Origin of the sequence: Castellaniella sp. S9, assembly GCF_027257175.1 — a bacterium.
Taxonomy (GTDB): domain Bacteria; phylum Pseudomonadota; class Gammaproteobacteria; order Burkholderiales; family Burkholderiaceae_B; genus Castellaniella.
Genome location: NZ_JAPFGD010000003.1, coordinates 321,562 through 376,364, shown reverse-complemented (window position 1 = coordinate 376,364; position 54,803 = coordinate 321,562). Strand labels below are relative to the sequence as shown.

The 54,803-nt window shown below is 67.0% G+C and carries 55 protein-coding genes (2 of these 55 only partly in view); 26 read left to right on the top strand and 29 right to left on the bottom strand.

The window, feature by feature from the left end:
* From OOZ48_RS06895 to rodA, 5 genes are all read left to right on the top strand, one after another.
* Positions 1–875: the 3' portion of a rod shape-determining protein gene (locus tag OOZ48_RS06895; protein ID WP_269496766.1), read on the top strand. 169 nt of this gene lie to the left of the window's left edge; 875 of the gene's 1,044 nt are visible here — the last part of the coding sequence; the start codon falls outside the window, past its left edge; the stop codon is at positions 873–875.
* 65 nt (positions 876–940) lie between these two features.
* On the top strand, positions 941–1,816 hold the full coding sequence (gene mreC, locus OOZ48_RS06890; protein ID WP_269496764.1) for a rod shape-determining protein MreC: 876 nt from the start codon (positions 941–943) through the stop codon (positions 1,814–1,816).
* The gene (mreD, locus tag OOZ48_RS06885; protein ID WP_269496763.1) at positions 1,809–2,372 is read left to right on the top strand and encodes a rod shape-determining protein MreD; all 564 of its coding nucleotides are present in this window, start codon (positions 1,809–1,811) and stop codon (positions 2,370–2,372) included. The genes mreC and mreD overlap by 8 nt, the downstream gene beginning before the upstream one ends.
* Before the next feature lie 15 nt (positions 2,373–2,387).
* On the top strand, positions 2,388–4,445 hold the full coding sequence (gene mrdA, locus OOZ48_RS06880) for a penicillin-binding protein 2 (RefSeq protein ID WP_269496761.1): 2,058 nt from the start codon (positions 2,388–2,390) through the stop codon (positions 4,443–4,445).
* Positions 4,442–5,584: a rod shape-determining protein RodA gene (gene rodA, locus OOZ48_RS06875; RefSeq protein ID WP_269496759.1), complete on the top strand. Its 1,143-nt coding sequence runs from the start codon at positions 4,442–4,444 to the stop codon at positions 5,582–5,584. The genes mrdA and rodA overlap by 4 nt, the downstream gene beginning before the upstream one ends.
* Here rodA and mutY read toward each other — a convergent pair.
* From mutY to OOZ48_RS06860, 3 genes are read right to left on the bottom strand one after another with little or no spacing between them, the layout of a single operon-like run.
* Entirely contained in the window at positions 5,581–6,648 is a 1,068-nt protein-coding gene (gene mutY, locus OOZ48_RS06870; protein WP_269496757.1) for an A/G-specific adenine glycosylase, read from the bottom strand. The genes rodA and mutY overlap by 4 nt on opposite strands.
* The gene (locus OOZ48_RS06865) at positions 6,648–7,556 is read right to left on the bottom strand and encodes a cell division protein FtsX (protein WP_269496755.1); all 909 of its coding nucleotides are present in this window, start codon (positions 7,554–7,556) and stop codon (positions 6,648–6,650) included. The genes mutY and OOZ48_RS06865 overlap by 1 nt, the downstream gene beginning before the upstream one ends.
* Entirely contained in the window at positions 7,553–8,224 is a 672-nt protein-coding gene (locus tag OOZ48_RS06860) for a cell division ATP-binding protein FtsE (RefSeq protein ID WP_269496825.1), read from the bottom strand. The genes OOZ48_RS06865 and OOZ48_RS06860 overlap by 4 nt, the downstream gene beginning before the upstream one ends.
* Positions 8,225–8,387: 163 nt before the next feature.
* Between OOZ48_RS06860 and OOZ48_RS06855 the strand changes: the two genes are divergently transcribed.
* The 5 genes from OOZ48_RS06855 to OOZ48_RS06835 all read left to right on the top strand — a co-directional run bounded on the left by OOZ48_RS06855 (position 8,388) and on the right by OOZ48_RS06835 (position 13,297).
* Entirely contained in the window at positions 8,388–9,404 is a 1,017-nt protein-coding gene (locus OOZ48_RS06855) for an amino acid ABC transporter substrate-binding protein (RefSeq protein ID WP_269496753.1), read from the top strand.
* A gap of 86 nt (positions 9,405–9,490) precedes the next feature.
* On the top strand, positions 9,491–10,678 hold the full coding sequence (locus OOZ48_RS06850) for an amino acid ABC transporter permease (protein WP_269496751.1): 1,188 nt from the start codon (positions 9,491–9,493) through the stop codon (positions 10,676–10,678).
* Positions 10,679–10,681: 3 nt separating this feature from the next.
* Positions 10,682–11,776, top strand: coding sequence for an amino acid ABC transporter permease (locus OOZ48_RS06845; protein ID WP_269496749.1), 1,095 nt, complete (start codon positions 10,682–10,684; stop codon positions 11,774–11,776).
* A gap of 48 nt (positions 11,777–11,824) precedes the next feature.
* Positions 11,825–12,565 carry an amino acid ABC transporter ATP-binding protein gene (locus tag OOZ48_RS06840; RefSeq protein ID WP_269496747.1) on the top strand — a complete coding sequence of 247 codons (741 nt, stop codon included), beginning with the start codon at positions 11,825–11,827 and terminating at the stop codon, positions 12,563–12,565.
* 75 nt (positions 12,566–12,640) lie between these two features.
* Positions 12,641–13,297, top strand: coding sequence for an OmpA family protein (locus tag OOZ48_RS06835; RefSeq protein ID WP_269496745.1), 657 nt, complete (start codon positions 12,641–12,643; stop codon positions 13,295–13,297).
* A 16-nt stretch (positions 13,298–13,313) separates the two neighbouring features.
* Here OOZ48_RS06835 and thiC read toward each other — a convergent pair whose 3' ends face one another.
* A complete protein-coding gene (gene thiC, locus OOZ48_RS06830; protein ID WP_269496743.1) occupies positions 13,314–15,227 on the bottom strand; it encodes a phosphomethylpyrimidine synthase ThiC in 1,914 nt (637 codons plus the stop codon).
* A 191-nt stretch (positions 15,228–15,418) separates the two neighbouring features.
* Entirely contained in the window at positions 15,419–15,811 is a 393-nt protein-coding gene (locus tag OOZ48_RS06825; RefSeq protein ID WP_269496741.1) for a helix-turn-helix domain-containing protein, read from the bottom strand.
* Positions 15,812–15,888: 77 nt separating this feature from the next.
* On the opposite strand from OOZ48_RS06825, the gene OOZ48_RS06820 reads away from it, so the two are divergent.
* Positions 15,889–16,641 carry a helix-turn-helix domain-containing protein gene (locus tag OOZ48_RS06820; protein ID WP_269496740.1) on the top strand — a complete coding sequence of 251 codons (753 nt, stop codon included), beginning with the start codon at positions 15,889–15,891 and terminating at the stop codon, positions 16,639–16,641.
* Here OOZ48_RS06820 and OOZ48_RS06815 read toward each other — a convergent pair.
* Complete coding sequence (locus tag OOZ48_RS06815) at positions 16,638–17,891, bottom strand: D-amino acid dehydrogenase (protein WP_269496738.1); 1,254 nt, start codon at positions 17,889–17,891, stop codon at positions 16,638–16,640. The genes OOZ48_RS06820 and OOZ48_RS06815 overlap by 4 nt on opposite strands.
* Positions 17,892–18,075: 184 nt before the next feature.
* Between OOZ48_RS06815 and OOZ48_RS06810 the strand changes: the two genes are divergently transcribed.
* Complete coding sequence (locus OOZ48_RS06810; protein ID WP_269496737.1) at positions 18,076–18,564, top strand: Lrp/AsnC ligand binding domain-containing protein; 489 nt, start codon at positions 18,076–18,078, stop codon at positions 18,562–18,564.
* On the opposite strand, the gene proB is transcribed toward OOZ48_RS06810, so the two are convergent.
* The 6 genes from proB to OOZ48_RS06780 form a co-directional block, all read right to left on the bottom strand.
* Positions 18,545–19,705 (bottom strand): glutamate 5-kinase, encoded by a 1,161-nt coding sequence (proB, locus tag OOZ48_RS06805; protein ID WP_269496736.1) that lies wholly within the window; start codon positions 19,703–19,705, stop codon positions 18,545–18,547. The genes OOZ48_RS06810 and proB overlap by 20 nt on opposite strands.
* 188 nt (positions 19,706–19,893) lie before the next feature.
* Positions 19,894–20,982, bottom strand: a complete 1,089-nt coding sequence (gene obgE, locus OOZ48_RS06800) for a GTPase ObgE (protein WP_269496735.1) — start codon at positions 20,980–20,982, stop codon at positions 19,894–19,896.
* 168 nt (positions 20,983–21,150) lie between these two features.
* Complete coding sequence (gene rpmA, locus OOZ48_RS06795; RefSeq protein WP_269496734.1) at positions 21,151–21,411, bottom strand: 50S ribosomal protein L27; 261 nt, start codon at positions 21,409–21,411, stop codon at positions 21,151–21,153.
* Between the two features lie 32 nt (positions 21,412–21,443).
* Positions 21,444–21,755 carry a 50S ribosomal protein L21 gene (rplU, locus tag OOZ48_RS06790; protein WP_269496733.1) on the bottom strand — a complete coding sequence of 104 codons (312 nt, stop codon included), beginning with the start codon at positions 21,753–21,755 and terminating at the stop codon, positions 21,444–21,446.
* A gap of 237 nt (positions 21,756–21,992) precedes the next feature.
* The gene (locus OOZ48_RS06785) at positions 21,993–23,159 is read right to left on the bottom strand and encodes an ABC transporter substrate-binding protein (RefSeq protein ID WP_269496732.1); all 1,167 of its coding nucleotides are present in this window, start codon (positions 23,157–23,159) and stop codon (positions 21,993–21,995) included.
* Between the two features lie 84 nt (positions 23,160–23,243).
* The gene (locus OOZ48_RS06780; protein ID WP_269496731.1) at positions 23,244–24,032 is read right to left on the bottom strand and encodes an enoyl-CoA hydratase-related protein; all 789 of its coding nucleotides are present in this window, start codon (positions 24,030–24,032) and stop codon (positions 23,244–23,246) included.
* Positions 24,033–24,157: 125 nt separating this feature from the next.
* Between OOZ48_RS06780 and OOZ48_RS06775 the strand changes: the two genes are divergently transcribed.
* Positions 24,158–25,114: a LysR family transcriptional regulator gene (locus OOZ48_RS06775; protein WP_269496730.1), complete on the top strand. Its 957-nt coding sequence runs from the start codon at positions 24,158–24,160 to the stop codon at positions 25,112–25,114.
* Here OOZ48_RS06775 and argJ read toward each other — a convergent pair.
* The 5 genes from argJ to OOZ48_RS06750 all read right to left on the bottom strand — a co-directional run bounded on the left by argJ (position 25,102) and on the right by OOZ48_RS06750 (position 29,916).
* Positions 25,102–26,328 (bottom strand): bifunctional glutamate N-acetyltransferase/amino-acid acetyltransferase ArgJ, encoded by a 1,227-nt coding sequence (argJ, locus tag OOZ48_RS06770; RefSeq protein WP_269496729.1) that lies wholly within the window; start codon positions 26,326–26,328, stop codon positions 25,102–25,104. The genes OOZ48_RS06775 and argJ overlap by 13 nt on opposite strands.
* 93 nt (positions 26,329–26,421) lie before the next feature.
* The gene (locus OOZ48_RS06765; RefSeq protein ID WP_269496824.1) at positions 26,422–26,907 is read right to left on the bottom strand and encodes a MarR family winged helix-turn-helix transcriptional regulator; all 486 of its coding nucleotides are present in this window, start codon (positions 26,905–26,907) and stop codon (positions 26,422–26,424) included.
* Positions 26,908–27,132: 225 nt separating this feature from the next.
* Complete coding sequence (gene hemL / locus OOZ48_RS06760; protein WP_269496728.1) at positions 27,133–28,410, bottom strand: glutamate-1-semialdehyde 2,1-aminomutase; 1,278 nt, start codon at positions 28,408–28,410, stop codon at positions 27,133–27,135.
* A gap of 40 nt (positions 28,411–28,450) precedes the next feature.
* Positions 28,451–29,098, bottom strand: a complete 648-nt coding sequence (gene thiE / locus OOZ48_RS06755) for a thiamine phosphate synthase (protein WP_332108258.1) — start codon at positions 29,096–29,098, stop codon at positions 28,451–28,453.
* Positions 29,095–29,916, bottom strand: a complete 822-nt coding sequence (locus tag OOZ48_RS06750; RefSeq protein ID WP_269496727.1) for a bifunctional hydroxymethylpyrimidine kinase/phosphomethylpyrimidine kinase — start codon at positions 29,914–29,916, stop codon at positions 29,095–29,097. Before OOZ48_RS06750 ends, thiE begins: the two co-directional genes overlap by 4 nt.
* A gap of 151 nt (positions 29,917–30,067) precedes the next feature.
* Here OOZ48_RS06750 and OOZ48_RS06745 point away from each other — a divergent pair, with 151 nt between their 5' ends.
* From OOZ48_RS06745 to OOZ48_RS06730, 4 genes are read left to right on the top strand one after another with little or no spacing between them, the layout of a single operon-like run.
* Positions 30,068–30,232, top strand: a complete 165-nt coding sequence (locus tag OOZ48_RS06745; RefSeq protein ID WP_269496726.1) for a rubredoxin — start codon at positions 30,068–30,070, stop codon at positions 30,230–30,232.
* Between the two features lie 48 nt (positions 30,233–30,280).
* Entirely contained in the window at positions 30,281–30,877 is a 597-nt protein-coding gene (locus tag OOZ48_RS06740; protein WP_269496725.1) for a YqgE/AlgH family protein, read from the top strand.
* Positions 30,870–31,280: a Holliday junction resolvase RuvX gene (ruvX, locus tag OOZ48_RS06735; protein WP_269496724.1), complete on the top strand. Its 411-nt coding sequence runs from the start codon at positions 30,870–30,872 to the stop codon at positions 31,278–31,280. The genes OOZ48_RS06740 and ruvX overlap by 8 nt, the downstream gene beginning before the upstream one ends.
* Before the next feature lie 43 nt (positions 31,281–31,323).
* Positions 31,324–32,067 carry a lysophospholipid acyltransferase family protein gene (locus OOZ48_RS06730; RefSeq protein WP_442867547.1) on the top strand — a complete coding sequence of 248 codons (744 nt, stop codon included), beginning with the start codon at positions 31,324–31,326 and terminating at the stop codon, positions 32,065–32,067.
* Positions 32,068–32,088: 21 nt separating this feature from the next.
* Here OOZ48_RS06730 and OOZ48_RS06725 read toward each other — a convergent pair whose 3' ends face one another.
* From OOZ48_RS06725 to mpl, 6 genes are all read right to left on the bottom strand, one after another.
* Positions 32,089–32,937: a symmetrical bis(5'-nucleosyl)-tetraphosphatase gene (locus tag OOZ48_RS06725; protein ID WP_269496723.1), complete on the bottom strand. Its 849-nt coding sequence runs from the start codon at positions 32,935–32,937 to the stop codon at positions 32,089–32,091.
* Positions 32,934–34,109 (bottom strand): LPS export ABC transporter permease LptG, encoded by a 1,176-nt coding sequence (gene lptG / locus OOZ48_RS06720; RefSeq protein WP_269496820.1) that lies wholly within the window; start codon positions 34,107–34,109, stop codon positions 32,934–32,936. The genes OOZ48_RS06725 and lptG overlap by 4 nt, the downstream gene beginning before the upstream one ends.
* A 66-nt stretch (positions 34,110–34,175) precedes the next feature.
* The gene (mtgA, locus tag OOZ48_RS06715; protein WP_269496722.1) at positions 34,176–34,895 is read right to left on the bottom strand and encodes a monofunctional biosynthetic peptidoglycan transglycosylase; all 720 of its coding nucleotides are present in this window, start codon (positions 34,893–34,895) and stop codon (positions 34,176–34,178) included.
* Complete coding sequence (locus tag OOZ48_RS06710) at positions 34,892–35,779, bottom strand: energy transducer TonB (protein WP_269496721.1); 888 nt, start codon at positions 35,777–35,779, stop codon at positions 34,892–34,894. The genes mtgA and OOZ48_RS06710 overlap by 4 nt, the downstream gene beginning before the upstream one ends.
* A gap of 7 nt (positions 35,780–35,786) precedes the next feature.
* Positions 35,787–37,667 (bottom strand): ribonuclease catalytic domain-containing protein, encoded by a 1,881-nt coding sequence (locus OOZ48_RS06705; RefSeq protein ID WP_269496720.1) that lies wholly within the window; start codon positions 37,665–37,667, stop codon positions 35,787–35,789.
* 37 nt (positions 37,668–37,704) lie between these two features.
* Positions 37,705–39,084, bottom strand: coding sequence for a UDP-N-acetylmuramate:L-alanyl-gamma-D-glutamyl-meso-diaminopimelate ligase (mpl, locus tag OOZ48_RS06700; RefSeq protein WP_269496719.1), 1,380 nt, complete (start codon positions 39,082–39,084; stop codon positions 37,705–37,707).
* A gap of 77 nt (positions 39,085–39,161) precedes the next feature.
* On the opposite strand from mpl, the gene OOZ48_RS06695 reads away from it, so the two are divergent.
* The 7 genes from OOZ48_RS06695 to OOZ48_RS06665 all read left to right on the top strand — a co-directional run bounded on the left by OOZ48_RS06695 (position 39,162) and on the right by OOZ48_RS06665 (position 45,204).
* Positions 39,162–39,674: a TlpA family protein disulfide reductase gene (locus OOZ48_RS06695; RefSeq protein ID WP_269496718.1), complete on the top strand. Its 513-nt coding sequence runs from the start codon at positions 39,162–39,164 to the stop codon at positions 39,672–39,674.
* A 269-nt stretch (positions 39,675–39,943) separates the two neighbouring features.
* The gene (accB, locus tag OOZ48_RS06690; RefSeq protein ID WP_269496717.1) at positions 39,944–40,390 is read left to right on the top strand and encodes an acetyl-CoA carboxylase biotin carboxyl carrier protein; all 447 of its coding nucleotides are present in this window, start codon (positions 39,944–39,946) and stop codon (positions 40,388–40,390) included.
* Positions 40,391–40,393: 3 nt separating this feature from the next.
* Complete coding sequence (gene accC, locus OOZ48_RS06685) at positions 40,394–41,740, top strand: acetyl-CoA carboxylase biotin carboxylase subunit (protein ID WP_269496716.1); 1,347 nt, start codon at positions 40,394–40,396, stop codon at positions 41,738–41,740.
* A 15-nt stretch (positions 41,741–41,755) separates the two neighbouring features.
* On the top strand, positions 41,756–42,670 hold the full coding sequence (gene prmA / locus OOZ48_RS06680; RefSeq protein ID WP_269496715.1) for a 50S ribosomal protein L11 methyltransferase: 915 nt from the start codon (positions 41,756–41,758) through the stop codon (positions 42,668–42,670).
* 9 nt (positions 42,671–42,679) lie between these two features.
* Positions 42,680–43,708, top strand: a complete 1,029-nt coding sequence (locus OOZ48_RS06675; RefSeq protein WP_269496714.1) for a zinc-ribbon and DUF3426 domain-containing protein — start codon at positions 42,680–42,682, stop codon at positions 43,706–43,708.
* Between the two features lie 8 nt (positions 43,709–43,716).
* Positions 43,717–44,664, top strand: coding sequence for a carbohydrate kinase family protein (locus tag OOZ48_RS06670; RefSeq protein ID WP_269496713.1), 948 nt, complete (start codon positions 43,717–43,719; stop codon positions 44,662–44,664).
* A gap of 39 nt (positions 44,665–44,703) precedes the next feature.
* A complete protein-coding gene (locus tag OOZ48_RS06665) occupies positions 44,704–45,204 on the top strand; it encodes a glycine zipper 2TM domain-containing protein (RefSeq protein ID WP_269496712.1) in 501 nt (166 codons plus the stop codon).
* 77 nt (positions 45,205–45,281) lie between these two features.
* Here OOZ48_RS06665 and OOZ48_RS06660 read toward each other — a convergent pair whose 3' ends face one another.
* The 5 genes from OOZ48_RS06660 to OOZ48_RS06640 all read right to left on the bottom strand — a co-directional run bounded on the left by OOZ48_RS06660 (position 45,282) and on the right by OOZ48_RS06640 (position 51,533).
* On the bottom strand, positions 45,282–45,848 hold the full coding sequence (locus OOZ48_RS06660) for a YggT family protein (protein WP_269496711.1): 567 nt from the start codon (positions 45,846–45,848) through the stop codon (positions 45,282–45,284).
* 93 nt (positions 45,849–45,941) lie between these two features.
* Entirely contained in the window at positions 45,942–46,550 is a 609-nt protein-coding gene (locus tag OOZ48_RS06655; protein ID WP_269496710.1) for a histone H1-like DNA-binding protein, read from the bottom strand.
* A 148-nt stretch (positions 46,551–46,698) separates the two neighbouring features.
* On the bottom strand, positions 46,699–47,829 hold the full coding sequence (locus tag OOZ48_RS06650; protein WP_442867546.1) for a ribonucleotide-diphosphate reductase subunit beta: 1,131 nt from the start codon (positions 47,827–47,829) through the stop codon (positions 46,699–46,701).
* A 32-nt stretch (positions 47,830–47,861) separates the two neighbouring features.
* Entirely contained in the window at positions 47,862–50,780 is a 2,919-nt protein-coding gene (locus tag OOZ48_RS06645; protein WP_269496709.1) for a ribonucleoside-diphosphate reductase subunit alpha, read from the bottom strand.
* A 312-nt stretch (positions 50,781–51,092) separates the two neighbouring features.
* The gene (locus tag OOZ48_RS06640) at positions 51,093–51,533 is read right to left on the bottom strand and encodes a CopD family copper resistance protein (RefSeq protein ID WP_269496708.1); all 441 of its coding nucleotides are present in this window, start codon (positions 51,531–51,533) and stop codon (positions 51,093–51,095) included.
* Positions 51,534–51,670: 137 nt separating this feature from the next.
* Between OOZ48_RS06640 and OOZ48_RS06635 the strand changes: the two genes are divergently transcribed.
* Positions 51,671–52,147, top strand: coding sequence for a hypothetical protein (locus tag OOZ48_RS06635; RefSeq protein WP_269496707.1), 477 nt, complete (start codon positions 51,671–51,673; stop codon positions 52,145–52,147).
* Positions 52,148–52,195: 48 nt separating this feature from the next.
* On the opposite strand, the gene gltX is transcribed toward OOZ48_RS06635, so the two are convergent.
* A complete protein-coding gene (gene gltX, locus OOZ48_RS06630; RefSeq protein ID WP_269496706.1) occupies positions 52,196–53,614 on the bottom strand; it encodes a glutamate--tRNA ligase in 1,419 nt (472 codons plus the stop codon).
* Between the two features lie 112 nt (positions 53,615–53,726).
* Here gltX and OOZ48_RS06625 point away from each other — a divergent pair, with 112 nt between their 5' ends.
* Positions 53,727–54,803, top strand: the beginning of a protein-coding gene (locus OOZ48_RS06625) for a bifunctional acetate--CoA ligase family protein/GNAT family N-acetyltransferase (protein WP_269496705.1). Its footprint extends 1,398 nt past the window's final position; 1,077 of the gene's 2,475 nt are visible here — the first part of the coding sequence; its start codon is at positions 53,727–53,729; its stop codon lies off the right edge, out of view.

Sequence of the window (54,803 nt, the reverse complement as noted above, 5' to 3'; positions counted from 1 at the left end):
GCCAGGAGGCCAAGCAGATGCTGGGCCGGGTGCCGGGCAACATCGAGGCCATCCGTCCCATGAAGGACGGCGTGATCGCCGACTTCACCGTGACCGAGCAAATGCTCAAGCAGTTCATCCGGATGGTCCATCCGCGCAGCATGCTGGCGCCCAGCCCGCGGATCATCGTCTGCGTGCCTTGCGGCTCCACCCAGGTCGAGCGCCGCGCCATCCGCGAATCGGCGCTCGGCGCCGGCGCGAGCCAGGTGTATCTCATCGAGGAACCCATGGCGGCGGCCATCGGCGCGGGGCTGGCCGTGTCGGACGCCAGCGGTTCGATGGTGGTCGATATCGGCGGCGGCACCACCGAGGTGGCGATCATCTCGCTGGGCGGCATGGTCTACAAGGGCTCGGTCCGGGTCGGCGGCGACAAGTTCGACGAGGCCATCATCAACTACATTCGCCGCAATTACGGCATGCTGATCGGCGAGCCCACCGCCGAACTCATCAAGAAGGAAATCGGCTCGGCCTTCCCCGGCTCCGAGATCCGCGAGATCGAGGTCAAGGGCCGCAATCTTTCCGAAGGGGTGCCGCGCAGCTTCACGGTATCCTCGAACGAGATCCTCGAGTCCCTGACCGATCCGCTCAACCAGATCGTGTCGGCGGTCAAGACCGCCCTCGAACAGACCCCGCCCGAGCTGGGTGCGGACATCACCGACAAGGGCATCGCCCTGACTGGCGGCGGCGCCCTGCTGCATGATCTCGACCGCCTCCTCCAGGAGGAAACCGGCTTGCCCGTGGTGGTGGCCGAGGATCCGCTGACCTGCGTCGTGCGCGGTTGCGGGGAAGCCCTCGAGCACCTCGAGCGCCTGGGCGGGGTCTTCATCTACGACTGAACGTTGCGGCCGGGTGCGCCGGGCGCCGCCTGGGCGGCGGTACGGCAAGCCCGCCGCCCGAGGCCATGCAAGAACACGGGACACTCAGACTATTCAAGCGCGGCCCAAGTGTCGACGTCCGTCTGTTCCTGCTGCTCGTCATCAGCCTGGCCCTATTGGTCGTCGATGCCCGCTCGACACTGCTCGCACCGGTGCGCGAGGCCCTGGCCGTGGCCATCTATCCTTTCCAGCGCGTGGCCCTCGCGCCGCGCGATGCGATGGACTACATCGACCGATGGACGAATGCCGCCGCGCTCGCGCGCGACGAGCAAGACGCCCTGCGCCGCCAGCACATCGAAATGGCCCAGCTCTCGACGCATGCCGCGCAGCTGGCCGCCGAGAACGAACAGCTGCGCCGCCTGCTGAATATTTCCGAGGAAATCTCCCAGCATTCGATCGCCGTCGAGGTCTTCTACGCGCCGCCCAATATCTTCAGCCACCGCCTGGTATTCAACAAGGGCGAGCGCGCCGGCATACAGCCGGGCATGCCCGTGATCGACGAGGGCGGGGTGGTCGGCCAGGTCATCCGCGTGACGCCGTATTCGTCCGAGGCGGCGCTGCTGATCGATGACCAGGTCTCGATCCCGGTGCAGGTGCTGCGCAACGGCCTGCGCCTGATCGCATTCGGCAGCAACGAGGTCGGCAAGCTCGAGGTCCGCTACCTGACGGCCAGCGCCGACGTGCGCGAGGGCGACACCCTGGTGACCAGCGGTATCGGCGGCCTGTTCCCCGCAGGCTTGCCGGTCGGCCGTGTCGAGAAAGTGGACCGCGATCCGGGGACGGGTTTCGCGATGGCCGTTGCCCAGCCCCTGTCGCACCCCGAACGCTATCGGCATTTCCTGGTCTTGAAGGTGGACGTGGGCGATACGGCCCAGCCCGCGTCGGAGGCCCCGCATGAATAGCCGCAGCGGCCGCTCGAACGGCGTCTCGCCGCTGGCGTCCCTGCAGCCGATCGACGCCTCGCCCTTTCATCGCCCCTCCAATCCGTTCTTCGTGTGGGGCAGCCTGCTGTTCGTCTGGGTGGTGTCGCTGCTGCCGTGGCGCGTGTGGCAGCCGACGCCCGACATCCTGCTGCTGGTGCTGGCCTTCTGGTGTCTGCATGAACCCCGCCGCGTGGGCCTGTTCACGGCTTTCATCCTCGGGCTGCTGATGGACGTGCACGATTCCGAGTTCCTCGGCCTGCATGCCCTGAATTATCTGCTCGTCGCATACGGCGCCATCGTGCTGCGCCGGCGGCTGGAGCATTTCAGTGCGCTGGTGCAGGCCCTGCATATGCTGCCGGTATTCGTCGTGGCGGCCACGGTTGCCGGCTTGCTGGGGACTTGGCTGAACGGTGCGTGGGCGGGGTGGGACTGGCTATGGTCGGCGCTGATCACCGCCGTGCTGTGGCCCTTGGCCGACATCCTCTTGTTCCTGCCGCAGCGCCGCCTCGACGATGCGGACGTCAACGCGGTCTGAGAACCAGGCCGCGATATGTTCGAATTCAGGAAAACCAGCTATCGCCAGAGGCAGACGGTGCTGGTGCGCGCCTGGGTGGCCGCGATCTTTGCCGTGATCTGCCTGCTGCTGCTGGTGGGGCGCTTATGGTACCTGCAGGTCGTGCGCTACGAGAGCCTGGCCGCGCGCGCCGACCAGAACCGCATCACCATCGTGCCCATTCCGCCGCGCCGGGGGCAGATCGTCGATCGCAACGGCGAGATCCTCGCCCGCAACCATCGCGACTACACCTTGTCGGTGACGCGGGCCCATGTCACGGGCGAGGTCGAGCAGATGCTCGACGAACTGGGTGAGCTGGTCTACATCAGTCCCGGCGACCGGCGCCGGTTCCTGCGGCTGTACGCGCAAAGCGGGCGCTATGCCCCGGTGCTGCTGCGCAACAATCTGAACGAGGTCGAGGCCTCGTGGTTCGCGGTTCACGCATATCGATTTCCGGGCATTACGCTGGAGGCGCGCTGGGTGCGGTCCTATCCACGGCATGAGTCCGCGGCACATGTCATGGGTTTTGTCGGCCGCATTTCCGAGGAGGACGAGCAGCGCCTCGAGGCCAGCGGCCAGCTCGGCAACTATCGCGGCACCCTGGTGATCGGCAAGAAAGGCATCGAGAAGACCTGGGAGCGCACCCTGCACGGGCGCACCGGCGTCGAGGAGCTCGAAGTCAACGCCGTCGGCAGGCCCGTGCGGGTCCTCAGCCGCAGCGATCCGCAGCCGGGGGCCAATCTCGAGCTGGCGCTGGACAGCGGCCTGCAGGCCATGGCCGAGGCGCAATTCGAGGGCCGGCGCGGCGCCCTGGTGGCGATCCAGCCCGCGACCGGCGAGATCCTGGCCTTCGTGTCGGCGCCGTCCTTCGACCCCAATCTGTTCGTCGACGGGATCGATGTCGAGAGCTGGCGCAACCTGAACGAGTCCCCCGACCATCCGCTGATCAACCGGCCGCTCTACGGCACGTATCCGATCGGCTCGACCTACAAGCCCTTCGTGGCCCTGGCGGCGCTCGAGATGGGCCTGCGCACGCCGCAGGAAATAGTGTCCGACCCCGGCTACTTCGAGTTGGCCGGCCAACGTTTCCGCAATGCCGCGGGCGCCGTGTACGGGCCCACGGACATGCACCGTGCGCTCGTCGTGTCGTCGGACACCTACTTTTATTCCCTGGGCGCGATGATGGACATCGACGCACTGCACGATTTCAGCAAGCAGTTCGGCTTTGGCCAGATCACCGGGATCGACCTCGACGGCGAACGCCGCGGCGTGCTGCCCTCGCGCGAATGGAAGCGCAAGGCCTACAAGAACCCCGAGCAGCAGCACTGGTACCAGGGCGAGACCGTCTCGGTGGCGGTCGGACAGGGCTATAACGCGTTCACGCTCCTGCAGCTCGCGCAGGCCACGTCGGTGCTGGCCAACGACGGCGTGTACATGAAGCCCCACCTGGTGCGGCGGATCATCGATCCCGTCACCGGAGAATTCGAGTATCCGGTGACGGGGCCACAGTACACGATCCCGCTCAAGCAGGCCGACCTGCGGGTGGTGCGCGATGCCATGGTCGACGTGATTCGCAAGGGGACGGCGCGGCGCGCCTTCGCCGATGCCACCTATCAGGCCGCGGGCAAGACCGGCACCGCGCAGGTCTACAGTTTGCGGGGTGCGAAATATCGCGCGGGCGCGATCGATGAGCGGCTGCGCGACCATGCGCTGTTCATGGCGTACGCGCCCGTCGAGAATCCCCAGATCGCCGTCGCCCTCATCGTGGAAAACGGCGGCTGGGGCGCGTCGGTGGCCGCACCGATCGCCCGCAGGGTGTTCGATTATTGGCTGGATCCGGTTCGGGTCGCCGCGCGTCGCGAGCAAGCGCGCATCGAGCAGGCGGCCGCGGCGTCGCGGCAGGTCCCGGCGGTCGCCGCCCATCCCGAAATCCCGGCCGAGGAGCCTGCGCCCGAGGGCGAGCCGCCCGAACCCGCACCCCTGCCGTCGGCCGATCCGCGGAGCGCGGAGGATCCGGCCGGCGGCGAGGCGTCCGATGCGCAGGAGTCGCCATGAGGTTCATTCTGCAGGCCGCGCGCCGCATGCTGGGGGCGCTGGACTGGCCGCTACTCATTCTGCTGGTCATCATGGCGATCGTGGGGATGTCCACCATGCATTCCGCCGTGGGCAACACCGATTGGCGTTTCGCCGACCAGTTCCGCAATTTCGTGATCGCATTCGCGGTGATGTGGGCCGTGGCCATGCTGCGCCCCCGGTTCATCATGCGCACCGCACCGTATTTCTACGTGTTCGGGCTGGCCCTGCTGGTGGCGGTCATGCTTTTTGGCGTGACCAGCAAGGGGGCGACGCGTTGGCTGGACCTGGGTTTCATCCGGATCCAGCCGTCCGAGATGATGAAGATCGCCGTGCCGCTGATGCTGGCCTGGTATTTCCAGCGCCATGCCGCCAGCGCGATGCGGGTGCGGGATTTCCTGGTGGCGGGCGTGCTGCTGCTGGTGCCGGCGGCGCTGATCATCGACCAGCCTGACCTGGGCACCGCCCTGCTGGTCCTGGCCTCGGGCTTTTGCGTCATCTATTTCGGCGGATTGTCGTTCAAGCTGCTCGTGCCGGTCATCCTCATCGTGGTCGCCCTGCTGGGGACCCTGGTCTATTACGAGGATCAGATCTGCCAGCCCGGCGTGGACTGGGTCCTGCTGCACGACTATCAGAAATACCGGGTCTGCGTCCTGCTCAACCCCGGTTCCGATCCGCTGGGCAAGGGCTTCCATACCATCCAGTCGATGATCGCCGTGGGTTCCGGGGGCGTCTATGGCAAGGGCTACATGCAGGGCACCCAGTCGCATCTGGACTTCATTCCCGAGCGCACGACGGACTTCATCTTTGCGGTCTATGCCGAGGAATTCGGCCTGTACGGCAGCATCATGCTGCTGGTGCTCTATGCCCTGATCGTCCTGCGGGGGCTGACCATCACCATCCGCGCCCCGTCGCAGTTCGGCCGCCTGCTCGCGGGCGCCATGTCGATGATGATGTTCGTGTATGTGTTCGTGAACATGGGCATGGTCACGGGCGTGCTGCCCGTGGTCGGCGTGCCGCTGCCGTTCATGAGCTATGGGGGCACCGCGCTGATGACGCTGGGGATCGCCTGCGGCCTGCTGATGAGCATCGGCAGGCGCCAACCCCAGCCGGACGACTAGGGTCGGGTGGCTGTATACAGCCCGACGAGCAGGCGCGCGACGGGGGCCGGCAGCCCCAGGCGGTCGAGCTCGGCCACCGGCGTCCAGGCCTCGCCCGGCGCGGGCGGCGTGGGTTCGCCGCGGCAGTGCAGCCGCCAGGGGGCGATGCGCAGGCGGAAATGCGTGAATTCATGATCGAAGGCGGCCAGGGCGACCGGTGCGCCCGCGCCGGGGGCGAGCGCGGCGCAGGCCGCGCGTAGTTCGGCGGACGTCTCGAACTGCGGCAGGCTCCACAATCCCCCCCAGATGCCGGTCGGCGGCCGCTTGCGCAGCAGGATCCTGCCGGCGCATTCCAGGATCAGCATCAGGCCGTCGCGCTCGGGCCGCGCACGCCGCGCGCGTGGCGAGGGCAGCTCGTGCTGGCGGCCCTGGAGGCGGGCCTGGCAGTCGGCGGCGAGCGGGCATCGCGCACAGTCCGGCTTGCGCCGCGTACAGACCATGGCGCCCAGGTCCATCTGCCCTTGCGTATAGGCGCGCATGTCCAGGTCCGGCGGCGCGTCCGCCAACAAGGCATGGGCATGGTCCCACAGGCGGCGGACGACCGCGCTCGACGCGGGATCGCCCTCGACGGCGAAGTAGCGCGCCAGCACGCGCCGCACATTGCCGTCGAGGATGGGGCGGCGTGCGCCGAAGGCGAAGGCGGCGATCGCCGCGGCGGTCGACGGTCCGATGCCCGGCAGTTCCGCCAGGGCCTCGGGGTCTTCCGGGAAGCGGCACCCGTGGCGGTCGCGCACGGTTTGTGCACAGCGCTGCAGATTGCGGGCGCGTGCGTAATAGCCCAATCCGGCCCAGGCATGCATCACCGCATCGGCCGGCGCATCGGCGAGCGCGCGCACGTCGGGGAAGGCCGCCAGGAAACGTTCGTAATAGGGGATCACGGTGGCCGCCTGGGTCTGCTGCAGCATGATCTCGGACAGCCAGATCCTGTATGGATCGCGTGTGCCTTGCCACGGCAGATGGTGGCGTCCCGCCCGCTGCTGCCAGCGGGCGATGCGCCGCGCCGCGCCGTCGGTCTCGCTCGTCATCAGAAGCGCGTGCGGCGCGTCACCGACAGGCGGGCGGCGACCGCGCCGAGAATGACGACCACGGCCCCGGCCAACGCAAGGTCGGCGGCCGCGGGCAGGCCGATCGACCACTCGATGCCGTAGCTGACTGCAAAGCGCCCGAGGATCTCGTTCAGGGGCACGAGCGCCATGCGCGCCAGCGCCAGGGCCAGCACGCTGGCGGCCAGGCCGGTGAGGGCGCCCAGGTACAGGAAGGGCCGGCGCACGAAGCTCTCGGTGGCGCCGACGAGGCGCGCCACGGCGATTTCCTCGCGCTGCGTCAGGGCCTGCAGGCGCACCGTGTTGAACACGGTGGCCAGGACCACCACCACCACGGCCATGGCCAGCAGCCCCAGGCCCCAGCGCACGAACGACAGCAAGGATTCCAGGCGGCGCACCCAGTCGCTGTCGAGCTGCACGTGATCGATGCCTGGCCATTGCGACCATTGGTCCGCGAGCGCGCTGGCCTCGCGGGCCGGCGCCTCGCTGTCGTGCAGCGTCACGACGATGGCATCGGGCAGGGGATTGTCGGGCAGCGCCGCCAGCGCCTGGGCCCAGGCCGGCTCGGCGCGCAGGATCTCGAGGGCTTTTTCCCGCGGCAGCAGGGTGGCGCTGGCCACGGCGCCGGCCGATTCGTCCCGGATGCGATCGAGCAGGGCGCGCTGCGCCGCCGCCGGGACGTCCGGCTCGAGAAACAGCGTCAGCTGTGGCGCGACCGAGAGCTGGCGCGCCAGGGGTTGTGCGGATTGCAGCACCGATGCGCCCAGGATCGGCACGGCCAGCATCAAGGCGATGACCACGATGTTGGCCAGCGAGGACAGCGGATGCTGGCCCAGCCGCCGCAAGGCGACTTGCAGGGCGTAGCGATGGTGACGCAGCCAGCGGCTCATTCGGGGACCCCCGGAATGTCGTTGAAGCGGCCCGCGTCCAGGTGCAGGGTGCGCTGGGCGTAGCGGGCCATCAGCCGGGTGTCGTGCGAGGCGATCAGGGTGGTGACCCCCACTTGGTTGAAGTCGCGGAACACGTCCATGATGTGCCGCGCGCTGGTGTCGTCCAGGTTGGCCGTGGGTTCGTCGGCGATGAGGATGGCCGGCCGCCCGACGATGGCCCGCGCGATCGCCAGCCGCTGCTGTTCGCCGCCGGACATCTCGACCGGATTGAGGTCCTCTTTGCCGCGCAGGCCGACCTTTTCCATGGCCGCGCGCGCGCGCGCGCCGGCCGTGGCGCGGTCCAGGCCGATGACGGCCAGCGGCAGCAGCACATTGTCGATCGCGTTGCGGTCGAACAGCAGGTGGGCGTCCTGCAGGATCAGGCCGACCGTGCGCCGCAGGTACGGGCGGGCGCGCGCCGCCAGGCGGTCGATGCGGTGGCCGTTGACGGTGACCCCGCCCCGGCTGGGCGGCTCGAGGCCGCCGACGAGCTTGAGCAGGGTGGACTTGCCCGCGCCGGACGGACCCGATACGAAGATGAATTCGCCGGGCCCGATCCGGAAGTTGACGTCGGCGAGGATGTTGCGTCCGCGCCCGAAGGATTTAAAGACGTGCTGGAACTCGATCATCTGCGCAAAGGAGGTGTGAGCCACGGAAAGCCATATGATTGCCAGGGATATCCCGCATGTCTTTGACCAGCTGTAACAGGCTACGATTTGATCCCTGACGGGGCAATCCAGAAGATTGTATTCCGTGTTCAACAATGCCACTCGCTCACAGGAAGGGACTGATATGAAATTGACCAAAATCGCGGCCGTTTGTGCCGCGTTGACATTTGCGGCGGGTATCGCGCACGCGGGCGAGACCTACAACACCGTCAAGCAGCGCGGATTCGTCCAGTGCGGCGTGAACACGGGGTTGCCGGGGTTTTCACAGGCTGACAGCAAGGGCGAATGGAAGGGCCTGGACATCGACATGTGTCGCGCCGTGGCGGCCATGGTGTTCGGCGACGCCAGCAAGTTCAAGGTCACGCCCCTGACCACCCAGCAGCGCTTTACCGCCCTGCAGTCGGGCGAAATCGACGTCCTGACCCGCAATACCACCATCACCATGACGCGCGACACGACCCTGGGGCTCATGGGCGCCGGCGCGAACTACTACGACAGCCAGGGCGTGCTCGTGAAAAAGAGTCTCGGCGTGAAAAGCGCCAAGGAACTCAGCGGCGCGGCGGTTTGCGTGCTGCAGGGCACCACCACGGAATTGAACCTCGCGGACTGGTTCCGGGCCAACAATCTCGATTTCAAGCCGGTCGTCATCAATACCTCCGAGGAGGGCTTCCGCACCTTCGAGGCCGGCCGCTGCGACGTGGTGACCAGCGACAAGTCTCAACTGGCCAGCCTGCGCGCCTCGTCGGCATCGCCGGACGACTACGTCATCCTCCCCGAGAACTTCTCCAAGGAACCCCTGGGCCCCATGGTCCGCCAGGGTGACGACGAGTGGTTCATGGTCGTGCGCTGGGCCTTGAACACCATGATCGAGGCCGAGGAATACGGCATCACCTCGCAGAATGTGGACGAGATGACCAAGAGCTCCAACCCCAACATCCAGCGCATCCTGGGCGTCTCGGGCGACATGGGCAAGGGCCTGGGCCTCGACAAGAAATGGGGCTACAACATCGTCAAGCTGGTCGGCAACTACGGCGAGTCCTTCGAGCGCAACCTGGGCATGGGTTCCCCGCTCAAGCTCGAGCGCGGCTTGAATGCCCAGTGGACCGACGGTGGCGTGCTGTACGCCTTCCCGGTACGCTGATCGCGCCAGGATGATGCGCTGTGCCGGGGGCCGTGCCCTCGGCGCAGCGCGTTCCGGTTGCCGCCGCTGTGATACCGCCTGAAACCATGACAGACAAAACTTCCCGCGTCCGTTCGCCCCAGCGCCGCCGCTGGTCCTGGAATGACCCGGCCACCCGCGCGCTGATCTACCAGGTGCTCATCCTCGGGCTGGTCGGACTCGGGGTCTGGTACCTGGCCTCCAACACCCTGCATAACCTCGCCGCGCGCAACATCTCGACCGGCTTTGCCTTCCTCCACGAGGAAGCCGGCTTTGCGATCGGCGAATCCATGGTCGAGTATTCGCCGGCCGACACCTACGGCCACGCGGTGGTGGTGGGCCTGCTCAACACCTTGCGGGTCTCGGTGATCGGGGTGATCGCCGCGACCCTGTTCGGCACCGTGCTGGGGATCAGCCGCCTCTCGAAAAATTGGCTGATTTCCCGCCTGGCGGGCCTCTACATCGAGGTCATGCGGAACATCCCCCTGCTGCTGCAACTGCTCTTCTGGTATGCCGTCATCACCGAGCTCATGCCGGGCCCGCGGCAGGCGCTCTCGCCGCTGCCCGACGTGTTCCTCTCCAACCGCGGCCTCAAGATCCCCTGGCTCAAGGGCGATGCGATGGACTGGATCTTCGGCGGGCTGGCGCTGGCGATCATCCTGATTGTGGTCCTCGCGCACTGGGCGCGCCGCCACCAGGAGGCCACCGGCAAGATCTTCCCCCTGGTCCGCGCCGCGCTCGGCATCCTCATCGTGGTGCCCGTGCTCGCCTGGCTGCTCAGCGGCGGCACACTGGAGATCGACCGTCCCGAGCTCAAGGGCTTCAACTTCCAGGGGGGCCTGAATCTCTCCCCCGAGTTCGCCGCGCTGCTGGCCGGCCTCGTGATCTATACCTCGGCCTTCGTGGGCGAGGTGGTCCGCTCGGGCATCCAGGCCGTCAACCAGGGCCAATGGGAGGCCGCATCCTCGCTGGGGCTGTCGCGCGCCCGCATGTTGCGGCTGGTCATCCTGCCGCAGGCGATGCGGGTGATCATCCCGCCGATGACCAGCCAGTACCTCAACCTCACCAAGAACAGCTCGCTGGCCGTGGCCATCGGCTATCCGGACATCGTGGCCGTGACCAATACGATCCTGAACCAGACGGGGCAGGCGATCGAAGGCATCATGATCATCATGGCCGCGTACCTCGTGGTCAGCCTGTCGATCTCGGTCTTCATGAACTGGTACAACAAGCGCATCGCGCTGGTGGAGCGATAAGCCATGGACAGCGCAATTCCAGGCACCGGGCGCCAGCCGCCGCGTACCGATACCGGGCCGCTGGGCTGGCTGCGGTCGCGCCTGTTTTCCTCGCCGCTCAATGCGATCCTGACCATTCTCGCGCTGTGGCTGCTGCTGATGGCGATCCCGGCGCTGATCGACTATCTATTCGTCAAGCCCGACTTCGCGGCGACCACGGCGGCCGAATGCCGCGAGGCGGGCGGCTATTGCTGGGCCTTCATCCGGGAAAAGCACCGCCTCATCCTGTTCGGCATCTATCCCTACGACGAGCAATGGCGCCCCTTGCTGGCTTCCGTCATCCTGGTGGCGGTGATCGTGTGCAGCTGCATTCGCTGGTTCTGGAAACCGTTCCTGGGCCTGCTGTGGGTCGGGGCGCTGGTGGCGGTGGGCGTGCTCATGTGGGGCGGCGTCTTTGGCCTGAGCTACGTCGAGAACAGCCGCTGGGGCGGCCTGCCGCTGACGCTGATCCTCTCGACGTTCGGGATCGCCTTCGCGTTTCCCTTCGGCCTGTTGCTGGCTTTGGGGCGCCGTTCCCACATGCCCGGCGTCAAGGCGGTCTGCGTGGTCTACATCGAACTCATCCGCGGCGTGCCGCTGGTCAGCCTGCTGTTCATGTCCTCAGTGATGCTGCCGCTGTTCCTGCCCGAGGGTTTTTCGATCGACAAGCTGCTGCGCGCCCAGATCGCGATCATCCTGTTCGCGGCCGCCTACGTGGCCGAGACCGTGCGCGGCGGATTGCAGGCCATCCCCAAGGGGCAGTACGAGGGGGCCGAGTCCCTCGGCCTCAGCTACTGGCAGCAGATGCGCAAGATCATCCTGCCGCAGGCCCTCAAGATCGTCATTCCGCCGCTGGTGGGGATTTTCATCTCGCTGTTCAAGGACACCTCGCTGGTGGTGATCATCGGGATCTTCGACCTGACCCAGGCCGCCAAGGCCGCCGTCTCGGACGCGGTGTGGCGCGGCTTCAGCACGGAATCCTACCTGTTCATCTCGGTCATTTATTTCATCTTCTGCTTTTCGATCTCTCGCTACAGCCTGGCGCTGGAGCGCCAGCTCGACCAGGGACAGCATCGTTAACATCATTGCGCCGGCGGGACGGGCCCGCCGGCAAGGAGCCCGCGGGCCATGTCGGAACCCATCATCCGCCTCAAGAACGTCAATAAATGGTACGGGCAGTTCCATGTGCTGCGCGACCTGAACCTGGATGTTTCGCCCAGCGAGCGCATCGTGATTTGCGGGCCGTCCGGCTCCGGCAAATCGACCATGATCCGCTGCATCAATCGCCTCGAGGAACACCAGGAGGGCCAGATCCTGGTCGACGGCATCGAGCTCACCAATGACCTGAAGCAGATCGAAGCCATCCGCCGCGACGTCGGCATGGTGTTCCAGCATTTCAATCTGTTTCCCCACATGACGGTCCTGGACAACCTGACGCTGGGTCCGATGTGGGTGCTCAAGCGCCCGAAGGCCGAGGCGGAGGCCACCGCCATGAAATACCTCGAACGCGTGCGTATCCCCGAGCAGGCCGACAAATACCCGGGCCAGCTCTCGGGCGGCCAGCAGCAACGCGTGGCGATCGCCCGCTCGCTGTGCATGAACCCCAAGATCATGCTGTTTGACGAGCCGACCTCGGCCCTCGACCCCGAGATGGTGAAAGAGGTGCTGGACGTCATGGTCGAACTGGCCGAGGAGACCGGCATGACCATGCTGTGCGTCACGCACGAGATGGGCTTCGCGCGCAAGGTCGCCGATCGGGTGATCTTCATGGATCATGGCGAGATCATCGAGCAGAACGCGCCCGATGCGTTCTTCGACAATCCGCAGAACGAGCGCACCAAGCTTTTCCTCAGCCAGATCCTGCATTGAACGACACATCGGCTTACACGGGGTTCCCACGTTCTTGCTAGGCTAGTGGCGTTCAATCTTGCAAGGAGAAGCGTCATGAACACCCGGATCCCCATGATCGGCCGGATGGCCGCCGTCGGCAGCCTGGCCGTGCTGACCGCATGTGCCAACATGAGTCCGCAAGGACAGAACACCGCCATGGGCGCCGGCGCCGGCGCCGCCGTGGGGGCGGGCCTGGGCGCCCTGATCGGCGACTCCAGCAAGGCGGCCATGATAGGCGCGGGTATCGGCACGGTCGTGGGCGGTGTGGTGGGATACAACTGGAAAGGGATCAAGAAGGACGTCGAACAATCCGGCGCCACGGGCCTCGGCGTGGCCGTGATCGAGATGCCGGACGGCACTCTCAAGGTCAATATCCCCAGCAATGTGTCCTTCGATACGGGCAAGGCGGACCTGAAGCCCGAATTGCTGCCCGTGCTCGACAGCGTGGCGCGCGCGCTGGCCCAGCATCCCGAGCTGCGCGCCAAGGCGATCGGCTATACGGACAGCACGGGGTCCGATGCGGTGAACCAGCCGCTGTCGCAGCGCCGCGCGGGCGCGGTCACCCAATATCTGGCCGGACAGGGCGTCGCGGCCGCCCGGCTGTCGGCCGAGGGCCGCGGCGCGGCCAATCCCGTGGGGGACAACAACACGGCCGAGGGCCGCGCCCTGAACCGCAGGGTGGAACTGTTCCTCTACGCGGTGCAGTCCTGACCGCCACGCATGCGGCTCACGCCTTCTGGTAGAGGGCCGAGCCGCGCGCGATGAATTCGGCGGATTTTGCCGCCATGCCCTGCGCTCGCGCCGTGGCGTCGTCCAGGCCGTTTTCCCGGGCGTAGTCGCGCACGTCCTGCGAGATCTTCATGCTGCAGAACTTGGGGCCGCACATCGAGCAGAAGTGCGCGACCTTCATCGAGTCCTTGGGCAGGGTTTCGTCGTGGAAGGCGCGCGCAGTGTCGGGATCCAGCCCGAGGTTGAACTGGTCTTCCCAGCGGAACTCGAAACGCGCCTTGGACAGCGCATTGTCGCGGATCGCAGCGCCGGGGTGGCCCTTGGCCAGGTCCGCGGCGTGGGCGGCGATCTTGTACGTAATGATGCCGTCCTTGACGTCCTGCTTGTTGGGCAGGCCCAGGTGTTCCTTTGGGGTGACATAGCACAGCATGGCGGTCCCGTACCAGCCGATGAGGGCGGCGCCGATCCCCGACGTGATGTGGTCGTAGCCCGGGGCGATGTCCGTGGTCAGGGGGCCCAGGGTATAGAACGGGGCTTCGTGACAGTGCTCGAGCTGCAAGTCCATGTTTTCCTTGATGAGGTGCATGGGGACATGTCCGGGGCCCTCGATCATGACCTGGACGTCGTGCCGCCACGCCACCTGCGTCAGCTCGCCCAGCGTGCGCAGTTCGGCAAACTGGGCCTCGTCGTTGGCGTCGTAGCCCGAGCCCGGCCGCAGGCCGTCGCCCAGCGAAAAGCTCACGTCGTAGGCTTTCATGATTTCGCAGATATCCTCGAAGCGCTCGTAGAGGAAGCTTTCCTTGTGGTGGGCCAGGCACCACTTGGCCATGATCGATCCGCCGCGCGAGACGATTCCGGTCATCCGCTCGGCGGTCATGGGCACGAAGGGCAGGCGCACGCCCGCGTGGATGGTGAAGTAGTCCACGCCTTGCTCGGCCTGTTCGATGAGGGTGTCGCGGAACACGGCCCAGCTCAGGTCCTCGGCGACGCCGCCGACTTTTTCCAGCGCCTGGTAGATGGGCACGGTGCCGACAGGCACCGGCGAGTTGCGGATGATCCATTCCCGGGTCTCGTGGATGTGCCGTCCGGTGGACAGGTCCATCACGGTGTCGCCGCCCCAGCGGATCGCCCAGGTCATTTTTTCGACCTCCTCGCCGATGTCCGAGCGGATCGCCGAATTGCCGATGTTGGCGTTGACCTTGACGAGGAAGTTGCGGCCGATGGCCATCGGCTCGGCCTCGGGGTGATTGATGTTGGCCGGGATGATAGCGCGGCCCCGGGCGACCTCGTCGCGCACGAATTCCGGCGTGACGCGCTCGGGGATGGCCGCGCCGAAGGATTGGCCGGGGTGCCGGCGCGTCAGGCGCTCGGCCAGGCGGGCGCCGTCCGGGCCGCTTGCGCGCAGCGACTCGATGGTGTGTTCGCGGCGCAGGTTTTCGCGGATGGCGACGAATTCCATCTCGGGGGTCACGATGCCGCGCCGGGCATAGTGCATCTGGGTGACATTGGCGCCTGCGCGGGCTCGGCGGGGGCTGCGCCGCAGGTCGAATCGCAGGGTATCGAGCGCCGGGTCGGCAAGCCGCGCGCGGCCGTACCCGCTGGTGAGGACGGGCAGTTCCTCGGTGTCGCCGCGTTCCAGGATCCAGGGCAGACGCAAGGCGGCCAGGCCTTTGCGGATGTCGATGTGGGCTTCGGGATCAGTGTAGGGGCCGCTGGTGTCATAGACCGTCAGCGGCGGGTTCTGCTCGCCGCCGAACAGCGTGGGCGTGTCGGCCTGGTGGATTTCGCGAAAGGGCACGCGGATGTCGGGCCGTGAACCGGCTTGGTAGACCTTGCGCGATTGTGGCAGGGGCTCGATGGCGGCGCGATCGACGTGGGCCTGTTCGGCCAGGAATTGAGGGTTCGTATTCAAGAGGAGCTCCAGGTTCGAAAGAAAATCGGACGGTGGAGCCGAGTCGGGGAGAAATGGATCGCGGCCCATGGATGGAGATTGCGCCGCGCACGCTCCCAGCATCGGCATTATCCGTACTGGTACGAAGGGTTTTTCTCAACACGCCGGATGATCCGGCGAGTACCCCTGCGTGCTTGCGAGTATACGCTGCTCTAAGGGCGGAGTGCGCGGAAGGCACGCATCATGGTGCCGACGGTGTCCTCGATGGCCTGGCGTTCGGCGGCCGACAGCGCCCAGTACGCCTGCGGCCTGATGGCGGAAAACGGCCAGGCGTCGGCCGCGTCGCGCAAGGGGCGCGCAGCCGGCGCGGGCTCCATGGCGCCCGTCCCCATGCTCAGCCAGACAGGGTCGACCTGCAAGGCCTGCGCCAGGCGAAAGATTTTTTGCGTGGATTTTCGGCTGCCGTTCTCGTAGCTGGCGATGGCGCTTTGCGAGACACCGCTGGCACGCGCCAGGGCCGCCTGCGAGAGGCCCCGCATGCGACGGGCGAACAAGAGACGCTGGGCAAAGGTATCCACATCCGTGATTGGACGCGGAATGATCATTACATTGGTGTTTTAATGTATTACAGTCGGGATGATCATGGGGGTGTGACGCCGCCCGGCAGGCCAAGGGGGAGGGAATGCTGTTCCAACGCGAGGTGCTGGCATGGACGGGGCGCGCCGGGGCCGATGATCGGTTCGCGGCCCTGCGTGCGGCCGGTTTCGAGATTCAGGTGCTGGCCTCGGCCGGGGACGTGGCCGAGCGTGGCCGCCGTCGGGACGAGGGCGCCTTCACGCCGATCCTGCTGATGGCGGACGGTCCGCAGGCACACGCCGCCATCGGGTGGCTGCGCGCGCAATTGCCTCGGGCCTGCCTGGTGGCCTTGGCGCGCACCGCGCACGAGCACGAAAGCCTCGCGCTGCTGCGTCAGGGTGTGGACTGGATCTGCCGCCCCGACGAGTCGGCGGCCCTGGTGGGCGAAGTCCTCCTCGCCTTGTGGCGGCGCCACCTCGGTGAGGTGCCCGGCGCCGAGCCGCGCACCCATGATGGCTGGATCCTGCGCGGGTACGCCTGGACCCTCCAGGGGCCTTGCGGCGGACGGATCGGCCTGACGGCCGGAGAACGGGCCTTGCTGTCGGCCTTGTTCGAGGCGCCGGGCCTGGCGGCGGGCCGCGACGCATTGCGCGCCGCCCTCGACGGCGCCTACGACCGCGAGGCCGGTGCCCACCGGCCTGCGGGGCGGCTGGAGGTCGTGGTCAATCGCCTGCGGGTCAAGGGGCGGCGCGCGGGCCTGTCCATTCCGATCCGCGCGGTGCGCGGCCATGGCTATGTGTTCGGGCCGACGGCGGCGTCCGGGCAGGGACGCATGCCGTCCGACGCGGCGGCCCGCTAGCGGTAGCGGCTGACCGACAGATCGTCGCTGCGGATGGCGGTGGGCTGGCCGGACACCATGTCGGCGATCAGGCTGCCGCTGCCGCAAGCCATGGTCCAGCCCAGGGTGCCGTGTCCGGTGTTCAGGTATAGGTTGGACAAGGAGCCGCTGCGCCCGACGATGGGCGTGCTGTCGGGGGTCTTGGGCCGCAATCCGGTCCAGAACGAGACCTCGCCGGGGGTGTAGCTGCCCGGGAACAGGTCGTTGAGCACCATTTCGAGCGTGCGCTGCCGCCTGGGATCCAGCGAGGTGTCGTAGCCGACGACCTCGGCCATGCCGCCCACGCGGATGCGCTGCTCGAAACGCGTCAGCGCGATCTTGTAGGTCTCGTCGAGCAGGGTCGACACGGGTGCCCGATCCGGGTCGGATATCGCGACCGTGATCGAATAGCCCTTCATCGGGTAGACGGGCAGGGGCTCGATGCCGCGCAGCAGCGTGGGCGAGTACGCGCCCAGCGCCATGACGTAGGCATCGGCGGTGAGCAGGCCGCTGGCGCACTGGACGCCGTTGACCCGGCCGCCGGCGATATACAGGGACTGGATGGTTTCGCCATAGCGGAACTCGACGCCGAGTTCGCGCGCGAGCTCGGTCAGGCGGGTGGTGAACAGCTGGCAATCGCCGGTCTCATCCCCTGGCGTGCGCAGCCCGCCGACGAGTTTATGGCGCACGTGCTCGAGGGCGGGTTCGACCGTGGCCAGTTCGGAGGTCTCCAGCAGTTGATGCTCGATGCCCGCATCGCTGAGCGCCTTGACGTCGCGGGCGGCATCCTCCATCTGCCGGTGCGTGCGAAAGAGCTGCAGCGTGCCCTTGCGGCGTCCTTCGAACTGGATGCCGGTCTCGTCCTGCAATTGATGCAGGCAGTCCCGGCTGTAGCCCGACAGGCGCAGCATGCGTTCCTTGTTGGTGGCGTAGCGATCGGCCGTGCAGTTGCGCCACATCTGGAACATCCATTGCAACTGGAACAGGCTGCCGTCCGGACGGATGGTCAGCGGAGGATGTTGGGAGAACATCCACTTGATCGCCTTCAGGGGGATCCCGGGCGCGGCCCAGGGGGAGGAATAACCGAAGGAAATCTGGCCGGCATTGGCAAAGCTGGTTTCCAGCGCCGATGCCGATTCGCGGTCGATGACCGTGACCTCATGGCCTTGACGGGCGAGGTAATAGGCGCTCGTGACACCCACGACGCCGGCACCAAGAACCAGAACCTTCATGTATGATTCCTCAAAAGGTTAATTTTTTATGATGTTATTGGATATTCGTGGGTGATTTTTCATGAAAAAATAACTTTTCCATGAAAAAACATCAATAGACGCTCGTGGCACGGGCGCGCATAGGACAAATTGCTGGCGGGTGCACATCGCACGCCCATCCGGCGGCATCGAAGGAGGCGCCATCATGCGGATGCAACGGGACTCCGTCTATACATTGGATAAGCTCGACCGGCGCATCCTGGATTTGCTGCAGCAAAACGGCCGGATGTCGATGACCGAGCTGGCCGACACCGTCGGCCTGACCGTGACGCCGTGCATCGAACGCGTGCGCCGCCTCGAGCGCGACGGCGTCATTACAGGCTATCACGCGCGGATCAACCCGTCAGCCCTGGACGCCGGGCTGCTGGTGTTCGTCGAGATTTCCATGTCCAGCAAGTCCGAGCGCACCTTCGAGGAATTCCGGCGCGAGGTGCTGTGCGTGCCGCAGGTCCTCGAGTGCCATCTGGTGTCGGGCGACTTCGACTACATGGTCAAGGCGCGCATCAAGGAAATCAGCCAGTATCGCAACCTGCTTGGCGACATCCTGCTGCGCCTGCCCGGCGTCACTCAGACCAAGAGCTGCGTGGTGATGGAGGAGGTCAAGGAAACGCAGTTCATTCCGGCGCAGAAGTAGGCTGCCGCCGCGCGAACACCATGTTGTCCCGGTGCATGAGCTCCTGGTCGGACACGTGCCCGAGGATATCCAGGATGCGCGAACTGGGCTGGCGCATGATGCGCGCCGTATCGGCGGCGGAATAATTGATCAGGCCGCGGCCGCATTCCACACCGTGCTCGTCCACGCAGGCCACCACGTCGCCGCGCTCGAAATCCCCCTCGACCTTGATGACGCCGATCGCCAGCAGGCTCTTGTGGCCCTGAGTCAGTGCCCGCACCGCGCCGGCGTCCAGGGTCACGCGGCCTCGCAGGCGCAAATGATTGGCCAGCCAGCGCTGGCGCGCCGAGCGCACCGGCAGCACGGCGCGCAGTTCGGTGCCGATGGCCTCGCCCGAGGTCAGGCGGCGCAGGACGTCCGGCGTGCGGCCCGAGGCGATGATCGTATGTCCGCCGCTGTTGGCCGCGCGCCGCGCCGCCAACACCTTGGTCAGCATGCCGCCCGTGCCGATCGCGCTGCCCGAGCCGCCCGCCATGGCCTCGAGCGCCGGATCGCCCGCCTGACCGTGGTGGATGAAGGTCGCATCGGGATGCTTGCGCGGATCGGCGCTGTAGAGGCCGGGCTGGTCCGTGAGGATGATCAGGACGTCGGCCTCGATCAAGTTGGTGACCAGCGCCCCCAGGGTGTCGTTGTCGCCGACGCGGATCTCGTCGGTGACCACGGTGTCGTTCTCGTTGACGATCGGCACCACGCCCAGGGCCAACAGGGTGTACAGCGTGCTGCGCGCATTCAGGTAGCGGCGCCGGTCGGCCAGGTCTTCGTGCGTCAGCAGGATCTGCGCGGTCCGGATGCCGTGGCGGGCGAAAGCCGCCTCGTAGGCCTGCACCAGACCCATCTGGCCCACCGCGGCGGCGGCCTGCAGTTCGTACATGGCGCTGGGGCGGCGGGGCCAGCCCAGGCGCGCCATGCCTTCGGCGATGGCGCCGCTGGACACCAGCGCCACCTGGCGGCCCTGGGCGTGCAGGCCCGCGATCTGTTCGGCCCATTGGGCGACCGCCTGCAGATCGATGCCGCGGCCCTCGTTGGTCACGAGGGAGGATCCGACCTTGAGGACGAGCTTGCGCGCATCGCGCGCGACCGAGGGGGTGGACGTGCTGGTCATGGCGGCCTTAGGGCCTGTTCACACTAATCAAGGAGATCGCGTTCAGACCCAACCCTGCGGGAAGCCATGAAAAATCCGCCTGCCCTGCGTTGCCTGTCTTGCGCGTATGGACATACGCGCTGCGCCAAGCGCCTTGTTCAGCCAGATTTTTCATGGCTTCGCGACTCCTTGATTAGTGTGAACAGGCCCTAGCCGGGTTGGCGGGGATTGAGGTCCGGGTGATCGTCGAAGCGCGGGTCGGTGTCGGCCGGCGCCGCTGGACGCTGATCGTCGAGCCAGGTCTGCAGGGCGCGCATCAGCGCCTGGGTGCCCTCGCCGGTGAGGGCGGAAATACCGTACACGGGCCCGGTCCAGGCGAGGTCCTCGACGATCCGGGCCTGCACGGCGGCAGGATCCTCGACCATGTCGAGCTTGTTCAGGACCAGCCAGCGTGGCTTGGCATACAGGTCCGGGCTGTAGCGCTCGAGCTCGCGCAGGATGGCGCGCGCGTCCTCGGCCGCCTGGGCGCAGGCGTCGACCTCGGGATCGGGCGAATACACGTCCAGGATGTGCAGCAGCACGCGCGTGCGGCTGAGGTGGCGCAGGAACAGGTGGCCCAGGCCCGCGCCCTCGGAGGCCCCTTCGATCAGGCCGGGGATGTCGGCGATGACGAAGCTGTGCTCGGCTGAATTGCGCACCACGCCCAGATTGGGATGCAGGGTGGTGAAGGGGTAGTCGGCGATTTTCGGCCGCGCATTCGAGACCTTGCTGATGAGCGTGGACTTGCCGGCGTTGGGCATGCCCAGCAGGCCCACGTCCGCCAGGACCTTGAGTTCGAGGCGCAGCCGGCGCTGCTCGCCTTCCTGGCCCGGCGTGAATTGGCGCGGCGCGCGGTTGGTGCTGGACTTGAAATGGAGATTGCCCAGTCCGCCCGCGCCCCCGGCGGCCAGCGTGATGCGCTGGCCGTGCTCGTCCAGATCGTAGAGCTGCTCGCCGGTGTCGGCATCGAATATCGTGGTGCCGACCGGCATGCGCAGGACGATGTCGGGGGCGCCGGCGCCGTACTGATCCGAGCCCCGGCCGTTTTCGCCATTGCGGGCGCGATGCAGCCGCGCGTAGCGGTAGTCGATCAGGGTATTGATGTTGCGGTCGGCCACGGCCTGGATGCTGCCGCCCCGGCCGCCGTCGCCGCCGTCGGGCCCGCCCTTGGGAATGAATTTTTCGCGGCGAAAGCTCGCCACGCCATTGCCGCCCTTGCCAGCAATGACTTCGATGGTGGCTTCGTCTACGAATTTCATGATGAGGAATCCCGACCCCGCGGTCCCGCGATGGGTGTCGCCTATTCTAAACCAAAAGAAGAAAGCCCCGCCGCGAGGGCGGGGCTTTCGCCGCCGGTCGCCCGCTGTCGTTCGGGGCGAGCCGGATTCGCCGGTTGCGGCGGTCCTTCGAACCGCCGCGATTCGGCCTTATTCCACAGCCGTGACCGATACGGTGCGCTTGTTCAGCGCGCCCTTGACGGCGAACTGGACAGTGCCGTCCACCAGCGAGAACAGCGTGTGGTCCTTGCCGATGCCGACGTTGACGCCCGGATGGAACTGGGTGCCGCGCTGGCGGACGATGATGCCGCCGGCGGAAATCTGCTGGCCGCCGTAGACCTTGACGCCGAGGCGCTTCGATTCGGAATCGCGGCCGTTGCGGGTCGAGCCGCCGCCCTTTTTGTGTGCCATGAGTAGCTCTCCTGTGTGCCGTGGGTCCGTGATCAGGCCGAGACGGCGTCGATGCGGATCTCGGTGTAGTTCTGGCGATGGCCCTGGTGCTTCTGGTAGTGCTTGCGCCGGCGCATCTTGAAGATCCGGATCTTGTCGTGACGGCCTTGTGCAAGAACGGTCGCGCGAACCGTGGCGCCGTCGACGAAGGGCGTGCCGATTTTCAGCGCATCGCCTTCGCCGACCGACAACACCTGGTCAAGCGAGATTTCTTGCCCAATGTCAGCCGGTATCTGTTCGATCTTGAGTTTCTGGCCGGCGCAAACGCGATATTGCTTGCCGCCGGTTTTTATGACCGCGTACATGGGGGTTTCCTGTGAAAATGGTCCCGGATCGGAAACGCCGAAACGGGACTGCCAAAATAGCCCGGCGCATGAAACATGCTATCGGGCGAAGCCTTGTATTTTACGCAGAAATGTGTTTGGGAATCAAGTGCCTGTGGCGATCCTTGCCTGTGGCGATCCGGGTGGACGGCGACGCCTGCGTGCTCTCGATGTCCTTCGGTCCCGGCGTGGGCGCCGGGACCGGACAGGCGGCGCCCTTTATTTTTTCGACAGCGGCGGCAGGGTCCCGACGACCTTCTGTTGGCCGTCTACTACTTCCACTAGGAAGCTCTCGCGGTCCAGATCGCCCTTGTCGTCCACGGTGACGTCCATCAGCATGCCCGGGTAGTCCTTGACCGAAATATGGATGCCATGCAGGGTCTTGGCAACCAGTTCGCGGTCGAACTTGCCAGCCTTGTCAATGCCCGCCTTGAGCATGTAGACACCAGTGTAGCCCTTGAGAGCATTGTGGTCAGAGGTGTAGCCGTAGGCGTCGTGAAAGGCCTTTGCGTAGCGCTGCATTTCGGGCGAGGGTGCGTCTGCAGTCAGGCCGACGTGGGCGACCACCCCGTTAGCGGCCTCACCCGCCAGCTCGATCACCTTTTGGTTGACCAGGGTCGTTTCGCCGATGATCGGCTTGTCCCAGCCCTGCTTTTTCAGTTCGCGCAGCAGGCGTGCCGATTCCTCTTCGTGGAGGTAGGCAAAGATCGCATCGGCGTTGCTTTGCTTGGCCTTGAGCACGGCCGAGCTGAAGTCCACCTGGCCCACGGCGGTGGAAATGTCCGCCGCGACCTTGACGTGGGTGCTCTTGAGTGCCTCGATGATGGCGTCGCGCCCGCCCTTGCCAAAGTCGTTGTTCACGAAAATGACGGCGAGGTTGTTCACGTCCTTGCGGCCGTCCAGGTAGCGCGCGACCTTGGGCATGGCGTCGGCCTGAGTCAAGCTGGTGCGAAAGACGTAGGGGTTGCCTTGCTGTGTGATGGCCGCGGCCTCGCCGCCGATGAAGTTGGGCACCTTGGCGGCTTCGGTCGTGTGCATGCTGACCATGATGGCGCCCGAGTATACGGGGCCGAGGACGGCGAAGGCGTCGTCATCGATGGCCTTCTGGGCCAGGGCCTTGGAGATGCCCGGGTTGGTCTGAGTGTCGGCCGAGGTCGTAACGATCTGGCGACCCAGGATGCCGCCGGCCGCGTTGATTTCCTTGATGGCGAGGTCGGCGCCGTTCTTGAAGTTGGTGCCGACCGTCGCGCCGTTGCCGGTGAGTTCGACGATTTGCGCCACTTTCACCGTTTCGGCGGCGTGTGCAGAAAAACCGAAACTGGTGACGGTGAGGCCGATCGCCGTGGCAATGGCGAGGCGTTTGGTCAATGCAATTGGCTTGCGCATGTAATTTGTCTCCATGTACGTCGGGTGGGGATTGACGCCGCTTGTGGGGCGGCTTTCTGGATGTCGGACGGCTGGGCCGGAGGCTTAGGAGCCCGTCCAATTCGGTTTGCGCTTTTCGGCGAAGGCCTTGGGGCCTTCGATGGCATCCTGGCTCGCCAGCATCTGCTGCAGGATGGGGTAGTTCTCGTGCATGACGGCCGACAGGTCGGCCTGCTCCAGGCTTTGCAGCATGACCTGCTTGGAGGCCATGACCGCGAGCGGGGCGCAGGCGAGAATCTCCTCGGCGAGTTCACGGGCCCGTGCCAGCGCCTGGCCGGCGGGCACCACTTCGTTGATCAGGCCGATCCGCGCAGCCTCTTGAGCCGAGATGGGCGTGCCGGTGAGCACCAGGGCCATGGCGTGTTTCATGGCGATTTGCCGTGGCAGGCGCTGCAGTGTACCGCCGCCCGAGGCGGCCAGGCCCACGCGCGTCTCAGGCAGGCCGAAGCGCGCGTGCTCGGACGCCACCGCGATGTCGCAGCCGCCCAGCATTTCTACGCCGCCGCCCAGGCACAGGCCGTTGACGGCGCCGATCACCGGCTTCCAGAGGTCGAAGCGATGGGTCATGCCGGCAAAACCGGTTTTCGGCTTGTTCGCCAGACCCGTCTCTGCAAGGAATTTCAGGTCGGTGCCCACGCAAAAAGCCCGGTCGCCGCTGCCGGTGACGATGGCCACGCGCAGCGAGTCGTCCGCAGCGTAGCAGTCGAAGGCGTCGGACATCTCCTGGTGGCCTTGAGGGTGCAGCGCATTTAGCACCTCGGGGCGGTTGATGGTGATGGTCACGACCGGGCCGTCGACCTCGTATCGGCAATGCTGGAAATGTTTGGGATTCATGGCTGTGCTCGTCTGACGCGGTGGGCCCGTCGCTGCGGGTCTTGGACACAAGATAGGGCGGCGGGCCACGTATTGTCCATATAATGAAACCAATCTGATCCATTTGTTTTTTCAATGATGTCGCCGTGAGCCCGTCCGCCGCCCCGATAGACTTCAAGCTGCTGCGTTTGTTCGATCTGCTCTATACGACGAACAGCGTGACGCGCTGCGCCGACCTTTTGGGCCAAAGCCAGCCCACCGTCAGTATCGGCCTGGCCCGCCTGCGCGCGCTCTTCAACGATCCGCTGTTCGTGCGCACGCCTGAGGGCATGCTGCCCACGCCGCGCGCCGACGAACTCATCGTCACGTGCCGCGAGGCGCTGGAGGTGCTGCGCCGGCTGGCCGATGCGCAGGCCGAGTTCACGCCGCAGACGGCAGAGCGGACGTTCCGGATTTGCATGACCGACGCCAGCCACGCCGTGATCGTGCCCCGGCTGTTCTCCCGGATTGCGGCCGTCGCCCCCGGTATACGGCTCGAGGCCGTCCGGATCGACGGCTCGACGGCCGAGATGCTGCGCTCGGGCCAGGCCGACCTGGCGTTCGGCTTCGTGCCCGAGCTGGAGCCCGGCTTTTACCAGCAGGTGCTGTACTCCCAGGACTGGGTCTGCCTGGCGGGCAGGGACCATCCGCCGGCGGGCGACGCGCTGAGCCTCGAGGACTATCGGAATCTGCCCCACGTCGGGCTGGCGGCGCCGGCCGGACATTTCTTTTCGCTCGACGGCCTGCTGGAGCGCGCCGGGGTCCGGCGCCGGATCCCGCTGCAGGTGCCCGGGTTCCTGGGCCTGGGCTCGATCGTGGCGAGCACCGGACTGCTGGCGACCCTGCCGCGCGACATCGGCGAGGCGCTGGCGGCCGCGGTCGGCCTGAGGCTGCTGGAGTGCCCGGTGCCGATTCCCTCATTCGACGTCAAGCTGCATTGGCACACCCGCTATCACCACGATCCGGGCAATGCCTGGCTGCGCCGGCTGTGTGCCGAGATCTTCCAGCGCCCGGGGCCGGTCGGTGTGCCGTGGGCGGCAAGCGGCGGCGATCAGGAACGATAGTCCGCGTTGATGCTGACGTAGTCGTGCGAGAAGTCGCAGGTGTAGACAGTGTCGGCGATCCGGCCGCGCCCCAGGGATACCCGGACCAGGATCTCGGCCTCGCGCATGATCCGTTGCCCGTCCTCCTCGCGGTAATCGGGATCCCGGCCGCCGTCGCGGGCGACCAGTACGTCGCCCAGCCAGAGGCGGATGCGGCCCACGTCCAGGTCGTCGATTCCGGCATAGCCGATGGCCGCCAGGATGCGGCCCAGGTTCGGGTCCGAGGCATAGAAGGCGGTCTTGACCAGGGGCGAATGGGCGATGGCATAGGCCACCCGCAGGGCCTCGTCGGTCGTGGCCGCGTCCTCGACGCGGATGGTCATGAACTTGGTCGCGCCCTCGGCGTCGCGCACGATCTTCTGGGCCAGGTCGCGGGCGGCGTCCGTCAGGGCCTGGGCGAGCGGTGCGTAACGCGGGTCGTCGGCCGATTCGATGTGTACGCCGCTGGCGCCGGTGGCGATGACGATGAAGGAATCGTTGGTCGAGGTGTCGCCGTCGACCGTGATGCGGTTGAAGGACTGGTCGGCGATGCTGCGCACCAGGGGCTGCAGCAGGGCCGGTGCGAGACCGGCGTCGGTGGCCAGGAACCCCAGCATGGTGGCCATGTTGGGGCGGATCATGCCGGCGCCCTTGCTGATCCCGGTGACGGCGACCGGGGTGTCGCCCAACACGATGCGCGCGGAATGGATCTTGGGTTGGGTGTCGGTCGTCATGATGCTGTGCGCCGCCTCGAACCAATGGTCGTCGGCCGCGTCGGTGATGGCCGCGGGCAGTGCCTGGACGATGCGGTCGACAGGCAGGGGCTCGAGGATGACGCCGGTGGAAAACGGCAGAATCTGTTCGGCGCGCAGGCCCAGGTGGGTCGCCAGGGCGTTGCAGGTCTGTTGCGCGGCGCGCAGCCCGGGCTCGCCGGTGCCCGCATTGGCGTTGCCGGTGTTGATGACCAGCGCGCGGATGCCGGGGCCCGCGGCCAGGTGGGCCTCGCAGACCTGCACGGGGGCCGCGCGAAAACGATTTTTGGTAAAGACCCCGGCCACCGTGGCGCCTTCGGCAAGCAGCAGCACGGTCAGGTCGCGGCGGCCGGCCTTGCGGACGCCGGCCGCCGCGGTGCCGATCCGGACGCCGGAGACGGGGTGGATGGCGTCGCGCGCCGGGATATGCAGGTTGATGGCCATGACGTGGATTGGGGTCAAAAAAACGAACCCCCATTCTATCGAGTTTGGGGGTTCGCCGGGGGGACTACGTCGCGGCCGATTGGCCGCCAGGCCCTATTGCACGGGCAGGCGGCTGTGGGTCGCGAGTTTGAGCTCGCCCAGCAGGTCGAACAGCGTCGCGCGCGCCTGCTGGGGCAGGCCGCTGAGCAGCGATTCGATCCAGGCCTCATGGGCGCGCTGCATCTTGCGCTGATAGCGCCGCCCCTTGAGCGTCAGCCGGATCAGCGAACTGCGCCGATCGGTGGCGTCCTTGAGGCGTTCGACCAGGCCGTCCTTTTCGAGCTGGTCGGTGATGCCGGTGATGTTGCCGTTGGTCACCATCATCTGGCGCGAGAGTTCGCTCATTTTCAGGCCCTTGGGGGCATGGGTGAGCTGCGACATGAGATCGAAGCGCGGCAGGGTGGTCCTGAATTCGCTGCGCAGGCGGCTGCGCAGCTCGTTTTCGATCAGATTGCAGCAACTGAGCATCCGCAGCCACAGGCGGGTATCCTCGGGCTCGTGGCCGGTGATGCGGGTTTCGAGATCGGGGGCCTGCGGCATCACGGCCTGGTGCTGGACCGCGGCGTATTGTGTGTAGTCGGTCATGACGGAACCTCCGGGCCGAGACGGCCGATGCGGGACATGGGGGGAGCCTACCGGACCAGTGTAGGCAGGCGCCCGTCCGCTGTCTTTGTCCTGCATCAATAAATTTGAAGTTCAGATTATTTAGACCCCCGTATTCCAGGCCTCCGGCAGGGTTTTCCGCAGGCGTCCCGACCGAGGCACCTACAGCGACGCGAACACGCGCTCCGCGGCATCGAGGGTCGCCTCGATCACGGCCTGGTCGTGCGCCGCCGAGACGAAGCCCGCCTCGAATGCCGAGGGCGCGAAGTGCACGCCGGCCTGGAGCATGCCATGGAAGAAGCGCGAGAACGCCTGCGTGTCGCTGGCCGACACCTCGGCCAGGCTGGTGGGCGGCGTGTCGCGGAAATAGAGGCCGAACATGCCGCCTTGCCAGTCGCCGGAAAAGGCCACGCCATGCGCGCGGGCGCGCTCGACCAGGCCTTGGACCAGGCTGCCGGTGCGGTCTTGCAGGGTGTCGTAGAAGGCAGGCTCGCGCAGCCGGCGCAGGGTAACAAGCCCCGCGGCCACCGCCACGGGATTGCCCGACAGGGTCCCCGCCTGGTAGACCGGTCCCAGCGGGGCGATTTTCTGCATGATCTCGGCGCGGCCGCCGAAGGCGCCCACCGGCATGCCGCCGCCGATGATCTTGGCCAGGGTCGTCATGTCGGGCGTCACCCCGCACAGGCCCTGCATGCCGCCGGGGCCGACGCGCAGGCCCGTCATCACCTCGTCGAAGATCAGCACCGCGCCGTGGCGCGTGCACAATTCGCGCAGGGTTTCGAGGAAACCCGGCGCCGGACGCACCATGTTCATATTGCCGGCGATCGGCTCGACGATGACGCAGGCGATGTCCTCGGGGTACTCGCGAAAGGCCGCCTCGACCGCATCGCTGCGGTTGTAGTCCAGCACCAGCGTGTGGCTGACAAATTCCGCCGGCACGCCCGCCGAGGTCGGATTGCCGAACGTGAGCATGCCCGAGCCGGCCTTGACCAGCAGGCTGTCCGCATGGCCGTGATAGCAGCCTTCGAACTTGATGATCTTGTTGCGGCCGGTGTGGCCGCGCGCCAGGCGGATGGCCGACATGGTCGCCTCGGTGCCGGAGCTGACCAGGCGCACCTGCTCGATCGAGGGAAAACAGGCGATGATGGCCTCGGCCATTTCGATTTCCGCCTCGGTGGGCGCGCCGAATGACAATCCGCCCACCGCCGCGGCCTGCACGGCCTGGACGACCTCGGGATCGGCGTGGCCGAGGATCGCCGGGCCCCACGAGCCGATGTAGTCGATGTAGCGCGTGCCCTCGGCGTCCCACAGATAGGGGCCCTGGGCGCGCTGGATGAAGGGCGGCGTGCCGCCGACGGAGCGGAAGGCCCGCACGGGTGAGTTGACGCCGCCGGGAATGGCGCGGCAGGCCCGGTCGAAGAGTTCCGAATTGCGTGACATGGTCTGGATCCGTATAGGGGTGAATGAAGAAACAGGGGGCTTAGCTGCCGCGGGCAAACAATGCCGTGCAGCGCGCCGCCGCCAAGCGGATGTCCGGGGCCTCGAATACGGCGCTGATCACCGCGATGCAATCGGCGCCCGCCTCGATGACGGGCGCGGCGTTGTCGGGGGTGATGCCGCCGATGGCGACCACTGCGGGGCGGGGGTCGTGGGCCGCCGCGAGGCGGCTGCCCTCGCGGATATGGTCCAGGGTGGCGCGCACGGCGCCGGGCTTGACCCGCGAGGGATAGAGTGCGCCGAAGGCCACGTAGTCCACGTCCTCGGTCAGGCGGCGGGCGGCCAGGCCGGGCTGGTCGTAGCACGAGCAGCCGATGATCTTGTCCGACCCCAGGGCCATCCGGGCCTGGGCGATCGTGCCGTCGTCGCGGCCCAGGTGTGCGCCGTCGGCGTCGACGTCGGCCGCAAGGCGCCAGTCATCGTTGACGATCAGCAGCAGCCCGAGCTCGAGGCTGAGCTGTCTGAGGGCCAGCAGCTGCGCCCGCAGATCGGCGGGCCGGCCGTGTTTGCGGCGCCACTGCAGGGCCGCCATGCCGCCGGCGTGCGCCTGCTCGACCGCAGCCAGCATGCGGTCCGTATCCGCCCAATCGGGGGTGATGCCATAGAGGCCGCGGGGAAAGCGGATGCTCATGATTCCAGCCCGCCGGCGTGCAGCAGCATGCGCTGGCCCATGCCGGGATGAAAGTTGCGCTCCAGCATGGCGGCGCCCCGGGCGACCGCCTCGCGGATGGCCTCGGCGGGTTCCTGGCCGCGGGCCAGCAGCGCGGCCGTGAGGGTGGCCAGCATGCCTTCGGCATCGCCCCGGCGCACATGGGTGTTGGGCCAGGGCCAGCGTTGGCCGGGCTGGTCATGGATGTGCAGCGCCAGGCCGTCCAGGCCGGCGCTGAGCGCGGTGTTGCAGCACAATACGTAGGGCACGCCGAATTCGTGCAAGGCGGCGACGGGGTCGTCGGCGCGCGAGGAGGACAGCAGGCCTTGGGTCCCCCATTGCTCGAGCAGGCCGCGATCGGCGATCACCACGCGCGCCTGCGGCACCAGCAGTTCCAGCAAGGCGCCCACCGTTTCCTCGGGATCGAGGTCGTCGAGGTCGGCGACCTCGGGCGGCGCGCACAGCTGCAGGACCAGCGGCAGGTTGCTGTAGTCGGCGACGATCTGGGTCAGCATGCTGATGGTCTCGAGGTCGTACAGGGGACCGATCTTGATCGCGCCCACGGCCATGTCCTCGAGCAGGCAGCGGGCCTGGTCGTCGATCAGGTCGGCGCCCAGGCGCTGGATGGATTCGATGCCCGCCGAGTCCTGGATGTGGATGGCGGTTGCCACCGACAGGGCATGCGAGCCCATCCGGGCGCAGATGACCGCGTCTATGGGGAGGCTTCCGGCCCCGCTGGGGTCGAATGGTCCGACAATGAGGGGCAGGGGCGCGTGCAGGGACGGATCGGCTTGGGCCATGGCGGGCTGGAACGAGAGCGCCGGCGGCCGTGCCGCCGGCTTGTGTAATATGACCCCATTCTAATCGAATGGACACCCGGCCCGGCCCAGGGGCGGGCCGGGCGCCGCCGTCGGCGGGCCGGGATCGATAGCAATAGTGTAAGGGAATCGGATGCGTACCTGGATGTGCCTGATCTGTGGGTGGATTTACGACGAGGCTGCGGGCTTTCCCGAGGACGGGATCCCCCCGGGCACGCGCTGGGAGGACGTGCCGCCCAATTGGGTCTGCCCCGAATGCGGCGCACGCAAGGAGGATTTCGAGTTGATCGAGATCTGAATCTGATAACCTAGAGCTTGGACATCAGGTCCGCGAAAGGGGACAGCCATGGCATCTTCCAAGCATCCACCCGAGACCAGCCCCCGCATTGATCTATCCCGGCAGTTCCTGCTGGCCATGCCCGGCAGGGTATCCGGCGAGCTCGCCAATACCGTCATCTATGTGTGCGAACACACCGAGCACGGCGCGCTGGGTCTGGTGATCAATCGGCCCACGGATCTGACCGTCGGCGACCTGCTGCAGCGCATCGACCTCAATCTTTCCCTCGAGATCGGCCCGGTCGGCCATGCACCCGTATTTTTCGGCGGTCCGGTCCAGACCGATCGCGGCTTCGTGCTGCATGTGCCGCAAGGCACCTATAACTCCAGCATCGCCCTGGGCGAGGACGTGGCGCTGACGACTTCGCGCGACGTCCTGCAGGACGTCGCGGCCGGCTGCGGGCCGGCGCGCATCCTGGTGACGCTGGGGTATGCAGGCTGGGGTTCGGGCCAGCTCGAGGACGAGCTCGCCCGCAACGCCTGGCTCAACGTGTTGGCCAACAACGACATACTGTTCGATACGCCGGCCGAGGACCGCTACGACGCGGCGCTCGCCCAGCTCGGCATCCGCTCGTCCATGCTGGCTCCCGATGCCGGCCATGCCTGAGGAAACCCTGCTGGCCTTCGACTACGGCACGCGCAAGATCGGTGTCGCGCTGGGCAACACCCTGACCGGCCAGGCCAGGCCCTTGCGCATCCTCACGCCCGTCACGCGCGAGCAGCGTTTCTCCCAGGTGGCCGCCCTGCTCGACGAGTGGCGGCCGGACCGCGTGATCGTCGGCCTGCCGCTGACGCTCGACGGTGGCGAACAGCCGGCCTCGCGCCTGGCTCGCCGGTTCGCCAATCAGCTCCAGGGACGTTTCGGGGTCGTCGTCGAACTCGTCGACGAACGCGGCTCCAGCCTGGAGGCCCAGCAGATCCTGGGCACCCACGCCGCCGACGATGCCGTGGCGGCCTGTGTGATCCTGCAGCGCTACCTGGACGCGCGGATACCGGCTGCACGGGTATGATGTGCGGCGTGCCCGGGTGGCCGGGCGTCCTCCAGGAGTGCCCGTGGCGCTGATCCTGTTCCCCGTGCGCGCCTTGCTGACGATCTGCTGGATTGTGGCCGGCCTGCTGACCGAACTGCTGGCTTTCCCCTTGATGGAATTTCGTGGGCGGCAGCGCCTCATCCAAGGCTGGTCGCGGATCCTGCTGCGCCTGTGCGGCGTGCGGATGCAGTGCCAGGGTCAGCCTATTGTGCGCGGTCCGGTGCTCTGGGTCGCCAATCATGTTTCATGGCTCGATATTTTCGTCATCGATGCGGTGCGGCCCACCTCATTCATCGCCAAGAGCGACATTCGCCGCTGGCCGGTGATCGGCCTGCTGGTTGCCTGGGCCGGGACTTTGTTCATCGATCGCCGCCAGCGCCACGCCGTGCGCGAGGCGGGCCGGCAGATGCGGGACCGCTTTCAGCGAGGCGATGCCGTGGGCCTGTTTCCCGAGGGCACCACATCCGACGGCCTGGACGTGCGGCCGTTCCATGCCGGCCTGTTCGAGGCGGCCCTGCAGGCCGGCGTCCCGGTCCAGCCGATCGCCTTGAGGTTCCTGCAGCACGGGCGGCGGACGGGGCGCTTCGCCTTTGTGGGCGAGCAGACGCTGGTCGCCAACCTCTGGGTGCTGCTGGGTGCCCGCGGCGTGGCGGTCGAGGTCGAATTCCTGCCGCCGCTGGCCGCCGATGCCGGGGACGGCGGCCGGGCCGAGCTTGCGCGCCGCACGCACCAGGCGATCGCCCACGCGGTGCGCGTGCGGGACTAGCGGCAAAGGCCGTCCGGCCCCCTAACGGCACAGTGTGCAGGACTGCTGCACGCAATGGCGGTCGCCCAGGCGCAGCGCCGTGAGCGCGCGGCCCCAGACACAGCCGGTGTCCAGGCAGATCCGGTGTTCGTCGATGTGCAGGCCCAGCGTGGACCAATGCCCAAAGACGATGGTTTCACCGTCGGCGCGCGGATCGCGCAGGGTGAACCAAGGCCGCAGTTCGCTGTCCTGGTCCGGTGGACCCTTGTGGTGGAAGTCCATGGCGCCGTCGGGCGTGCACATCCGCATGCGCGTCAAGGCGTTGACGATGACGCGCATGCGATCGGGACCTTGCAGCGCATCGTCCCACTGCCGGGGTTCCTCGCCGTACATGTCGGCCATCGCCGCGCGCCAGTCGGGGCCGCGCAGCGCCGTCTCGATTTCGCCCGCCAGGCGCTGGGCCTGGTCGAGGGTCCAGGCCGGCAGGATGCCGGCATGGACCATGAGGTGGCCGTGCGCGCGTATCATCAGCGGCCGGTGGCGCAGCCAATCGATGAGCGCGTCGGCGTCGGGCGCCTCGAGGATGTCGTGGAAAGTGTCGGATTTTCCGGGCCGGCGCACCCCCGCCGCCACCGCCAGCAGGTGCAGGTCGTGGTTGCCCAGAATCGACCGGGCCCTGTCGCCAAGCGACATGATCAGGCGCAGTGCGCCCAGCGAGTCAGGGCCCCGGTTGACCAGGTCGCCCGCGAACCAATAGCGGGCGTCGGGCGCGGACAACTCGGGCAGGGCGAGCAGCGCGCGCAGCGCCTGCGCGCAGCCTTGCACGTCGCCGATGACCCAGGTCGATCCCGCGGACGATGGTGTGTCCATCGGGTCGCTCGTGGCGTTCATGGCGCCCCTGCAGCCGCGCGGTGGCGCTGGATGAATCCAGCCACCGCATGGCGGTGTTCCGAGGCGGCGATGGCCGCCAGGGCCAGCCCGAGGCTGGCGAGGTTGGGGACCAGCGCGGTCGCCCAGGGGGGCCAGTCGCCCAGCATGCCGGCATTGAGGGCCAGCTGGTTGAGCATGAAGAACCCCACACCCAGAATGATGCCCGCAAAGACCTTGGGGCCGACGCCGCCGCGGCGCGTCTGCATGAAACCGATAGGCGCCGCGATGGTGATCATGACCAGCAGCGTGAAGGGATAGGCGACCTTGCGCCACAGCGCGATCACTTGGCGGTCGGTCTGCAGGTGGTTCTTTTGCAGATAGCCGATGTAGTCGACGAGGTCCGCGATGGACATGCGCTCCGGTGTCAAGACGCGGGCGATCAGACGTTCGGGGGTGAGCGAGGTGTCGATGGAGCGTTCGGGGCGGTGCGTGACGCTGGCCAGCGGCTTGACGCGCGTGCGGGCGTCGGCCAGCGCCTCGGTGGAGCGTGGGTCGATGTGGGTTTCGGTGACCTCGCGCAGGACCAGGGCGCCGTTGCTGAACTCGCCCGATTCGGCCTCGATCATGGCGCGCAGGGCCTGGCCTTCGCCCAGTTCATACAGGATGACGCCCTCGACCGAACCCTTGCCCGTCAGCTGGCGGATGTTGATGATGCGGGTGATGCCCTGGTCGTCGGATTCCTTGAACCAGTAGCCGCTTTCGAGGCGGCCGCCGTCGGCGCGCCCCAGCAGCGCCAGGCGGGATTCGCTGCCGCGCAGTTCGGCCGCCGGCGTGATGAATTCGGACAGCACGAAGGCCCCCAGCACCAGCGGGATGGTGATGACCCATAGCGCGCCCAGCAGTTTCATGCCGCTGACGCCGGCGCAGCGCAGGATGGTCAGTTCGTTGCGCTGGGCCAGGCCGGCGAGCGCCAGGACCGCGCCGATCAGCAAGCCGATGGGCAGCAGTTCGTAGAGGTGCGTGGGCAGGTTGAGGAGCTGGAGGTAGAACAGGTTCAGCAGGGTCAGGCGGGTGCCGACCTTGTCCAGGCCTTCGATCAGCGCAAAGAAGATGAACAGGCCCACCAGCGCCAGCAGCACCACGGCGGTGGAGCGATAGATTTCACGGGCGAGGTATCGGCGGGCCGTGCGCATGGGCGATCGGATGGCGGGGTTGCGAAACATTCAATAGTACCGCGAACCGGTCCGTGGCACGGCCGCTCAGGGGATGTCGACCTGCCGCATCCGTGCCTGGATCGTGGCGGCGCGCCCGCGCAGATAAGAGGTGACGCCACGGGCGTCGTAGTAGGCCGGGTTGGGCAGCATGGCGGCCAGCCGCGCAGCCTGCGCGTTCGAGAGGCGGCCGGCATCGGTGCGGTAGTAATGCCGCGCGGCGGCCTGGGCGCCGAAGACATTGCCGCCCCATTGGGCGACGTTCAGGTAGATTTCGAGGATGCGGGCTTTGCTCATCACCGCCTCGATCATGTAGGTGAGGACGAGTTCCTGGCCCTTGCGCAGATAGCTGCGCTCGTTCGACAGGAACAGGTTCTTGGCGACCTGCTGGGTGATGGTCGATCCGCCTCGGCGCCGGTCCCGCCCCAGGTCCGCCTGCCGCTGGTTGTATTTCCAGGCTTTGCGGATGGCGTCCCATTCGACGCCGTCGTGTTCGGTGAAGCCGGTATCCTCCGAGGCCACGACCGCGCGCTTCAGGCTCGTGGCGATCTGCGCGTAGGGCGTCCATTGCACCTCCAGCGTCGCGTCGGGATTCTCGGCCCGCAGTGCCCTCAGCGTCTGGTGCATGACGCGGGTGATGCCCGGATCGCGGAAATTGAACCAGACGACCATGGCGAACAGGCCGAGCTGGTACAGCAGCAGGGCCAGCATTCCGGCCAGGAAGACGCCCAGCATCAGGCGTCGGATGGGGCGGCGGGCGCGACTCATGGGCTGTCCGTATCCAGCCGGTCGTGGGTGAAATGCCAGGTGCGGGTGATGACCAGGCTGTCGGCTTTCGCGGCAAGGGCGGCGGGCAGCGGCTCGAAAGGCGCGGCCAGTTCGACGATGCGCCGCGCGGCGCTGTTGAGTACCGGATGGGTCGAGGGGCGGTCGATCTCGAGGCGCTCGAGGCTGCCGTCGCTGCGGATGGTGACCGTCAATTGGAGGCTGCCGTAGATCCTGCCGCGCGCCTCGGGCGGGTAGTGCTCGGTGCCGATGAGCTCGATGTGCTTGCGCCAGGCTTCGACGTATTGGGCGTAGTCCACGGCTTGTGTGGAGGGTGCCGCATAGATGCGCCGAGGCTGCGCGTTGTAGCGCTCGATGCGGGCCTTGAGGGCGGCGATCCGCGCATTGAGCACCAGGCTGTCCTGTTCCAGGGCCTCGTCGCCGGGGTCCTGGGGGTTGCCCGGCAGTTCGGACGGGCGATGCGGCGGCGCCACATGGTCGAGGGCCTCCAGGCGTGTCAGCAGCGACTGTTGCTCGGCCTCCAGCTCGGCCTGTCGGCGCTGCATGGCCTCGAGGACGACCTCGTCGGCGGATTGGTCCGTGGTGCGGGGCAGGGGCGTGGCGGCCAGGCCGGCCGCTTGTTCGCCGCCGCCGTCCAAGGATTGCTGGGCAAGCGCCCTGGGCTGGATGGGCTCGGTGTCGCTGTGCGCATTCACCAGGGTGACTTCGAGGGTGGACTCGACGGGCGGCGGCGCGGGCGGCGCGCCGAAGCGCCAGGCGAGCAGTGCGCCGTGCAGGCAGGCCGACACCGCCAGCGCCGCAAGCAGCCGGCCCATGCCCTCGCGCGGGACGTGCAGCAGTTGCAGGGCGAGCGTGCCGGTGCCCATGGCGCGCCTATGCGGCCTCGCGCAGCCGGCAGTCGATGTCCAGCGCCAGTTCGTCGTAGCCGAGGATGTCGAGGGTGACTTCGTGGCCGCGCTCCAGCTCCGGCAGGCCGTTGATGCGCGTCACGAAGGGCGCGCAGGCCAGGCGCACGAGGTTCTCGCGCAGGACGTTGGCCCGGACTTCGCGCAGGCCCTGCTGCTGCAGCCAGCGTATGCACCAGTAGCGCTCCATGGAGGCCTGGAATTCGGCCCACAGCGCGTACTGGGCATCGAAGGCGCCGATGATGGCGTACAGGTCGGCGTCCTTTGGCCGGAACGGCGCGGCCAGCCGCGCCGAGACGCCGTGCTCGGCCGCGGCGATGATCTGGCCCTGGTTGACCAGGTCGACGTAGCGGCGCAGGGGCGAGGTGGACCAGATGTATTGCGGCACGGCAATGGCTTCGTGCGGCAAGGCCTGCGTCGACATGCGCACGCGTCCGCCCTGCTGGGAGCGGTAGATCCCGGGCACGCCGTGCTGGGCCAGCATGCCGCCCCACAGGCTGTTGGCGAGGATCATGTATTCGGATACCAGGCGGTCCAGAGGCGCGTTGCGCCGGCGCGGAATCAGCCGCACGATCGAGGACGGGTCGTCGGCCGGCCCCTCGATCTCGAAGCTGTATTCGATGCGGTCGTTGTTCTCGGCCTTGCCGCGCACCTCGTCGCGGCGCGCGCACAAGCGCTGCGAGAACTGCCACAAGGGCCGCAGCCAGTGGCCGTGGGGCAGCGGCGCCGCGGGATCGTTCAAGGCATCCTCGGTGACGAGGGCGTCGAGCTGGTCGTGGCGCAGGTTGCCCGCGACCCGGATCCGTTCGAGGCGGGTGTCGGTCGCCAGGACCTCGCCCGTATCGCGCCGGGCGGTGACATACAGCGACAAGGCCGGCCGCCACTGGCCCTCGTCCAGCGAAAAGGCGGCGATGAGCTCGGCCGGCAGCATGGGGATCTTCTGGCCGGGCATGTAGACGGTGGACATGCGGCTGCGCGCCATGTCGTCGAATGCGCTGCCGCGCGTCACCGCCAGGGCGGGGACGGCGATGTGGATGCCCACGCGGATAGTGTGCTCGTCGGGCAGCGCGACCGACAGCGCGTCGTCGATCTCGATCGTATGCGAGTCGTCCACGGAGTAGGCCTCGACGTCCGCTTCCGGCAGATCGGCGCCATAGGGGCCGACCTCGACGGGCGGCCAGTCGGTGCCTTTGGGGAAGTGCTGCGACAGGAAGCGGTGCCGCAGCAGGGCCAGCGTGTGAGGCCAGACGCCCAGCGACAGCAACAGCCTCTCGGGTGTGGTGCCCAAGTGTTGCACGGCGGCGTCGAACGCCTTCCATTCGGAGGAATTCTTGTCGGGACGGTCGAGGAATCCGTGTGCGACCGCGCGCAAGGCGTCGGGCAGTTCGCCGGCCACCAGCGCATCGGTCCATTGCTGCTGGAGTTCGGCTTGTCGGCGCTTTTTCTCGATGGCGGCGAGAGCGGCCTGGAGGATGTCGGGCGGCGCGGGCCGGTAGAGGCCGCGCCCGCGCCGGTGGAAATAGGCGGGCGCCGCACCCAGCGCCATGATCAGCGCGGTCTTCTCGACCGCGTTGGGCGGATGGCCAAAATACTCCTCGGCGAGCGCGGCCGCCTCGAATTCCTCCTGGGGCGCGCATTCCCACAGGAAGTCGGCATCCAGTTCGCCGGCCAGCGCCTGGGCCTGTTCCAGCAGTGTTTCGGGCGCCGGCTGCTCGAATTCGAACAGCACCGTGTTGCGCTTGACCTTGCTGCGCTTGCCGGTGGCCGATTCGACCTGCAGCGAGGCGTCGGTTTGGGAAAGAATGGTTTCGGCTTTCAGTTTGCCGCTGTCTTCGTATAGAACGTGCATGATGGATGGGTCGGGTGGTGGGGCCGGCCGCGGGCGCTCAGGGCGCGCCGCCCGCCAGCGCGTCCAGCAGTTTGCGATGGATGCCGCCGAAGCTGCCGTTGCTCATGACCAGGACATGGTCCCCGGGGCGCGCCGCAGTGCGCACTGCGTCGACCAGGGCGTCCAGGTCCGCGCCCGTCCAGGCGCGCGCGCCCAGGGGCGCCAGGATCTCGGCGGGATTCCAGCCCAGGGCGTGCCGGCCGTCGATCGCCCCGTGGCAGAATACCAGGTCGGCCTGCTTGAGGGATTCGGGCAGGCGTGTGGCCATGGCGCCCAGTTTCATCGTATTCGAGCGCGGTTCGATCACGGCGAGAATCCGGGCGTCGGGGCCGACACGCCGGCGCAGCCCCTCGAGGGTGGCCGCGATGGCGCTGGGATGGTGCGCGAAATCATCGTAGACGTGCACGCCGCGCGCCGTGCCCCGATGCTCCAGGCGGCGGCGCACGCCCTGGAACGCGCAAAGCGCCCGCAGGCCGTCCTCGGGCGCGATGCCGGCGTGATGGGCGGCCGCGAGGGCCGCGAGCGCATTGGACTGGTTGTGCGCGCCGCTCAGCTGCCAGTCCAGCACGCCGACGTCGCGGCCCTGATGGCGCACGAGGCAGCGTCCGGCGTGCGCGCCATCGGCATCCGCCTGCCATTCGCCCTGCGCGCCGAAGGTCTCCACCGGCGTCCAGCAGCCGCGCGCCAGCACGCGGTCCAGTGCCGGGTCGTCGGCCGGCCGGATGATCCGCCCGCCCGCCGGTATGGTGCGGACCAGGTGGTGGAATTGGGTTTCGATCGCGCCCAGGTCGGGGAAGATGTCGGCGTGGTCGTACTCGAGATTGTTGAGGATGGCCGTGCGCGGCCGGTAGTGCACGAATTTCGAGCGCTTGTCGAAGAACGCGGTGTCGTACTCGTCGGCCTCGATGATGACATGCGCCGCCGCCGCATCGAAGCGCGCCGAGACCTCCAGGTCGGGCGCCACGCCGCCGATCAGGAAGCTGGCCGGGCGCCCCGCATGCTGGAATATCCAGGCCAGCATCGAACTGGTGGTGGTCTTGCCGTGGGTGCCGGCCACCGCCAGCACGTGCCGGCCGGGCAGGATGTGGTCCGCCAGCCATTGCGGCCCCGAGGTGTAGGGCAGGCCGCGGTCGAGGATGGCTTCCATCAGAGGGTTGCCTCGCGAGACGACGTTGCCCACGATGTACAGGTCGGCGCCCAGGGCGAGCTGTCCGGCCTCGAAGCCTTCGACCAGTTCGATGCCCTGTTCGCGCAATTGCGTGCTCATGGGTGGGTAGACGCCGGCGTCGCAACCCGTGACCACGTGGCCGGCCGAGCGCGCGATCAGCGCCAGGCCCCCCATGAACGTGCCGCAGATCCCCAGTATGTGTATATGCATCGCGATCCTCCGGCCTGTATTGTAGGGCCCAATGCTATGATGGACGGCATGGTGACGAGTTTTGTCAGGTGGATGGCGTGATCGGCAGGCGCGAATTCCTGCACCGGGCGGGCGGCCTCGTCCTGGGGCTTGGGGCGGCTGCGGCCGGCGTGCGCGCGGCGGCGGCGTCGGTCCTGCCTGTGGACCCGTTTTTCGGCCGCTCTTTCCAAGGCATGGACGGCGAGGCCTTCGAGCTGTCGTCGCTGGTGGGGCGGCCGGTGCTGGCCAATTTCTGGGCCAGCTGGTGCCCGCCCTGCGTGCGCGAGATGCCCGACCTGGACGCCCTGCATCGCGATCATCCCGATGTGGCGTTCCTGGGACTGGCGATCGACACCCGGGCCAATGTGGAACGCTTCATGCAAAAGGTGCAGGTCTCGTATCCGATCCTGCTCACCGGCACCCAGGGCATCCCCCTGATGCGCGAGTTGGGCAACAAGGGCGGCGGCCTGCCGTTCACGGCTCTGTTCGATGCGCGGGGCCGTCCGGCCGGCGTGGTTCTGGGCGAGGTGGATCCGGCCGACATTCGCCGCCGGCTCAGCCAGATACTTTAAGTTTCAAATCTTTGGCCTTTTCCGGCTGGCGCGCGCTTTTCATGGACAAATCGATGGTTTTAGCGTAAAAAGACGCTTTGCCGGGGTGCTCAATCCACCCCGTCGGGGCGGCCGCGTAGGCCTCGCCCTGCCTGCAGGCATACTTGCGGCCGTCGCTCTACCCCGTCCTTGGTCCGGGAGGCAGATCGACGGCGCATTCGTCTGTATCGTGCGAAATTCGGACATGTGGTGGCCGCGCCCAATGCGCGGCGACGTTTATGGGAAAGTATATGGATCTTAGAAAACTCAAGACACTGATCGATTTGGTCGCCGATTCGGGCATCGCCGAACTCGAGATCACCGAAGGCGAAGGCAAGGTCAGGATCGTCAAGTTTTCCCAGGCGCAGCAGCCCGTCGCCTATGCGCCCGCGCCCGCTCCGGCGCCGGTCGCTGCGGCCGCGGCTGAATCGCCCGCCGCGCCGGCCGCGGCCCCCGCCGTCCAGGGCCACCAGGTCAAGGCGCCGATGGTGGGCACTTTCTACCGTGCGCCCAATCCCAACTCGGCCCCCTTCGTCGAGGTCGGCCAGGCCGTCAAGGAAGGCGAGCCCCTGTGCATCATCGAGGCCATGAAGCTCTTGAACGAGATCGAGGCCGACAAATCCGGCGTCATCAAGGAAATCCTCGTCGAAAACGGCGAGCCGGTCGAATACGGGCAACCGCTGTTTGTGATCGGTTGAACCATGTTCGAGAAAATTCTCATTGCCAACCGCGGTGAAATTGCGCTGCGCATCCAGCGCGCCTGCCGCGAACTGGGCATCAAGACCGTGGTGGTGCATTCCGAGGCCGACCGCGAGGCCAAGTACGTGCGCCTGGCCGACGAGTCCGTCTGCATCGGCCCCGCGCCTGCCCGCGACAGCTACCTCAGCATGCCGGCCCTGATCTCGGCGGCCGAGGTCACCGACGCCGAGGCCATCCATCCCGGCTACGGTTTCCTGTCCGAAAACGCCGATTTCGCCGACCGTGTCGAGAAAAGCGGCTTTGTGTTCATCGGGCCGCGTCCCGAGAGTATTCGCATCATGGGCGACAAGGTCAGCGCCAAGCAGGCCATGATTGCCGCGGGCGTGCCGGTGGTGCCCGGCTCGGGCGGTGCGCTGCCCGAGGACGACAAGGAGGTCCAGCGCATTGCGGCCGAGGTGGGCTACCCGGTCATCATCAAGGCCGCGGGCGGCGGCGGCGGTCGCGGCATGCGGGTGGTCTACACCGAGGCGGCCTTGCTGAACGCCGTCGCCATGACCCGCACCGAGGCCGGCGCCGCCTTCAACAATCCCGAGGTCTACCTCGAGAAATTCCTCGAGAATCCGCGCCACATCGAGATCCAGGTGCTGGCCGACGGCGAGGGCGAGGCCGTCTGGCTGGGCGAGCGCGATTGCTCCATGCAGCGGCGCCACCAGAAAATCATCGAGGAGGCGCCCGCGCCAGGGGTGGACCGCGCGCTGGTCTCGCGCATCGGCGAGCGCTGCGTCGAGGCCTGCCGGGCGATGCGCTACCGCGGCGCGGGCACCTTCGAGTTCCTGTACGAGAACGGCGAGTTCTTCTTCATCGAGATGAACACCCGCATCCAGGTCGAACACACCATCACCGAGATGATCACCGGCATCGACCTGGTGCAGCAGCAACTGCACATTGCGGCGGGCGAGCCCTTCACGCTGCGCCAGCGCGACATCCAGTTGCGCGGCCATGCCATCGAGTGCCGCATCAATGCCGAAGACCCCTTCAAGTTCATTCCCAGCCCCGGGCGCATCAGCAACTGGCATACGCCGGGCGGCCCGGGCGTGCGCATGGATTCGCACGTCTTCAGCGGCTATACCGTGCCGCCGTACTACGATTCCATGATCGCCAAGCTCATCACCTACGGCGATGACCGCCACCAGGCCATCATGCGCATGGACATCGCCCTGTCCGAAATGATCGTCGAGGGCGTGCAGACCAATATCCCCCTGCACCGCGAACTGTTGCAGGATGCCAATTTCGTGCGCGGCGGCACCAGCATTCATTATCTTGAGCAAAAGCTCTCGCAGCGGAACTGAGGGGGCGGGTACGGGATGCGCGAGCTTGTGCTGAGTTGCCCCGAAGCCCTGGCTGAGGCGTGGTCGGATGCCTTGCTGGAGGCCGGCGCCCTGGCCGTATCGGTCGAGGACGCCGATGGGGACACCGCGCATGAACAGGCCCTGTTCGGCGAACCAGGGATCGAGCCCGAGGTCCTGGCGTGGCGGCACAATCGCATCGTGGCGCTGCTGCCCGACGGCCAGGATCCCGCACAGATCGCGGCGGTGCTGGACGATTCCGGCACACCGGACCGGGAACCCGTGCACTGGTCCGTGCGCGAGGTGCCCGACGAGGACTGGGTGCGTTTGACGCAATCGCAGTTTGGCCCGATCGCGGTGGGCGACCGGATATGGATCGTGCCCAGTTGGCACCGCCAGGACGAGGGCGTGCCGCCGGCCGTCGCCGATGGCATCGTACGCATCGAACTCGATCCTGGCTTGGCATTCGGCACCGGCAGCCATCCGACCACGCACCTGTGCCTCGAGTGGCTGTCCAGCCATGTCCGTGGCGGTGAAACAGTCCTCGACTATGGCTGCGGCTCGGGGATCCTGGCGATCGCCGCGCGGATGCTCGGCGCGGCGCGCGTGCATGCGGTCGACATCGACGAGCAGGCCGTGCTGGCCACTGAGCGGAACGCGGCGGCCAATCACGTGCGGATCGACGCCTGGCTGCCGGACGGATTGCCCGACGGCGGCAGCCGGATCGTGGTCGCCAACATCCTGTCCAATCCCCTGATGGTCCTGGCGCCCATGCTGGCCGCCCGGGTCGAGCCCGGCGGCAGCCTGGTGCTCTCGGGCGTGCTCGAGCGCCAGGCCGACGAGGTCGCCGCCGCCTATGCGCCCTGGGTGGCCCTCGAGGTCTGGCGCGCGCGCGACGGTTGGGTCTGCCTGGCCGGCCGCAGGAACGCATAGGCGACGGGCATGGACCTGACCACGCGCTGCCCGAGCTGCGGAACCATCTTCGGCGTCAGCCTGCAGGAATTGCAGTTGCGCAAAGGCTATATCCGTTGCGTGCAGTGCGCGCACATATTCGATGGTTATGCCGAGGTCGTCTCGGACGCGGGGTCGCGCACAACGCCGGCGCCGCCGCCCGGCCCGGCCGCCTCTGCATCGCCGCCCCGTGTGCCGTCCGAATCCATGGCGCCGATTCCACCGGGCCCGCAGGTCTTCCGGCCAGGCCGCACGAGCCGCGAGGAACCGCACTTCACCGTGGACATCGCCCTCGATGGGCGGCGGGACGATCCGTCTCCGGGGCCCTCCATCGGGCCTGTTCCGGAGGACGACGATCCGCCGTCCGAGCGGATCGTCATCGGGCCGGCGCCCTCGGCGCCCGCGCGGCCGACGCCCTTCCTCATCGAACCGCATCCGGCCCGCGCGGGCCGCGGGGGTTCTGCGGCGCCGCTGATGCACCGCGAGGACGGGGGCGGCCCGCTGGCCCGGCTGGGACGCGTGCTCACGGTGCTGCTGCTGGCATTGCTCGTCCTGCTGGCATGCGCGCAGCTGGCCTATATTTATCGGTCGCAGATCGCCCTGGCTTTGCCGGCATTGCGGCCGGCGATCGAGCGGGCCTGCGCGCCGCTGGGATGCCAAGTCCCGTATGCGCGGGATCTGGCCGGACTGAGCATTTCCGGCTCCGCCTTGCGGGCGGCCGCCCGGGGGCCGGACGGTGCCGCCACCGATGCCGCACAGGACGCGACGCGCCACTACGTGCTGGAGGTCACCTTGCGCAACCTGAGCGACCAGCCGCAGGAATGGCCGACCATCGTGCTGGACCTCAATGACGCCTCGGGCACCCGTCTGGTGCGGCGCAACCTGGGACCCGGCGACTACCTGCCACCGGACGCGCTCAAAGGGCCTTTTGGCGCGCACGACGACATTCTCGTGCGAGTTCCCCTGGCGGTGGCGGGCGTCCAGGTCAACGGCTACCAACTCGATCTGTTCTTTCCCTGAGGAACCCAATGTCCAAGGAAGTCCTGATTTGCGGCTCGATCGCTTTCGATACGATCGCCGTGTTCGAAGGCCGGTTCAAGGATCACATCCTGGCCGACAACATCCAGACCCTGAGCGTGTCGTTCTTCGTCCCCAGCCTGCGCAAGGAGTTCGGCGGCTGCGCCGGGAACATCGCCTACAACCTGCGCCTGCTGGGCGGGCGGCCCGTGCCGGTGGGCACCGTGGGCATGGATGCCGAGGACTACCTGCAGCGCATGGCCGCCATGGGCATCGACACCCGGCTGGTGCGCCTGCTGCCTGATGCCTATACGCCCCAATGCTTCATCACCACCGACCTGGACAACAACCAGATCGCGTCCTTTCATCCGGGCGCGATGCTGCGTTCGGCCGAAAACGACATCGGCAGCCAGACGAGCGCATGGGCCATCGTTGCGCCGGATGCGAAGGACGGCATGTTCTCTCATGCCCGGCGCCTGCATGCGCAAGGCATTCCATTCATCTTCGACCTGGGCCAGGCGATGCCGCTGTTCGATGGCGACGACCTGCGCGAGATGCTCGCCATGGCCAGCATCCTGACAGCCAATGATTATGAGGCCAGCGTGATCGAGCAGCGTGTGGGGGCACCCATCGAGCGCATCGCGGAAGGGTTGCGGGCCGCGGTGGTGACGCGCGGCCCCCATGGCGCGACGCTGTACGAAAACGGCTCGCAGGCCGACATTCCGCCGGTGCCGGCCAACGATCCCGTGGATCCGACGGGTTGCGGCGATGCGCATCGCGCCGGCCTGTTGTACGGTCTGGTCGAGGGTTGGGCCCTGCGCGATGCCTGCTGCTTGGCGAACATCATGGGGAGCTTTAAAATCGGGGCGAGGGGACCACAAAATCATCAGCCGACACGGCTGGATATCGCGGCTGCGCTGCAGTCGAATTATGGTATCGATGCATCCGGGCTGTCCTAGGCACCTATTCTTGTCCCACTCGACTCAGGAGTTTTCGTCATGCAAACCGTGAACACAAGCGATGCGCGGCTGCGGGTATTGCGCGGGCTGGCAGCGGCCGGCCTGGCGGTCTCGTTCGCCGTCCTGGCGGGTTGTGCCAATCACAGCGCCTCCAGTTCCGTCTATACCTACGGCCAGGCCCAGCAGGAACAAATCGTGCGCTATGGCACCGTGGTCTCCGTGCGTCCCGTCACGATCCAGACCGACAAGAGCTCGGGGGCGGGCGCGCTCGCCGGCGCAGCCCTGGGCGGCGTTGCCGGCAGCACCATCGGCGGCGGCACGGGCCAGGTGCTGGCCACGATGGGCGGGGCGGTCCTGGGCGGCTTGGCCGGCAACACGATCGAAAACACGGCGGCCAAGACCAAGGGGCTCGAGATCACTGTACGCCTGGACAACGGGGAAACCCGCGTGATTGCGCAGGCGGACGACGTGCCGCTGTCCTCCGGACAGCGTGTGCAATTGATCAGCGGCGGCGGCCCGACCCGCGTCGTGCCGCTGTAAGGCCTGCGCTCGCTGTTGCGGCCCGGTGGCCGCGATGAACGCGGCGCCCCCTTGGGGCGCCGCAAGCATTTTGGGGCCTATAGTCCGAAGACCGAGAACGCCAGGTGCTGCACCACCATCATGGCGACCTGTGCGATCACCAGCAGGATCAGGGGCGAGAAATCCAGGCCGCCCATGCGCGGCAGCGCGCGCCGGATCGGGTCCAGCAATGGGGCGGTGAGCGTGTAGAGCACCGGCATCACCGGCGACAGCGGATTGATCCACGACAGCACGGCCTGGATCAACGTGACCCACACAATGACGTTGAAAAACCATTTCAGTGCGGTCAGCACCGCGGCCAGTATGGCAGGCACGATCAAGCCGGCCGGCGGCAGGCTGCCCGCCGAGAGAATGAAGCCGCTGAGCATCAGATAGATCAGCGCGGTCAACCAGCAGGCGATGATGCAGGGCCAATCGAAGCGGCCGGTGGCGGGCACCACCTTGCGCAGTGGCTGGACGAGCCAGTCGGAGGCGCGCAGGATCGCCTGCGAGTAGGGATTGAAAGGGTGCAGCCGGATGGCATACATCCAGGCACGCAGGATGAGCGCGATCCCGAACAGGGAAAAGACGATGTCGATCAGGAAAACCAGAATGTCACGCAACATGGGAGGTCGCTCGCGGGCCTTTTGTAGTCGTCCATTTTCGCATCAATGAAAAAGGCCCGGCAAGTTGCTGCCGGGCCTTCATGCCGGATGGCGTCAGGGACGGTTGGTCGTCGGGAAGGGCCAGGAATTGGCCGGGTTCACGTCGGTGCGTGCCTCGGGTGCCGGGGTTTCGGGCTTGGCGGCGGCCTTTTTGGGCGCAGCCTTGCGGGCCGGGGCAGGCTTGGCGGCGGGTTTCTTGGCAGCGGCCTTCTTGGCCGGCGCCTTCTTGGCCGGGGCCTTTTTGGCGACCGCTTTTTTAGCGACCGCCTTCTTGGCCGCGGCTTTTTTCACCGGCGCTTTCTTGACGGCGACTTTTTTGGCCGGCGCTTTCTTTGCAACCGTTTTTTTCACCGGCGCCTTTTTGGCGGCCGCTTTTTTGGCGACGGCCTTTTTGGTCGCGGCCTTTTTCGCCGGCGCCTTTTTGGCGGCGGCCTTCTTGACCGTGGCTTTCTTTACGGCGGTCTTCTTGGCGACGGCTTTTTTGGCGGGCGTCTTTTTGGCGACGGCTTTTTTGGCGACGGTCTTTTTAGCAACCGCCTTCTTGGTGGCGGCCGCTTTGCTTACTGCTTTTTTGGCGGTCTTCTTGTCCTCGGATTTACTGCTGGATTTCGCGGGTGCAGCTTTCTTGGCCGGCTTGGCGGAGGCCTTCTTGGCGGTTGCCATAGTCATGCTCCTTGAGGTCGAAAGTGAACGTCCACCCATTTGATATGACCCCCGCCGCGGGCGCGGCCCATCTCAAATGGCGCAGGCGTGCGATGGTTGATGTCGCACGCCTTAGAGTCTAACGTAAGCAATCAATCTATTCCAAGCATTATTCCCAGCTGAGCGCTCCCCCGGTTTGATATTCGATCACTCGTGTCTCGAAAAAGTTGCGTTCCTTTTTCAAGTCGATCATCTCGGCCATCCACGGGAATGGATTTTCCTCATTGGGGAACAGCGCTTCGAGGCCGATCTGCTGGCTGCGGCGATTGGCGATGAAGCGCAAGTAGGACTTGAACATCGAGGCGTTCAGCCCCAGCACGCCACGCGGCATGGTGTCCTCGGCGTAGGCGTATTCGAGGTCGACGGCCTTGAGGAACATGTCCTTGATTTCCTCGCGGAACGCGGGCGTCCACAGGTGCGGGTTTTCGAGCTTGACCGTATTGATCAGGTCGATGCCGAAATTGCAGTGCATGGATTCGTCGCGCAGGATGTACATGTACTGCTCGGCGGCACCCGTCATTTTGTTCTGGCGGCCCAGCGCAAGGATCTGCGTGAAGCCGACGTAGAAGAACAGGCCTTCCATCAGGCAGGCAAACGCAATCAGGGAACGCAGCAGCGTCTGGTCCGCTTCGGGGGTGCCGGTCTTGAAGTCGGGGTCGGCGATGGCGTCGATGAAGGGCAGCAGGAACTCGTCCTTGGCGCGAATCGAGGGGACTTCGTTGTAGGCGTTGAAGATCTCGCCCTCGTCCAGATCGAGGCTCTCGACGATGTACTGGTAGGCGTGCGTATGGATGGCTTCCTCGAAGGCCTGTCGCAGGAGGAACTGGCGGCACTCGGGCGCCGTGATGTGGCGGTACGTGCCCAGCACGATGTTGTTGGCCGCCAGCGAGTCGGCAGTGACGAAGAACCCCAGGTTGCGCTTGACGATGCGGCGCTCGTCCTCGGTCAGGCCGTCGGGGTTCTTCCAGAGCGCGATGTCGCGCGACATATTGATTTCCTGCGGCATCCAGTGGTTGGCGCAGGTGGCCAGGTATTTTTCCCAGGCCCACTTGTATTTGAAGGGCACCAGCTGATTGACGTCCGTGGTGCCGTTGATGATGCGCTTGTCGGCGGCGCGCACGCGCCCGCCGTCGCCCGAGGACGACACACTGGTCTGCGGCGTCGCCGTGCCCGGCGCGCCGGCCATGGGGGCGGGCGCACGGGCGGGGGCCGGGACCGGGGTGTCTTCGAAACTCAACATGATGGGGACTCCTTTGATCGGTTCGGGGCGGCTTACTGGCACGCCTCGCATTCATCGAAACCTTCGTCGCCCGGCCGCAGGGTGCAGACCGTGCCGACGACTTCGGCCTCGGGCAACTGGATGGGTGCGGAGGCCGCGAGGCCGCCGGACGAACCCTGGCTGGAGACGGCATTCAGCTCGCCGCCGCGGCCGGTGGATTTCTCGGCGTTGGTGGCGCTGCTCGAGCGCAGGTAGTAGGTGGTCTTCAGGCCGCGGATCCAGGCGAGCTTGTAGGTCTCGTCGAGTTTCTTGCCGGATACGCCGGCCATGAAGATATTCAGTGATTGCGCCTGGTCGATCCATTTCTGGCGGCGCGCGGCGCATTCGACGACCCACTGGGGCTCGACCTCGAATGCGGTCGCGTACAGCGCGCGCAGTTCTTGAGGGACGCGGTCGATGCGCGCCAGGCTGCCGTCGAAGTACTTGAGGTCGGCGACCATGACCTCGTCCCACAGGCCGCGTGCCTTGAGGTCGCGCACCAGGTAGTCGTTGACGACGGTGAATTCGCCCGACAGGTTCGATTTCACGTACAGGTTGCGGTAGGTGGGCTCGATGCAGGGCGACACGCCGATGATGTTGGCGATGGTCGCCGTCGGCGCGATGGCCACGCAGTTGGAATTGCGCATGCCATTGACGCGGATCTGCTCACGCAGGCTGGTCCAGTCCATGCGGCTGGACATGTCGACCTCGACGTGGCCGCCGCGTTCCTCGCGCAACAGCTCCAGCGAGTCCTGCGGCAGGATGCCGCGGTCCCACAGCGAACCGGCATAGCTCTCGTAGCGGCCGCGCTCGGCGGCCAGGCCGCTGGAGGCCGCATAGGCGTAATAGCACACCGCCTCGGCCGACGCATCGGCGAATTCGACGGCCTCCTGCGAGGCGAACGGGATGCGCATCTTGAGCAGGCAGTCCTGGAAGCCCATCATGCCCAGGCCCACCGGACGGTGGCGCAGGTTCGAGTTGCGCGCCTTGGGCACCGCGTAGTAGTTGATGTCGATGACGTTGTCGAGCATGCGCATCGCGGTGGCGATGGTCTTGCGCAGTTTGTCGTGGTCGATGGCGTAGCCGCCCTCGGCCGTTTCCTTGAGGTGGGCGACCAGGTTCACCGAACCGAGGTTGCAGACGGCGATCTCGGTGTCGCTGGTGTTCAAGGTGATCTCGGTGCACAGGTTCGAGCTGTGCACCACGCCCACGTGCTGCTGCGGCGAGCGGATGTTGCACGGGTCCTTGAAGGTGAGCCAGGGATGGCCGGTCTCGAACAGCATGGACAGCATCTTGCGCCACAGCGTCAGGGCCGGGATTTTCTTGTAGAGCGTCAGTTCGCCGCTGGCGACCTTTTGCTCGTAGCCGACGTAGGCCTGCTCGAAGGCGCGCCCCACCTTGTCGTGCAGATCCGGCGCATCCGAGGGCGAGAACAGCGTCCATTCGCCGTTTTCCATGACGCGCTTCATGAACAGGTCCGGGATCCAGTTCGCCGTGTTCATGTCGTGGGTACGGCGGCGCTCGTCGCCGGTGTTCTTGCGCAGCTCGAGGAACTCCTCGATGTCCAGGTGCCAGGTCTCGAGATAGGCGCAGACCGCGCCCTTGCGCTTGCCGCCCTGGTTGACCGCCAGCGCCGTGTCGTTGACGACCTTGAGAAACGGCACGACGCCCTGGCTCTCGCCGTTGGTGCCCTTGATGTGGCTGCGCAGTGCGCGCACCGGCGTCCAGTCATTGCCCAGGCCGCCGGCGTACTTGGCCAGCAGGGCGTTTTCCTTGATCGCGTCGTAGATTCCCGACAGGTCGTCGGAGACCGTGGTCAGATAGCACGAGGACAGTTGCGAGTGCAGGGTGCCGCTGTTGAAGAGCGTCGGCGTCGAGCTCATGAAGTCGAACGAGGACAGCACGTGGTAGAACTCGATGGCGCGTTCCTCGCGGTGGATTTCATTCAGCGCGAGGCCCATCGCCACCCGCATGAAGAAGATCTGCGGCAGCTCGATGCGATGGCCGCGCACGTGGAGGAAATAGCGGTCGTAGAGGGTCTGCAGTCCCAGGTAGTTGAACTGTTCGTCGCGCGACGCGTCCAGGGCCTGCGCCAGGCGCGGCAGGTCGAACAGCGCGAGTTCGCGGTTCAGGAGTTCGGCCTCGATGCCGGTCTTGATGAAGGTGGGAAAGTATTCCGCATAGCGCGTGGCCATGTCCGCCTGCAGGCATTCCTGGCCCAGGACTTCCTTGCGGATCGTGTGCAGCAGCAGGCGCGCCGTCACCTGGCTGTAGGAGGGGTCGGTTTCGACCCGCGAACGCGCGGCCAGGATGGCGGACTTGTAAACCTCGTCGACGGGGACGCCGTCGTAGAGGTTCTTGACCGTTTCCTGCAGGATGCCGTCGACGTCGATGTCGTGGGGCAGGTTGTGTGCGGCTTCCTCGATGGTCTTGCGCAGCAGCGCCATGTCCAGCGGGCGGCGCGCCTCGCCGTCCTGCACCGAAATCGTCGCGGCCGGGGCCGCGGGCGCCTGGGCGGCGCCTTCCTGCTGGCGCGCTTGTGCGCGCTTTTCGCGATACAGCACGTAGGCGCGCGCGACGTCGTGCTCGCCCGAGCGCATCAGGGCCAGTTCGACCTGGTCCTGGACCTCCTCGATGTGGAAGGTGCCGCCGCCGGGACGATTGCGCACCAGGGCGCCGACCACGTGGCCCGTGAGGGTCTCGACCAGTTCGCGCACCCGCGCCGACGCGGCGCTTTGTCCGCCATGCACGGCGAGGAACGCCTTGGTCATGGCGACCGCGATTTTGCTGGGCTCGAACCCGACCACCGCGCCGTTGCGCCGCATGATGTGGAAGTTCTGCCACTGGCCGTTCTGGGAGTCCTCAGTGGCCGGCGAGGGCGCGAGAGACCGAGAGGAAGGGGCGTCCTGTTCGGCGAGATAGGGACTGTGCATAGGTTCTCCTGGCGATCGGATGACTGCGGCGAGGGCGGAAGCCGGGCGCGCCGCAGCGGAAAAAGGGTGGAAATGGGCGTACTTTCTGTTTTTCTTGAGATATGCAGCAGGCTGCAGGGCACTACCACATATAGTGGTGTCGAATGTGCCGTCCACAAATTGTAGTGGGGTAATCGGGGGGGATCAAGCGCCGCGGGAGCGGGTTCTCCACAATCCGGCGCGCTTGTCCACATTCGGTCTGTGGACAACGGCGCGCGGCCCGCATGCTGCGGGCCGCTCGGCCTTTTTGCAACCAATTGTTCTGGGGCACCCTTACCAGTGCAGGTAGAACATGGCCTTGGCGAGGAATACGATCAGCACGACGTGGCAGAACACGCTGATGTGTATGCGCTGGAAGTGCCGGGTCTTGAGGCGGCCGGTGCCGCCCAGGACCATGGCGGCGATGAAATGGGCGAGCACGCTTGCGGCCAGCAGGATCTTGAGCCACAGCAAGGTGGCGAAGCTGGTGTCGAAGGGATGCGCCAACGTCTCGCGATAGGGCCACGCCATGCCGATGCCGGCGCCGAACAGGACCAGGATGACGAAGGGCATGAAGCGGCGCGCGCGCCGGCCGATCGCGCGCTCGACCTCGCGCATGGCCTCGCGCCCCAGGGGCTTGCGGATGCCTTCGAGTATCAGCACCTCGAAGAACACCGTGCCGACGAAAAAGATCGCGGCAAAAAGATGCAGGGTGAGGAGGATGGGCTGGCTCATAGTGGTTAGAATGATCCCTTGGCGGTCCGCCAAGGCGTCTGCATCCGATTGTAGGGCGCCCGCCGTCCTCTTGCGCCGGACGGCCCTGGGCGCGTCATGGCTTTTGGATGGCATTTGTCATGGATGGGGATCAAGACATGCGGCTTATTCGGTTTCGTATCCTGGGGGCGTGCCTGGCGGCGGCCGCGCTGGCGGCCTGCGCGCCGACCGGCTCCGTGCGCCAACAACAGACCGCGCCGCAGTGCCGGCCCGCCGCCGCCGGCGAGGCCGTGGTCGGCAATTGGCTCAGCGTTGCCAGCCAGCGTGGCGTGGCTGGCGCGATCCGCACCCTCTATACCCTCAATTCCGACGGCACCATGGTCTACGTTCAGCAGATCAAGCGGCCGCGCACCCCCTCGCAGGGCCTGCACGAGAGCGGCTGCTGGCAGCGCGAGGGCCAGACCCTGGTGCTGCGCACCGTGCTGTCCAACGGCTCGCCCGTCAATCTCGACGATCCGATCTACACCAACCGCTACGAGATCCTGGACGTCGATCCCGCCAGGCTGCGCTTGCGCGGGGCCGAGGGCCTGGTCGACGTGCGGCGCATGTCGGCGGGTTATCGCTTGCCGTTCTAGTCGCCCTCGGCGGCGCGGGCGCCCGGCCCCGGCGGACCGGGTGTCGCCTCAGTCCGCCGTCGCGGCGGCCAGGCGCTCGAGGACGGTGTCGCGGCCCAGCAGGGCCAGGACGGCGCCGATCGAGGGTGTGTGCTTGACGCCGGTGGTCGCGACCCGCAGGGGAATGGCCAGCCGGGGCATCTTGATGCCATGCGACTGCAGCATCGCCTTGATCAGGGCGTCCAGCGCGGCTTCGGTCCAGTCCGTCAGGGCGGTGGCGCGGTCCGCGAAATCCCGCAGCAGGACGCGGGCGGATTCGTCCAGGACCTCGGTGCGCAGCGCTTCGTCGGCCGGCCGGTAGGGGCCGCAGAACAGCATGGCGCCCTCGGCGAGTTGTTCGAGGGTTTCGCTGCGGTCCTTGAGCAGGCCCATGACGGCGGCCAGGTCGGCCGCCGCCGCATCGCCGCCCCGGCGCAGTATCCGCGGCGCCACGCGCGAGGCCAGGTCCTCGTTCGAGGCCTGGCGGATGGCGTGGGCGTTGACCCAGTTGAGCTTCTTGGGGTCCCATTGGGCGGCGGAGCGGCTGAGGTTGCGGGAATCGAACCATTCGACGAACTGCTCGCGGGTGAATAGCTCGTCGTTGCCGTGGCTCCAGCCCAGCCGGGCCAGGTAATTCACCATGGCTTCGGGCAGGTAGCCGAGGGTGTCGTACTCCATCACACTGACCGCGCCGTGGCGCTTGGACAGCTTTTCGCCGTCGGGGCCCAGGATCATGGGCACATGGCCATAGCACGGCGGCTGCGCACCCAGGGCGCGCAGGATATTGATCTGGCGCGGCGTGTTGTTCACATGGTCGTCGCCGCGGATCACGTGGGTGATGCGCATGTCCCAGTCGTCGACCACCACGCAGAAGTTATAGGTGGGCGTGCCGTCGGGCCGGGCGATCACCAGGTCGTCGAGCTCGGTATTGTCGAAGCTGATGGGGCCCTTGACGAGGTCGTCCCAGTGGGTGACGCCCTCGAGGGGGCTGCGAAAACGCACCACCGGGCGCACCCCCGGCGGCACGGGGGGCAGCGTCTTGCCGGGCTCGGGGCGCCAGGTGCCGTCGTAGCGCGGCTTGGCGCCGATCGCGCGGGCGCGCTCGCGCATGGCCTCGACCTCCTCGGGGGTGCTGTAGCACCGGTAGGCGGTGCCTTCCTCGAGCATCCGGGCAATGACCTCGCGGTAGCGGTCCATCCGCCGCATCTGGTAGAACGGCCCCTCGTCGGGGTCCAGGCCCAGCCAGGCCATGCCGTCGAGGATGGCCTGCACCGCCTCCGGGGTCGAGCGCTCGAGGTCGGTGTCCTCGATGCGCAGGACGAAGGTCCCGCCGTGGTGGCGGGCGAAAGCCCAGGAGAACAGCGCGGTGCGCGCGCCCCCGAGGTGCAGGTAGCCGGTGGGCGAGGGCGCAAATCGAGTGCGCACGGTGTCGGAGTGGGGCGCGGTCATGTCGGATCGATGGGCTGGGCGGCGTCGGCAAGCCAGGCGCCGCGGGTTGGAGTCAAGCCGCCATTTTAAAGTACAGTTGAAGTCCTGTTCCGGGCCGTTATTTCAGGTTTCTATGTTGCGTCATCGCTTGGCTGCCTTGTTCGAGCCACGTTCCGTGTTGGTCATCAGCGCGCGCGAGCTTCCCGTCGTGCGCCAGACTCCGCCGCGCCTGCGCGGACGGATCACCGAGGTGAGGGTGGACGCCTCGGGGGGCGTGCGTCTGCCGGAGCGCCTCGACTATCTGCAGGAGGGGCAGCGCCCGGACCTGGCGCTGCTGTGCGTCGATCCCGCCCACTTGCCGTCCATCCTGGGGGCCCTGCGCCGGTTTCGCCCGCGCGCCCTGGTGCTGCTGCCCCACGAGACACCTTCGCGTGATCCGGTGGAAACCCGGGTCTATTGCCAATCGTGGGGGTTGATGAATGACTGCCTGGTGCTGGGCCCGGGCGCGCTCGGCGTGCAGCGTCCCCACCTGGGGCTCAATCTCAGCCTCGAGCCCGATACCGCGCCGGTCGGCCGCGTCGCCATGGTGGCGCAATCGCGCATGGTGCCCGCCGCAGTGCTGGACTGGGCGGGTGACATCCGGCTCGGGTTCTCGGCCGTGGTGTCGGCCGGCGACGAGACCGGGGTGGCGGTGGCCGAGATCCTGGAATACCTGGCGATGGATCCGCGCACCGACAGTGTGGTGCTGTACCTCGAGGACGTCGACTCGTCGCGCCGTTTCACCAGCGCGCTGAACGCGGCCGCCAGCGTCAAGCCGGTCATCGTGCTCAAGGTCGGCCGGCAGGCGGATCCCGCGGGGGCGTCGCTGGCCGGCGACGCGGTGTTCAGCGCCTTGCTGCGGCGCACGGGCGCGGTGCGTATCCAATTCTTCGTCCAATTGTTTTCCGCGCTCAAGGTTCTGGTCCATGGGCCGCGTCATCGCGGCCGGCGCATTGCGATCGTCTCGAACGGCCACGGCGCCGCGCACCTGGCGCTGGACGTGATCGGCGTGGGCGCGCCCGTCACCCGGGCCGAACTGGGCGGCCAGACCCGCAAGGACCTGGCCGAACTGCTCGAACCCGGCGCCGCGGTGGGCAATCCGGTGATCAGCCATGCGCCGCTGGATCCCGAGCGCATGCGGCGGATGCTCAGCCTGCTGGTCGCCGATACC

Excerpts from the sequence above, each read along its gene's own strand:
- mreC (WP_269496764.1), top strand. The coding sequence starts at position 941 with ATGCAAGAACACGGGACACTCAGACTATTCAAGCGCGGCCCAAGTGTC.
- mreD (WP_269496763.1), top strand. The coding sequence starts at position 1,809 with ATGAATAGCCGCAGCGGCCGCTCGAACGGCGTCTCGCCGCTGGCGTCC.
- mrdA (WP_269496761.1), top strand. The coding sequence starts at position 2,388 with ATGTTCGAATTCAGGAAAACCAGCTATCGCCAGAGGCAGACGGTGCTG.
- rodA (WP_269496759.1), top strand. The coding sequence starts at position 4,442 with ATGAGGTTCATTCTGCAGGCCGCGCGCCGCATGCTGGGGGCGCTGGAC.
- mutY (WP_269496757.1), bottom strand. The coding sequence starts at position 6,648 with ATGACGAGCGAGACCGACGGCGCGGCGCGGCGCATCGCCCGCTGGCAG.
- OOZ48_RS06865 (WP_269496755.1), bottom strand. The coding sequence starts at position 7,556 with ATGAGCCGCTGGCTGCGTCACCATCGCTACGCCCTGCAAGTCGCCTTG.
- OOZ48_RS06860 (WP_269496825.1), bottom strand. The coding sequence starts at position 8,224 with ATGATCGAGTTCCAGCACGTCTTTAAATCCTTCGGGCGCGGACGCAAC.
- OOZ48_RS06855 (WP_269496753.1), top strand. The coding sequence starts at position 8,388 with ATGAAATTGACCAAAATCGCGGCCGTTTGTGCCGCGTTGACATTTGCG.
- OOZ48_RS06850 (WP_269496751.1), top strand. The coding sequence starts at position 9,491 with ATGACAGACAAAACTTCCCGCGTCCGTTCGCCCCAGCGCCGCCGCTGG.
- OOZ48_RS06845 (WP_269496749.1), top strand. The coding sequence starts at position 10,682 with ATGGACAGCGCAATTCCAGGCACCGGGCGCCAGCCGCCGCGTACCGAT.
- OOZ48_RS06840 (WP_269496747.1), top strand. The coding sequence starts at position 11,825 with ATGTCGGAACCCATCATCCGCCTCAAGAACGTCAATAAATGGTACGGG.
- OOZ48_RS06835 (WP_269496745.1), top strand. The coding sequence starts at position 12,641 with ATGAACACCCGGATCCCCATGATCGGCCGGATGGCCGCCGTCGGCAGC.
- OOZ48_RS06825 (WP_269496741.1), bottom strand. The coding sequence starts at position 15,811 with ATGATCATTCCGCGTCCAATCACGGATGTGGATACCTTTGCCCAGCGT.
- OOZ48_RS06820 (WP_269496740.1), top strand. The coding sequence starts at position 15,889 with ATGCTGTTCCAACGCGAGGTGCTGGCATGGACGGGGCGCGCCGGGGCC.
- OOZ48_RS06815 (WP_269496738.1), bottom strand. The coding sequence starts at position 17,891 with ATGAAGGTTCTGGTTCTTGGTGCCGGCGTCGTGGGTGTCACGAGCGCC.
- OOZ48_RS06810 (WP_269496737.1), top strand. The coding sequence starts at position 18,076 with ATGCGGATGCAACGGGACTCCGTCTATACATTGGATAAGCTCGACCGG.
- proB (WP_269496736.1), bottom strand. The coding sequence starts at position 19,705 with ATGACCAGCACGTCCACCCCCTCGGTCGCGCGCGATGCGCGCAAGCTC.
- obgE (WP_269496735.1), bottom strand. The coding sequence starts at position 20,982 with ATGAAATTCGTAGACGAAGCCACCATCGAAGTCATTGCTGGCAAGGGC.
- rpmA (WP_269496734.1), bottom strand. The coding sequence starts at position 21,411 with ATGGCACACAAAAAGGGCGGCGGCTCGACCCGCAACGGCCGCGATTCC.
- rplU (WP_269496733.1), bottom strand. The coding sequence starts at position 21,755 with ATGTACGCGGTCATAAAAACCGGCGGCAAGCAATATCGCGTTTGCGCC.
- OOZ48_RS06785 (WP_269496732.1), bottom strand. The coding sequence starts at position 23,159 with ATGCGCAAGCCAATTGCATTGACCAAACGCCTCGCCATTGCCACGGCG.
- OOZ48_RS06780 (WP_269496731.1), bottom strand. The coding sequence starts at position 24,032 with ATGAATCCCAAACATTTCCAGCATTGCCGATACGAGGTCGACGGCCCG.
- argJ (WP_269496729.1), bottom strand. The coding sequence starts at position 26,328 with ATGGCCATCAACCTGCATATCCCGGCGCGCGACGCCATCCACCCCGTC.
- OOZ48_RS06765 (WP_269496824.1), bottom strand. The coding sequence starts at position 26,907 with ATGCCGCAGGCCCCCGATCTCGAAACCCGCATCACCGGCCACGAGCCC.
- hemL (WP_269496728.1), bottom strand. The coding sequence starts at position 28,410 with ATGTCACGCAATTCGGAACTCTTCGACCGGGCCTGCCGCGCCATTCCC.
- thiE (WP_332108258.1), bottom strand. The coding sequence starts at position 29,098 with ATGAGCATCCGCTTTCCCCGCGGCCTCTATGGCATCACCCCCGATTGG.
- OOZ48_RS06750 (WP_269496727.1), bottom strand. The coding sequence starts at position 29,916 with ATGGCCCAAGCCGATCCGTCCCTGCACGCGCCCCTGCCCCTCATTGTC.
- OOZ48_RS06745 (WP_269496726.1), top strand. The coding sequence starts at position 30,068 with ATGCGTACCTGGATGTGCCTGATCTGTGGGTGGATTTACGACGAGGCT.
- OOZ48_RS06740 (WP_269496725.1), top strand. The coding sequence starts at position 30,281 with ATGGCATCTTCCAAGCATCCACCCGAGACCAGCCCCCGCATTGATCTA.
- ruvX (WP_269496724.1), top strand. The coding sequence starts at position 30,870 with ATGCCTGAGGAAACCCTGCTGGCCTTCGACTACGGCACGCGCAAGATC.
- OOZ48_RS06725 (WP_269496723.1), bottom strand. The coding sequence starts at position 32,937 with ATGAACGCCACGAGCGACCCGATGGACACACCATCGTCCGCGGGATCG.
- lptG (WP_269496820.1), bottom strand. The coding sequence starts at position 34,109 with ATGCGCACGGCCCGCCGATACCTCGCCCGTGAAATCTATCGCTCCACC.
- mtgA (WP_269496722.1), bottom strand. The coding sequence starts at position 34,895 with ATGAGTCGCGCCCGCCGCCCCATCCGACGCCTGATGCTGGGCGTCTTC.
- OOZ48_RS06710 (WP_269496721.1), bottom strand. The coding sequence starts at position 35,779 with ATGGGCACCGGCACGCTCGCCCTGCAACTGCTGCACGTCCCGCGCGAG.
- OOZ48_RS06705 (WP_269496720.1), bottom strand. The coding sequence starts at position 37,667 with ATGCACGTTCTATACGAAGACAGCGGCAAACTGAAAGCCGAAACCATT.
- mpl (WP_269496719.1), bottom strand. The coding sequence starts at position 39,084 with ATGCATATACACATACTGGGGATCTGCGGCACGTTCATGGGGGGCCTG.
- accB (WP_269496717.1), top strand. The coding sequence starts at position 39,944 with ATGGATCTTAGAAAACTCAAGACACTGATCGATTTGGTCGCCGATTCG.
- accC (WP_269496716.1), top strand. The coding sequence starts at position 40,394 with ATGTTCGAGAAAATTCTCATTGCCAACCGCGGTGAAATTGCGCTGCGC.
- prmA (WP_269496715.1), top strand. The coding sequence starts at position 41,756 with ATGCGCGAGCTTGTGCTGAGTTGCCCCGAAGCCCTGGCTGAGGCGTGG.
- OOZ48_RS06675 (WP_269496714.1), top strand. The coding sequence starts at position 42,680 with ATGGACCTGACCACGCGCTGCCCGAGCTGCGGAACCATCTTCGGCGTC.
- OOZ48_RS06670 (WP_269496713.1), top strand. The coding sequence starts at position 43,717 with ATGTCCAAGGAAGTCCTGATTTGCGGCTCGATCGCTTTCGATACGATC.
- OOZ48_RS06665 (WP_269496712.1), top strand. The coding sequence starts at position 44,704 with ATGCAAACCGTGAACACAAGCGATGCGCGGCTGCGGGTATTGCGCGGG.
- OOZ48_RS06660 (WP_269496711.1), bottom strand. The coding sequence starts at position 45,848 with ATGTTGCGTGACATTCTGGTTTTCCTGATCGACATCGTCTTTTCCCTG.
- OOZ48_RS06655 (WP_269496710.1), bottom strand. The coding sequence starts at position 46,550 with ATGGCAACCGCCAAGAAGGCCTCCGCCAAGCCGGCCAAGAAAGCTGCA.
- OOZ48_RS06650 (WP_442867546.1), bottom strand. The coding sequence starts at position 47,829 with ATGTTGAGTTTCGAAGACACCCCGGTCCCGGCCCCCGCCCGTGCGCCC.
- OOZ48_RS06645 (WP_269496709.1), bottom strand. The coding sequence starts at position 50,780 with ATGCACAGTCCCTATCTCGCCGAACAGGACGCCCCTTCCTCTCGGTCT.
- OOZ48_RS06640 (WP_269496708.1), bottom strand. The coding sequence starts at position 51,533 with ATGAGCCAGCCCATCCTCCTCACCCTGCATCTTTTTGCCGCGATCTTT.
- OOZ48_RS06635 (WP_269496707.1), top strand. The coding sequence starts at position 51,671 with ATGCGGCTTATTCGGTTTCGTATCCTGGGGGCGTGCCTGGCGGCGGCC.
- gltX (WP_269496706.1), bottom strand. The coding sequence starts at position 53,614 with ATGACCGCGCCCCACTCCGACACCGTGCGCACTCGATTTGCGCCCTCG.